This window comes from Methylothermaceae bacteria B42, assembly GCA_001566965.1.
GTDB lineage: Bacteria > Pseudomonadota > Gammaproteobacteria > Methylococcales > Methylothermaceae > Methylohalobius.
Window position 1 is genome coordinate 1 of record LSNW01000004.1, and the last position, 57,671, is coordinate 57,671.

At 49.3% G+C, this 57,671-nt stretch carries 53 protein-coding genes, 1 tRNA gene and 2 pseudogenes (1 of these 56 running past the window's edge); 27 read left to right on the forward strand and 29 right to left on the reverse strand.

Going from position 1 to position 57,671, the window contains the following annotated elements:
• Positions 1-181: pseudogene (locus AXA67_02795) on the reverse strand (methane monooxygenase/ammonia monooxygenase subunit C).
• A gap of 436 nt (positions 182-617) precedes the next feature.
• On the opposite strand from AXA67_02795, the gene AXA67_02800 reads away from it, so the two are divergent.
• Together AXA67_02800 and AXA67_02805 are read left to right on the forward strand one after the other, a co-directional pair.
• Positions 618-2,003 carry an LOG family protein gene (locus AXA67_02800; GenBank protein ID KXJ41918.1) on the forward strand — a complete coding sequence of 462 codons (1,386 nt, stop codon included), beginning with the start codon at positions 618-620 and terminating at the stop codon, positions 2,001-2,003.
• Positions 2,004-2,299: 296 nt separating this feature from the next.
• The gene (locus AXA67_02805) at positions 2,300-3,112 is read left to right on the forward strand and encodes a hypothetical protein (GenBank protein KXJ41993.1); all 813 of its coding nucleotides are present in this window, start codon (positions 2,300-2,302) and stop codon (positions 3,110-3,112) included.
• 90 nt (positions 3,113-3,202) lie between these two features.
• Here the strand turns inward: AXA67_02805 and AXA67_02810 are convergent.
• The 10 genes from AXA67_02810 to AXA67_02855 all read right to left on the reverse strand — a co-directional run bounded on the left by AXA67_02810 (position 3,203) and on the right by AXA67_02855 (position 11,825).
• Positions 3,203-3,293, reverse strand: a tRNA-Ser gene (locus AXA67_02810).
• A 23-nt stretch (positions 3,294-3,316) separates the two neighbouring features.
• On the reverse strand, positions 3,317-3,562 hold the full coding sequence (locus tag AXA67_02815) for a carbon storage regulator (GenBank protein ID KXJ41919.1): 246 nt from the start codon (positions 3,560-3,562) through the stop codon (positions 3,317-3,319).
• Positions 3,563-3,713: 151 nt separating this feature from the next.
• Positions 3,714-4,940 carry an aspartate kinase gene (locus tag AXA67_02820; GenBank protein KXJ41920.1) on the reverse strand — a complete coding sequence of 409 codons (1,227 nt, stop codon included), beginning with the start codon at positions 4,938-4,940 and terminating at the stop codon, positions 3,714-3,716.
• 36 nt (positions 4,941-4,976) lie between these two features.
• A complete protein-coding gene (locus AXA67_02825; GenBank protein ID KXJ41921.1) occupies positions 4,977-7,580 on the reverse strand; it encodes an alanine--tRNA ligase in 2,604 nt (867 codons plus the stop codon).
• Entirely contained in the window at positions 7,580-7,906 is a 327-nt protein-coding gene (locus tag AXA67_02830; protein KXJ41922.1) for a hypothetical protein, read from the reverse strand. Before AXA67_02830 ends, AXA67_02825 begins: the two co-directional genes overlap by 1 nt.
• Before the next feature lie 119 nt (positions 7,907-8,025).
• Entirely contained in the window at positions 8,026-9,075 is a 1,050-nt protein-coding gene (locus AXA67_02835) for a DNA recombination/repair protein RecA (protein ID KXJ41923.1), read from the reverse strand.
• A 115-nt stretch (positions 9,076-9,190) separates the two neighbouring features.
• The gene (locus AXA67_02840) at positions 9,191-9,736 is read right to left on the reverse strand and encodes a hypothetical protein (GenBank protein KXJ41924.1); all 546 of its coding nucleotides are present in this window, start codon (positions 9,734-9,736) and stop codon (positions 9,191-9,193) included.
• On the reverse strand, positions 9,717-10,220 hold the full coding sequence (locus AXA67_02845) for a damage-inducible protein CinA (GenBank protein ID KXJ41925.1): 504 nt from the start codon (positions 10,218-10,220) through the stop codon (positions 9,717-9,719). The genes AXA67_02840 and AXA67_02845 overlap by 20 nt, the downstream gene beginning before the upstream one ends.
• 2 nt (positions 10,221-10,222) lie before the next feature.
• Entirely contained in the window at positions 10,223-11,065 is an 843-nt protein-coding gene (locus AXA67_02850; protein KXJ41994.1) for a hypothetical protein, read from the reverse strand.
• Between the two features lie 22 nt (positions 11,066-11,087).
• Complete coding sequence (locus tag AXA67_02855; protein KXJ41926.1) at positions 11,088-11,825, reverse strand: rhomboid family intramembrane serine protease; 738 nt, start codon at positions 11,823-11,825, stop codon at positions 11,088-11,090.
• Positions 11,826-11,968: 143 nt separating this feature from the next.
• Between AXA67_02855 and AXA67_02860 the strand changes: the two genes are divergently transcribed.
• From AXA67_02860 to AXA67_02870, 3 genes are read left to right on the forward strand one after another with little or no spacing between them, the layout of a single operon-like run.
• Positions 11,969-13,318, forward strand: a complete 1,350-nt coding sequence (locus AXA67_02860; GenBank protein KXJ41927.1) for a peptide transporter — start codon at positions 11,969-11,971, stop codon at positions 13,316-13,318.
• 1 nt (position 13,319) lies between these two features.
• Positions 13,320-14,228 (forward strand): hypothetical protein, encoded by a 909-nt coding sequence (locus AXA67_02865; protein ID KXJ41928.1) that lies wholly within the window; start codon positions 13,320-13,322, stop codon positions 14,226-14,228.
• Between the two features lie 11 nt (positions 14,229-14,239).
• On the forward strand, positions 14,240-14,716 hold the full coding sequence (locus AXA67_02870) for a hypothetical protein (protein KXJ41929.1): 477 nt from the start codon (positions 14,240-14,242) through the stop codon (positions 14,714-14,716).
• A gap of 89 nt (positions 14,717-14,805) precedes the next feature.
• On the opposite strand, the gene AXA67_02875 is transcribed toward AXA67_02870, so the two are convergent.
• Entirely contained in the window at positions 14,806-15,330 is a 525-nt protein-coding gene (locus AXA67_02875; GenBank protein ID KXJ41930.1) for a hypothetical protein, read from the reverse strand.
• Between the two features lie 217 nt (positions 15,331-15,547).
• Here AXA67_02875 and AXA67_02880 point away from each other — a divergent pair, with 217 nt between their 5' ends.
• From AXA67_02880 to AXA67_02890, 3 genes are read left to right on the forward strand one after another with little or no spacing between them, the layout of a single operon-like run.
• On the forward strand, positions 15,548-16,129 hold the full coding sequence (locus AXA67_02880) for a hypothetical protein (GenBank protein KXJ41931.1): 582 nt from the start codon (positions 15,548-15,550) through the stop codon (positions 16,127-16,129).
• A gap of 13 nt (positions 16,130-16,142) precedes the next feature.
• Positions 16,143-16,835, forward strand: coding sequence for a hypothetical protein (locus tag AXA67_02885; GenBank protein ID KXJ41932.1), 693 nt, complete (start codon positions 16,143-16,145; stop codon positions 16,833-16,835).
• Between the two features lie 43 nt (positions 16,836-16,878).
• Entirely contained in the window at positions 16,879-17,799 is a 921-nt protein-coding gene (locus AXA67_02890; protein KXJ41933.1) for a hypothetical protein, read from the forward strand.
• 121 nt (positions 17,800-17,920) lie between these two features.
• Here AXA67_02890 and AXA67_02895 read toward each other — a convergent pair whose 3' ends face one another.
• Both AXA67_02895 and AXA67_02900 read right to left on the reverse strand, forming a co-directional pair.
• A complete protein-coding gene (locus AXA67_02895; GenBank protein ID KXJ41934.1) occupies positions 17,921-19,291 on the reverse strand; it encodes a UDP-N-acetylmuramate:L-alanyl-gamma-D-glutamyl-meso-diaminopimelate ligase in 1,371 nt (456 codons plus the stop codon).
• Between the two features lie 210 nt (positions 19,292-19,501).
• A pseudogene (locus AXA67_02900) lies at positions 19,502-19,945 on the reverse strand (hypothetical protein).
• A 527-nt stretch (positions 19,946-20,472) separates the two neighbouring features.
• Between AXA67_02900 and AXA67_02905 the strand changes: the two are divergent.
• Positions 20,473-21,291 (forward strand): diadenosine tetraphosphatase, encoded by an 819-nt coding sequence (locus AXA67_02905; protein ID KXJ41935.1) that lies wholly within the window; start codon positions 20,473-20,475, stop codon positions 21,289-21,291.
• Positions 21,292-21,335: 44 nt separating this feature from the next.
• Here the strand turns inward: AXA67_02905 and AXA67_02910 are convergent, their stop codons facing one another.
• From AXA67_02910 to AXA67_02940, 7 genes are all read right to left on the reverse strand, one after another.
• Positions 21,336-21,821, reverse strand: a complete 486-nt coding sequence (locus AXA67_02910) for a hypothetical protein (protein ID KXJ41936.1) — start codon at positions 21,819-21,821, stop codon at positions 21,336-21,338.
• Positions 21,821-22,615: a thymidylate synthase gene (locus tag AXA67_02915; protein KXJ41937.1), complete on the reverse strand. Its 795-nt coding sequence runs from the start codon at positions 22,613-22,615 to the stop codon at positions 21,821-21,823. The genes AXA67_02910 and AXA67_02915 overlap by 1 nt, the downstream gene beginning before the upstream one ends.
• 2 nt (positions 22,616-22,617) lie before the next feature.
• Positions 22,618-23,415 carry a prolipoprotein diacylglyceryl transferase gene (locus AXA67_02920; protein KXJ41938.1) on the reverse strand — a complete coding sequence of 266 codons (798 nt, stop codon included), beginning with the start codon at positions 23,413-23,415 and terminating at the stop codon, positions 22,618-22,620.
• Positions 23,416-23,420: 5 nt separating this feature from the next.
• The gene (gene gyrB, locus AXA67_02925) at positions 23,421-25,847 is read right to left on the reverse strand and encodes a DNA gyrase subunit B (GenBank protein KXJ41939.1); all 2,427 of its coding nucleotides are present in this window, start codon (positions 25,845-25,847) and stop codon (positions 23,421-23,423) included.
• 26 nt (positions 25,848-25,873) lie between these two features.
• A complete protein-coding gene (locus tag AXA67_02930; GenBank protein ID KXJ41940.1) occupies positions 25,874-26,932 on the reverse strand; it encodes a hypothetical protein in 1,059 nt (352 codons plus the stop codon).
• 101 nt (positions 26,933-27,033) lie between these two features.
• The gene (locus tag AXA67_02935; GenBank protein KXJ41941.1) at positions 27,034-28,485 is read right to left on the reverse strand and encodes a hypothetical protein; all 1,452 of its coding nucleotides are present in this window, start codon (positions 28,483-28,485) and stop codon (positions 27,034-27,036) included.
• 341 nt (positions 28,486-28,826) lie between these two features.
• Complete coding sequence (locus AXA67_02940) at positions 28,827-29,807, reverse strand: hypothetical protein (protein KXJ41942.1); 981 nt, start codon at positions 29,805-29,807, stop codon at positions 28,827-28,829.
• 307 nt (positions 29,808-30,114) lie between these two features.
• Here AXA67_02940 and AXA67_02945 point away from each other — a divergent pair, with 307 nt between their 5' ends.
• Positions 30,115-30,801, forward strand: a complete 687-nt coding sequence (locus tag AXA67_02945; GenBank protein KXJ41943.1) for a hypothetical protein — start codon at positions 30,115-30,117, stop codon at positions 30,799-30,801.
• Between the two features lie 365 nt (positions 30,802-31,166).
• Entirely contained in the window at positions 31,167-31,910 is a 744-nt protein-coding gene (locus AXA67_02950) for a hypothetical protein (GenBank protein ID KXJ41944.1), read from the forward strand.
• A gap of 5 nt (positions 31,911-31,915) precedes the next feature.
• On the opposite strand, the gene AXA67_02955 is transcribed toward AXA67_02950, so the two are convergent.
• The 5 genes from AXA67_02955 to AXA67_02975 form a co-directional block, all read right to left on the reverse strand.
• A complete protein-coding gene (locus tag AXA67_02955) occupies positions 31,916-33,190 on the reverse strand; it encodes a tRNA (N(6)-L-threonylcarbamoyladenosine(37)-C(2))-methylthiotransferase MtaB (protein KXJ41995.1) in 1,275 nt (424 codons plus the stop codon).
• 157 nt (positions 33,191-33,347) lie between these two features.
• The gene (locus AXA67_02960; protein KXJ41945.1) at positions 33,348-34,577 is read right to left on the reverse strand and encodes a hypothetical protein; all 1,230 of its coding nucleotides are present in this window, start codon (positions 34,575-34,577) and stop codon (positions 33,348-33,350) included.
• 182 nt (positions 34,578-34,759) lie between these two features.
• Positions 34,760-36,121 carry an adenylosuccinate lyase gene (locus AXA67_02965; GenBank protein KXJ41946.1) on the reverse strand — a complete coding sequence of 454 codons (1,362 nt, stop codon included), beginning with the start codon at positions 36,119-36,121 and terminating at the stop codon, positions 34,760-34,762.
• A gap of 48 nt (positions 36,122-36,169) precedes the next feature.
• Positions 36,170-37,285: a tRNA 2-thiouridine(34) synthase MnmA gene (gene mnmA / locus AXA67_02970; protein KXJ41947.1), complete on the reverse strand. Its 1,116-nt coding sequence runs from the start codon at positions 37,283-37,285 to the stop codon at positions 36,170-36,172.
• A complete protein-coding gene (locus AXA67_02975) occupies positions 37,282-37,734 on the reverse strand; it encodes an NUDIX hydrolase (GenBank protein ID KXJ41948.1) in 453 nt (150 codons plus the stop codon). Before AXA67_02975 ends, mnmA begins: the two co-directional genes overlap by 4 nt.
• Before the next feature lie 77 nt (positions 37,735-37,811).
• Here AXA67_02975 and AXA67_02980 point away from each other — a divergent pair, with 77 nt between their 5' ends.
• The 4 genes from AXA67_02980 (at position 37,812) to clpA (ending at position 41,487) form a co-directional block, all read left to right on the forward strand.
• Positions 37,812-37,991, forward strand: coding sequence for a hypothetical protein (locus tag AXA67_02980; protein ID KXJ41949.1), 180 nt, complete (start codon positions 37,812-37,814; stop codon positions 37,989-37,991).
• A 22-nt stretch (positions 37,992-38,013) separates the two neighbouring features.
• The gene (locus tag AXA67_02985) at positions 38,014-38,784 is read left to right on the forward strand and encodes an elongation factor-1 alpha (GenBank protein KXJ41950.1); all 771 of its coding nucleotides are present in this window, start codon (positions 38,014-38,016) and stop codon (positions 38,782-38,784) included.
• Between the two features lie 90 nt (positions 38,785-38,874).
• Positions 38,875-39,198, forward strand: coding sequence for an ATP-dependent Clp protease adaptor ClpS (gene clpS / locus AXA67_02990; protein KXJ41996.1), 324 nt, complete (start codon positions 38,875-38,877; stop codon positions 39,196-39,198).
• A gap of 12 nt (positions 39,199-39,210) precedes the next feature.
• The gene (clpA, locus tag AXA67_02995; protein ID KXJ41951.1) at positions 39,211-41,487 is read left to right on the forward strand and encodes an ATP-dependent Clp protease ATP-binding subunit ClpA; all 2,277 of its coding nucleotides are present in this window, start codon (positions 39,211-39,213) and stop codon (positions 41,485-41,487) included.
• A 15-nt stretch (positions 41,488-41,502) separates the two neighbouring features.
• Here the strand turns inward: clpA and AXA67_03000 are convergent, their stop codons facing one another.
• A complete protein-coding gene (locus AXA67_03000) occupies positions 41,503-41,721 on the reverse strand; it encodes a translation initiation factor IF-1 (protein ID KXJ41997.1) in 219 nt (72 codons plus the stop codon).
• A gap of 485 nt (positions 41,722-42,206) precedes the next feature.
• Between AXA67_03000 and AXA67_03005 the strand changes: the two genes are divergently transcribed.
• The 9 genes from AXA67_03005 (at position 42,207) to AXA67_03045 (ending at position 51,559) form a co-directional block, all read left to right on the forward strand.
• A complete protein-coding gene (locus tag AXA67_03005; protein ID KXJ41952.1) occupies positions 42,207-43,319 on the forward strand; it encodes a hypothetical protein in 1,113 nt (370 codons plus the stop codon).
• A gap of 95 nt (positions 43,320-43,414) precedes the next feature.
• Entirely contained in the window at positions 43,415-45,142 is a 1,728-nt protein-coding gene (locus AXA67_03010) for an acetolactate synthase 3 catalytic subunit (protein KXJ41953.1), read from the forward strand.
• Positions 45,142-45,633, forward strand: a complete 492-nt coding sequence (locus AXA67_03015; protein ID KXJ41954.1) for an acetolactate synthase small subunit — start codon at positions 45,142-45,144, stop codon at positions 45,631-45,633. The genes AXA67_03010 and AXA67_03015 overlap by 1 nt, the downstream gene beginning before the upstream one ends.
• Before the next feature lie 232 nt (positions 45,634-45,865).
• Positions 45,866-46,882 carry a ketol-acid reductoisomerase gene (locus AXA67_03020; protein KXJ41955.1) on the forward strand — a complete coding sequence of 339 codons (1,017 nt, stop codon included), beginning with the start codon at positions 45,866-45,868 and terminating at the stop codon, positions 46,880-46,882.
• Positions 46,883-47,099: 217 nt separating this feature from the next.
• A complete protein-coding gene (locus AXA67_03025; GenBank protein KXJ41956.1) occupies positions 47,100-47,852 on the forward strand; it encodes a CDP-diacylglycerol--serine O-phosphatidyltransferase in 753 nt (250 codons plus the stop codon).
• 232 nt (positions 47,853-48,084) lie between these two features.
• A complete protein-coding gene (locus AXA67_03030; GenBank protein KXJ41957.1) occupies positions 48,085-49,629 on the forward strand; it encodes a 2-isopropylmalate synthase in 1,545 nt (514 codons plus the stop codon).
• Positions 49,626-50,297: a DNA polymerase gene (locus AXA67_03035; GenBank protein ID KXJ41958.1), complete on the forward strand. Its 672-nt coding sequence runs from the start codon at positions 49,626-49,628 to the stop codon at positions 50,295-50,297. Before AXA67_03030 ends, AXA67_03035 begins: the two co-directional genes overlap by 4 nt.
• Complete coding sequence (locus tag AXA67_03040) at positions 50,290-51,207, forward strand: LysR family transcriptional regulator (protein ID KXJ41959.1); 918 nt, start codon at positions 50,290-50,292, stop codon at positions 51,205-51,207. The genes AXA67_03035 and AXA67_03040 overlap by 8 nt, the downstream gene beginning before the upstream one ends.
• A gap of 1 nt (position 51,208) precedes the next feature.
• Positions 51,209-51,559 carry a hypothetical protein gene (locus AXA67_03045; protein ID KXJ41960.1) on the forward strand — a complete coding sequence of 117 codons (351 nt, stop codon included), beginning with the start codon at positions 51,209-51,211 and terminating at the stop codon, positions 51,557-51,559.
• Positions 51,560-51,598: 39 nt separating this feature from the next.
• On the opposite strand, the gene glnD is transcribed toward AXA67_03045, so the two are convergent.
• Complete coding sequence (gene glnD / locus AXA67_03050; GenBank protein ID KXJ41961.1) at positions 51,599-54,181, reverse strand: [protein-PII] uridylyltransferase; 2,583 nt, start codon at positions 54,179-54,181, stop codon at positions 51,599-51,601.
• On the reverse strand, positions 54,181-54,999 hold the full coding sequence (locus AXA67_03055; GenBank protein KXJ41998.1) for a methionine aminopeptidase: 819 nt from the start codon (positions 54,997-54,999) through the stop codon (positions 54,181-54,183). The genes glnD and AXA67_03055 overlap by 1 nt, the downstream gene beginning before the upstream one ends.
• Before the next feature lie 294 nt (positions 55,000-55,293).
• Between AXA67_03055 and AXA67_03060 the strand changes: the two genes are divergently transcribed.
• The 3 genes in view from AXA67_03060 to AXA67_03070 are tightly spaced (at most 50 nt apart) and all read left to right on the forward strand, a layout consistent with a single transcriptional unit that may run on beyond the window.
• Positions 55,294-56,109, forward strand: a complete 816-nt coding sequence (locus AXA67_03060) for a 30S ribosomal protein S2 (protein KXJ41962.1) — start codon at positions 55,294-55,296, stop codon at positions 56,107-56,109.
• 50 nt (positions 56,110-56,159) lie between these two features.
• Positions 56,160-57,047, forward strand: coding sequence for an elongation factor Ts (locus tag AXA67_03065; GenBank protein KXJ41963.1), 888 nt, complete (start codon positions 56,160-56,162; stop codon positions 57,045-57,047).
• Positions 57,048-57,050: 3 nt separating this feature from the next.
• Positions 57,051-57,671, forward strand: the 5' portion of a protein-coding gene (locus tag AXA67_03070; GenBank protein KXJ41964.1) for a UMP kinase. Its footprint extends 108 nt past the window's final position; the window shows 621 of its 729 coding nt (coding positions 1-621); it begins with the start codon at positions 57,051-57,053; its stop codon lies beyond the right edge, outside the window.

Consider the following 57,671-nt stretch of genomic DNA (forward strand, 5'->3'; position numbering starts at 1 on the left):
AGTAAGTTTCAAATTCCGGCGCAAAGGAATCCAGGCCGGCACTCCAGCCATAAACCCCTTCATACCACCGGACCCACATATAAAATACCGTGTACAGCAGAATCGCAAATGTTAACCACTTTTTGTCCAAAAGCGGCGCATCTTGCTCTGCCGCACCTACAGCTTGACTCGTTGCAGCCATTGAGTTACCTCCTTAACTTAGTTAACTCATTTGTTATCACTATCAGTAAAAGCGAAGATTCCTTCCTTCTCTTCGACACCTGCACAAAGCGCAGGCGACCTCCTTCCTTCGGTACCCGCCAGTCTAGCACCACGCGTCGGGTTGTCAAGAGTTCAGTATTGGGAAGTCTTGTTCAGCTAGGTAATTCATAAAAGCAGCAGAGAATGTGATTGCTTTGGTGGCTTTGCCTTCAAAACGATAGGAAGTTGGAGTTTGTGGTGATTCACAAAATCATCCCTGAATGCTGAGCCAATGACGATGCAATTTTTTTAAAGGGTTTCATTTATGCATCGCAGATACTTTATCTTTTCAATTTTCCGCTAGAGTAGAGAGTATTATTCAGGTTTTTTCGTGCCAACGAAGCGTTGGCTTCCATTAATCAACCTATATCTTATTTATGAAGAATAATCGTTCTGATGTCATAACCAAGCCGGTCCAAGTCACCCCAGAGGGGGCATTGGAGATTCTTTCCAAGAAAGAAGTCAGTCATCTTTTAGATAGCACGCATACTCAGCTATATGAAACCTTCCGAAAATGTGCGCTGGCAGTTCTCAATTGTGGTAGTTCTCTTGATAACTCCAAGGCTGTGTTTGAGCAGTTTAGAGACTTTGCTTTATCCATTCGGCAGCAGGAACGCGGTATCAAATTGGAACTTATCAATGCACCGGCCAGCGCCTTTGTTGATGGGCATATGATCAAGGGGATACGGGAACATTTATTCTCTGTGCTCAGGGATATTGTCTATACCCATCAACAAATTCTTGAGAGCGGCACCTTTGATCTCAGCCTGTCCAATGATATTACCGATGCTGTATTTCATATTTTGCGCAATGCAGCAGTACTCATTCCTCAACGCCCACCGGATCTGGTTGTTTGCTGGGGTGGTCATGCCATTAATCATCATGAATATGAATACACTAAGGAAGTAGGATATGAGCTTGGTTTGCGCGGCATGCATATTTGCACTGGTTGCGGGCCTGGTGCCATGAAAGGCCCTATGAAAGGCGCCACCATCGGTCATGCCAAGCAAAGGCTGTATGCCGGCAGATACCTGGGAATATCCGAGCCGGGCATCATTGCCGCAGAACCGCCAAACCCCATAGTCAATAGTTTGGTTATCATGCCTGATATTGAAAAAAGACTGGAAGCTTTTGTGAGGGTTGGCCATGGTATCGTTGTATTTCCTGGTGGTGTTGGAACCTTTGAGGAAATTTTATACATTCTCGGCATATTATTGCATCCAGCCAACAGTGACCTTCCCTTCCCGCTGGTTTTAACCGGCCCAAAGCAAAGCATGGGGTACTTTCACCAAATTGACGAGTTTCTCAAGGTTACGTTGGGCGCTGAAGTAACTCATCGATACAAAGTGGTGATAGGGGATGCCTATGAAACCGCATTAATAATGAAGCAAGGCATGGAGCAAGTACGCCAGCACCGTCAACGTACCCATGATGCATATTATTTCAACTGGCGTTTAGTTATTGACCCTGATTTTCAGCAGCCCTTCATCCCCACTCATGAGAATATGGCACAACTGAATTTAACCCCGGACCTTCCGCCTCACCAGTTGGCTGCCCAGCTCAGGCGGGCTTTTTCCGGTATTGTCGCTGCCAATGTCAAAGAGATGGGAATTAAAGAAGTAGAAAAATATGGTCCTTTTGAAATTCAGGGCGATGCCAAAATACTCCAACCGCTGCAAACGTTATTGAATGCTTTGGTACAACAAAAGCGAATGAAACTAGCTAATCATTACGAACCAACATATCGCTTGATTCCGACTTAAATTTTGTAATTGATTTGAGCACTGAGAGTTAATCAAGACTGCGAACAAGGCGGAAAAGCGATTTTTGGCGCATCTATAGCGGCGCGAAGGTGAATATGGGTGCTGCTAATGTAGCACAATGGCTTGATTTGTCCGCCAAATCTCTTGCAAAATTCAGCTCCGAGCTGAAACTTGACGTAATCTTTCGTTACACGCTGTCAAAGCTATATCTTGAATATAGTGATAAGGTTCATTGAATGAATCAGTTGATCCCCCTTTCCGAGAGTGCTCAGAATTTACAATGGCAGCGCGGGCCCCTGCCAGCTTCAGATTATCAGGCGTTGATTGAAGCGGTTCATTATCTGGAAAACCCTGGCTTGGCCGCGAGATTGTCTCACTACATAGGCATGCCTGTTGAAAAAGCGCTTGCCTCCCTTCCCGATAACTTAGTCAAACCGGTCACACAGATTACTCAAGACGCCCTAAATAAAGCCTTAAATGCTGCGTTGCTTACCTTACCCAAAGAAAGAAACCGTAAATCAACGCCTCGACTGATTCATAACCTTTTGGCGGGTACTAGCGGAGCGCTGGGGGGGAGCTTTGGAATTGCAAGTCTTGCCGTTGAGTTGCCGGTTTCTGCAACCCTCATGTTACGTGCTATTGCTGCTACTGCACATGAGCAGGGTGAGAATATTAACGAGCCTGATTCCAAGCTGGCTTGTTTGGAAGTTTTTGCTTTTGGCGGACCTGCTGACAAAGATGACAACAGCGAGATTGGTTATTATGCCGTGAGAGCATTTTTAGCTAAAACCATGGAGGAATCGGCGAAGCATCTCATGAAAAAAGGGTTGGCCAAAGAAGGAGCGCCCGCGTTAGTCCGCTTTATCAACGCAGTTTCTCAGCGTTTCAGTGTACAAGTATCGCAGAAATTCGCCCTACAAGCGCTCCCAGCAGTTGGCGCTTTCAGTGGCGCGACAGTCAATATTCTTTTCATGTCCCACTTTCAGGATATGGCTTACGCCCATTTTACCATCCGGCGGCTAGAGCGTGCTTATGGTAAAGAGCGGGTGCGAAGTTTGTATGAAGGGGTAACTGCACGTCAAGAAGAACTTTCTAACGGCAAAGCGTGATCGTCTAATAGATTTGGTCGAAACGAAAGGGTGATTTTGGCCAATAAATAAAAGACACTAGGAAATTCCACCGGTGCCTTTTTGTTTATATGGCGGAGAGGGAGGGATTCGAACCCTCGATGGGCTTTTAACCCATACTCCCTTAGCAGGGGAGCGCCTTCAGCCACTCGGCCACCTCTCCTTAAATTTAAAGTGTTACAATTTTTATTCCGATTGAGAATCTTCCTGGTCTTCCGATAAGTTAGATTCAGAAGGCGTTTCTGTTCCAGCTTGAGATTCGGCTTCTTTCTCGCGCTTAATACGCTCGTAGATCTCTTCGCGATGAACAGATACTTCTTTTGGCGCGTTCACGCCGATCCGAACTTGATTACCTTTGACACCTAATACGGTAACAGTGACATTGTCACCAATTACCAAAGTTTCCCCTACTCTCCGAGTTAATATAAGCATAAGATCATCCTGTCTGTTGCTACTGTGAAGGCCAGCATTCATGCCTTTGCGGTCTAGTTTGGCCTAACAGTTTGAAGTGCCGACCGATTATAGCACCTCAATTTTATTGAGCAAAGTACCTACTGTGCTTGAGAGCATACTTAACTACAAATTAAGTAGATAATGCATGATCCAGTTCAAAAGCTTCGTGCAAGGTTCTGACTGCCAATTCCAGGTATTTTTCATCCAATACCACGGAAATCTTGATTTCCGATGTTGAGATCATGCGGATATTGATGCCTTCATCAGCCAGGGCGCGGAACATTTTGCTGGCAATGCCGGCATGAGATCTCATCCCCACGCCGACAAGGGAGACTTTGACTATTTTGTCGTCACCCGTGACTTTCCGCGCGCTCAGGTCAGACTTCACTTGATTCAGAACTTCCATCGCTTTTGGATAATCATTGCGATGCACGGTAAAAGTAAAGTCGGTGGTGGCATCTTCGGCCACGTTTTGGACAATCATATCCACTTCAATATTGGCATCGGCAATCGGCCCCAGAATTTTGGCGGCGATGCCAGGGCGGTCGGGCACGCCTTCCACCGTTAACTTAGCTTCATCCCGGTTAAAAGCAATTCCCGAAATTAATGCTTGTTCCATAGCTTCATCCTCATAAGTAATTAGGGTGCCTTCGCCGTCATCAAAGGTTGAAAGCACCCGCAGCGGAACATTATATTTGCCGGCGAATTCCACCGCCCTGATTTGGAGCACCTTGGATCCCAGGCTGGCCATTTCCAACATTTCTTCGAAGGTGATCCGGTCTAGGCGCCGGGCCCGTGGTTCGACCCTGGGGTCTGTGGTATAGACGCCATCCACATCGGTATAAATCTGGCATTCATCGGCTTTTAACGCCGCTGCCAATGCAACCGCGGTCGTATCCGAGCCACCCCTGCCCAAGGTGGTGATATCCCCTTCTTCATTGACGCCCTGAAAGCCGGCAACGACAACGACTTTGCCTTGATCCAGGTCCTTGCGGATGCGGGTGGTATCAATATCCACAATCCTTGCCTTGGTATGAGCGGCATCCGTCAAAATGCGGGCTTGGGCGCCGGTGTAGGAACTGGCAGGACAGCCCTTTTCTTCCAGCGCCATGCAAAGGAGGGCAATAGTAACCTGTTCGCCGGTGGAAAGCAGGACATCCAATTCACGAGGATTTGGGTGGTCCTGGACTTGCCGCGCCAAACCGAGCAAGCGATCCGTTTCCCCACTCATGGCGGAAACGACAACGACAATATCTTCCCCCCTTTGTTTTGCCTGAAGGATTTTATCGGCGACGTATTGAATTCTATCGACGGTTCCTACCGAAGTACCGCCGTATTTTTGTACAAATAATGGCATTGATAGTTTAATTGATATTGTCCGCGGTTAATGTCTTCAAACTTTCTCTTTGACCCAACCGGATACCGATTCCAGCGCTTGCTTGAGATTTTCGGGCTGGGTGCCGCCTGCTTGGGCAAAATCCGGCCGCCCGCCGCCACGGCCACCGATTTGCTGAGCGACGAAATTGACCAGTTCGCCAGCTTTGAAACGATCCGTCAAATTCTGGGTGACGCCAGCAACCAGCGTGACTTTTCCATTATTGACCGTGGCCAATACGATTACCGCTTTACCCATCTTGTTTTTTAGTTGGTCCAAGGTGGTTCGCAAAACTTTGGGATCACCATCCTCGAGCTTGGTTGCCAAAACTTTGATGCCATCGATTTCCACCGCCTGGGAGGTAAGATCGCCGCCTGCCTGGGAAGCGAGTTTGGATTTTAGTCGCTGTAGTTCTTTATCCAGTTGACGGTTCTGTTCCAGGAGCCTGACAGCTTTATCTTCCAGATTTTCCGGTTTGCATTTGAATATTTCCGCCAAAGCGGTAACCTGCCGGTCTGCAGTCTGCGCCCAGCGAACAGCCTGCTCGCCGGTAACGGCCTCAATTCTTCGGACCCCTGCGGCAATCCCCGTTTCTCCGGTTATTTTGAAAAAGCCGATATCCCCGGTACGTTGAACGTGAGTGCCCCCGCAAAGTTCTACGGAAAAATCCCCCATCGCCAGTACCCTTACCCGGTCGCCATACTTCTCCCCAAAGAGGGCCACGGCACCGGCGGCTAATGCTTCATCTCTCGCCATTTCCTGGGCAGAGACTTCCAGGTTACGGCGGATTTGCGCGTTGACCAGCCGTTCTATTTCCTCGATCTGATCCCGGGTGAGAGGCTCGAAGTGGGAGAAGTCAAAACGCAGGCGCTGCCAATCCACCAGCGAACCTTTCTGTTGGACATGGTCGCCGAGTAATTTGCGCAGCGCCGCATGCAGCAAGTGGGTGGCAGAGTGATTAAGGGCGGTGGCATTGCGTAGTTCTTCATCCACCTCGGCGGTGCATTCATCGCCGCGCTGCAATGTACCCTGCACGACTTTGCCCATGTGCAAAATAGCGTCGCCTTGTTTTTGGGTATCCTCAACCCGCATCAACCCAGATGTTGTTCGAATAACGCCCCGGTCACCCACTTGGCCACCGCTTTCGGCGTAAAATGGGGTTTTATCTAAAATGATGACCCCAGACTCTCCTGCTTCCAGCGCATTTACTTCTTCCCCTTCCTTGAACAAGGTGAGTATTTTTGCTTTTGTCTGTAGCTGGTCATAGCCAACAAACTGGGTTTTGGCGTGAATGGGGACAACTTTGTGGTAATCGGAACTGAATCCACTGGCGGCCCGGGCCCGCTCTCTTTGCCGGGCCATCGCCTGTTCGAATCCTTCCAAATCAAGTTCCAGACCATGTTCCAGGGCAAAATCCCGGGTCAGATCCACGGGAAAGCCATAAGTATCATAAAGCTGGAAAATCAGCTCCCCCGGGATTCGCTTGCCTTGAAGGAGTTTTAGGCTCTCTTCCAGCAGCGCCAGCCCTTGCTCCAGCGTTTCAGCAAAACGCTGCTCTTCCTTGATCAGAATCTGCTCGATTCTTGATTGGCTGTCAATAAGTTCGGGATAGGCGTCCCCCATCACTTCGCAAAGAGGCGCCACCAATTTGTGAAAGAAGCTATCGCGGATACCCAATTGATAGCCATGGCGAATGGCGCGGCGGATAATTCTTCTCAGCACATAACCCCGACCTTCGTTGGAAGGCAGCACGCCATCGGCAATCAAAAAAGCGGCGGCGCGAATATGGTCGGAAATCACCCGGAGTGAGTTATTGTCGAGATCTTCTATTTGAGCCAGTTTGGCCGCAGCCCGGATAAGGTGCTGAAAAACATCAATCTCGTAATTGCTGTGGACGCCTTGCATGACGGCGGCAATCCGCTCCAGACCCATCCCGGTATCTACCGAGGGCTTTGGCAGGGGTGACAATGTTCCATCTGGCGCCCGGTCGTATTGCATGAAGACCAAGTTCCAGATTTCCACATAACGGTCCCCATCCGCTTCAGGTGTTCCCGGCGGCCCACCTGGAATTCCGGGACCGTGATCGTAAAATATTTCGGTGCATGGCCCACAGGGGCCGGTGTCGCCCATGGACCAAAAGTTGTCTTTGGCGCCGATGCGGGCAAAGCGCTCAGGGGAGACTTTTATTTCCTTCAGCCAAATGTCTTCGGCTTCTTGATCCTCTTCGAAAACCGTTACCCACAATTTCTCTTGGGGGATAGCGAGATTTTCCGTCAAAAACTCCCAGGCGTAATGGATGGCCTCGCGCTTAAAGTAATCGCCGAAGCTGAAATTCCCCAGCATCTCAAAGAAGGTATGATGGCGGGCCGTATAGCCCACGTTTTCAAGGTCATTATGCTTGCCGCCGGCGCGCAGGCATTTCTGGGCCGAGGCAGCGCGGGTATAGGGGCGGGTTTCGCGCCCCAAAAACACATCCTTGAAGGGCACCATGCCCGCATTGGTGAACAGCAGAGTGGGGTCATTGGCTGGAACGAGCGAACTGGAAGGCACTACGGTATGACCGTGTTGGCGAAAGTAATCCAGGAATAAAGTGCGGATTTCCGCAGTGCTTAGTTTTTTCATCAATCATCCAATAGGCGATGAATTTGTTCGTATGCAAAGCCACGTTGTTGTAAAAACCGCCACCGCTTTGCCCGCTCCGTGGGATTGGTTATGGGCTTATTAGCATATTTTTGGCGGTAAATTCGTTCCAATGCTTGCTCCCAATCAATGCCGCTACGGCTCAAGGTAGCGTCAATCAACTCGGGCGCCAGCCCTTTTTGCTGTAATTCATATCGAATTCGTACCGGTCCATGACCCCGCTGCCAGCGGGCTCGGACATAATTTTCCGCAAAACGTTGATCACTTTGCCAGCCTTGCTTTTGCAATTCGGCAATGACTTCAGCCACTGAAGTCTGCGGGAATCCCTTAGAAGTCAGTTTCCATGCCAATTCCTCGGCACCGTGCTCGCGCCGGGCCAGGAGCTTAAGGCAAATCTGTTTTATTTTAGCGTGTTCATCCTGTCCGGTCAGTCTTTCTTCTCCGCAGTGACGGCTACTTCATCCTCTCCAGGCTCGGGTTGCTTTGTACCAAAAGCTTTGGCCCGGATCTGTTCCTCCAGCTTTTCCGCCAGTTCCGGGTGTTCTTTCAAGTATTGCCGGGCATTATCCTTGCCTTGGCCGATGCGCTCCTTGCCAATACTGTACCAAGCCCCGGCTTTTTGCACGAAACCATAGTCAACGCCAAGGTCAATCAGCTCTCCGAGCTTGGAGATTCCCTCGCCGTAAAGGATTTCGAAATTGGCGGTTTTAAACGGGGGGGCGACTTTGTTCTTGACCACTTTCACTTTGGTTTCGTTGCCGAGCACTTCTTCGCCCTTTTTAATGGCACCGGTACGGCGGATATCCAGACGCACGGAAGCGTAAAATTTGAGCGCGTTACCGCCGGTGGTGGTTTCCGGGTTGCCAAACATGACGCCAATTTTCATGCGGATCTGATTGATAAAGATCACCAGAGCATTGGAGCGCTTGATGTTGGCGGTCAGTTTACGCAGCGCCTGGGACATGAGCCGGGCTTGGAGGCCAACGTGGGCATCGCCCATTTCCCCTTCGATCTCAGCTTTTGGCGTCAAAGCCGCTACGGAGTCCACCACGATAATATCAACGGCGCCAGAACGTACCAGCATATCGACAATTTCAAGTGCCTGTTCACCGGTGTCTGGCTGGGAGACCAGCAGGTCGTCGAGATTGACCCCAAGTTTTTGCGCATATACCGGGTCGAGCGCGTGCTCGGCATCGACGAATGCAGCGACGCCACCTTTTTTTTGTCCCTGCGCAATAGCGGACAGGGCCAGCGTGGTTTTGCCGGATGATTCCGGACCATAGATTTCCACCACGCGTCCCTTGGGCAGTCCGCCGATACCCAGGGCAATATCCAAGGCCAAAGAGCCGGTGGAAACCGCTTCGATATCACGCACAGGGCCTGTGTCTCCCATGCGCATTACCGCGCCTTTACCGTATTGTTTCTCGATCTGTAGAAGCGCCGCGCCAAGCGCTTTGCGTTTGTTTTCGTCTAGCATGATTCCTGCCTGATTCAAAATTTCTATATTATCTCATACCGCCAACATGGCCGGTAGCGTTGCGATTACTGTCTTAACATATTAAATTGGAAATGGGCGGGATATGGGATTTGCTTTACTGTGCGGTTTCGGGCCAACGCCCCAAAATCCGATAGCGGGATCCTTCCCGGTTCAGTTCCGAAGCCACTAACACAAAATCATGAATGGGCCAGTGAATGGGTTCAACGGGCCGCCCAACGACTCTTTTTCTAACTTTTCTGGCCAGGGTTAAATGGGGACGGAAGGGCCGTTTTTCGGTTTTGATACCCATCTTCCGCAACTCTCTTTTCATTGCTTCCACCAGGTTGTCCAGCGCCGGTGGCGTTTGGGTGGCCACGAGACATAAGACGGCGGGGCGTACCCAATGTTCCATCTGATCCAAAACCAATTCGCAAGGTTCGAAAGGGGCTTTTTCCGCCAGAGACTTGAGGGCGGGAATTTGATCTTCGGGAATCTCGCCTAAAAACAGTAAAGTAACGTGATACTTTTCTGGGTTGACGGGCTTACCCTCATTCACTCCCAGGGTTTTCCGGGTATGATTCAGCGCCTTTAAAACTTCTGGATCCGGCCAAAGGGCGAAAAACAGGCGGGATTTTTTCGGCTCAGTTTTTTCTGCCGCCATCCAGAACGCCTTGTAACGCACATTCTACCGCTTGCCTGCGGATGCATTCCCGGTCCCCTTGAAAATGCGCCAAATAGGTTCGAGCTTTTTTTCCTCGTTGCTGCCACGAAAACCATACCGTACCTACGGGTTTATCAGCTGAACCGCCGGTAGGACCTGCGATCCCGCTGACCGCCAGAGCCCAATGGGCATGGCTATGAGAAAGTGCGCCTGTGGTCATTTCGGCTACGGTTTGCTGGCTGACGGCGCCGTGTTGATCCAATGTTTCGCGGCACACGCCCAGCATCTCCATTTTGGCGATATTACTGTAGGTGACAAATCCACGCTCAAACCATTCCGAGCTTCCTGGGACATCGGTTAAGCATTTCGCTACCCAACCTCCAGTGCAAGATTCGGCGGTCACTAATATCCATCCCTTGGATTTCAGTAATGAGCCTACTTTACAAGCTAGGTCATAAAGTCTTGGGTCCATAGGGAGTTGCATTTTTACATCTTGGTGGCGGTGGGTGCTTTGGGTTCCTGAGTGCGGCGGTCAGGCAAATATTCCACTGTCGGCATCCGGCGCACCGGTTGGGGATAGAGGGCCATCAGTTGCAGGAAGGCTTCTGGCATATCGGTATTTACCGGCAGCCCCAATCGTTTTGCTTCGTCGGAGGTAATGGGGTAGTCGTGGGTCCAGGTGCCGGTGGACAAGAGATCCGCCAACTCCCGGGCCTTTTCCTCGCTGTAACGGGGCTTTAGAAATTCAAAAACCGCTTCACGAACCTGGCGAATGGCCTTCTCTGCTTGGTCTGCCAGAATGAGGGTTTGATCATCTATATCATTGGGGTCTTTTTGTTCTACCGCTTTTAGGACAGAAGCGGCAGCGTATTGTCCTAGTTGAGGGTCCACTGGCCCCAGTACCGCATGTTCACACATGATAATTTCATCCGCGGCCAAGGCGATTAGCGTGCCTCCGGACATGGCGTAATGGGGGACAATTACCCTGACTTGGCCTTTATGACGGGAGATGGCGCGGGCAATCTGCAGCGCCGCCAGCACCAATCCACCGGGGGTGTGAAGTACCAGATCGATGGGGATTTCAGGGTCAGTCAAATGAATGGCGCGGATGACTTCTTCCGAATCGTTGATATCAATATATTTCACTACGGGAAAGCCGAGGAAATTCATGGATTCTTGCCTGTGCACCATGAGGATTACCCGGCTGCCGCGCTTGCTTTCGATGCGGGAAATCAATCTGGCCCGGCTCGCATCCAGCATACGCTGATGAATCACGGGTTGTATCGCCGAAAGTAAAAAAAACAACCAAAATAATGATGTAAAGTCCACGTTGCCTCCTGAATCCATATGCTTATACCTTGATGTCCCAAGCGTTGTCGTAATCGACTTCATCTTTGTAGGCCACATGCTTGCGGTCCGGGTGGATAAACAATTTGCAAAGCGCTACTCCGGCAATAAATCCGCCAATATGTGCCCACCAGGCGACCCCACCTACTTGCCCCGGTCCCAATAAAGCCGCGGTTCCGGAAAACAATTGGCTGAAAAACCAGATTAAAGCAAAGGTGGCGGCTGGAAGCGCGATAAATAGCGGATAAAAGAAAATAGGGATCAAAGTGATAATATGCGCCCGGGGGAAAAGCAAGAAATAAGCGCCAAGCACACCAGAGATGGCGCCCGAAGCCCCAACCGTGGGAATGGTGGAATGGAGATTGGTAAACCAGTGCACCACGCCGGCAATAATGCCACAGAGCAGATAAAAGAGTAGAAAACGTAGCGGCCCCATACGGTCTTCAACGTTATCTCCAAAGATCCACAACGTCCACATATTTCCAATGAAGTGCATCCAGCCACTGTGCAGAAACATACTGGTCAGAAATGGCCAGTAGTTATCCACGGGGAACCCCAGGAGCATGGCCCATTCTGGATGAGAGTAACGGGCCGGAACGAGTCCGAACCAGTAAAACACCGCTTCCAATTGTTGCGGGCCCAGGGTGAGTTCAAATATAAAAACGGCAGTATTGGCGCCAATAATCGCCCAGGTCATCAAAGGCGGGGAGTGGCTGATAATTGTGTCACGAACAGGAAACATTCATACGACTCCGTACTGTTATTGTTAGGGAGTGAATAGAGTCTGATCTATCATACTGGATCATGAATTTAGAGACGATGCTTTTTTGCCGGACGGGTATCTGACAAAATTCAGCTTAATCCAATAACGAACAATAGGATTTTATGGCCCGATATCGCACTGCTCCTTTAGCCATCCGGACCATGCCGCCTGGTATACCTTTTATTGTGGCAAACGAGGCTGCTGAGCGTTTTAGTTATTACGGGATGCGTGCCATTTTGGTGGTGTACATGACGCAATATTTGCTTGATTCCTCGGGAAGACCTGATCCGATGTCCCCCGAGGAAGCCAAGGGATGGTTCCATTTATTTGTGTCAGCGGTCTATATCACCCCTATGCTGGGTGCCCTGTTAGCGGATGGGTTGTGGGGCAAATACAAAACCATTATCACCCTATCATTGGTGTATTGCCTGGGACATTTTGTCTTGGCACTGGATGATACACGCACCGGGTTGTTGATAGGCCAGTCTTTGATCGCCCTTGGCGCGGGCGGCATTAAGCCCTGCGTTTCGGCGCATTTGGGTGACCAGTTTGGCGCCAGCAACCAGCCATTGATGAGCCGGGCGTTTGGCTGGTTTTATATTGCCATCAATCTTGGCGCCTTCGCTGCAATGCTGATTACGCCTTATTTGCTGCGGCACCATGGATCTTCAGTCGCTTTTGCCGTGCCCGGAGTGCTGATGGCGCTGGCGACTTTGATCTTTTGGGCGGGACGGTACCGTTTTGCCCATATCCCCCCTGGAGGGAAACAGTTTATTCGTTCTGTATTCAGCGCCTCAGGATTGCAAGTTTTGCTTAAGCTAAGCATTGTGTATTTGTTTGTCGCCATGTTTTGGGCTCTTTTTGATCAGACCGGCTCTTCATGGGTGCTGCAGGCTGAACAAATGGACCGCATGTTACTGGGTTACGAGATTCTGCCTTCCCAACTACAGGCCGCCAATCCTTTATTGATCATTCTATTGGTTCCGCTATTTACCCACGGCCTTTATCCCAGGGTGGAGCGTTACGTGACCCTTACCCCGATGCGGAAAATGGCGGTTGGGATGTTCGTCACCGTGCTTGCCTTTGCCTTGGCGGCTTGGTTGCAAATGCGCATCGATGCTGGTAACACGCCCCACATCGCCTGGCAGCTTTTGGCCTATCTGATTTTGACTTCGGCTGAAATCCTGGTGTCCATTACTTGTCTGGAATTCTCCTATACGCAGGCGCCCAATGCCATGAAGTCTTTTGTCATGGCGTTTTTTATGGCCTCGGTGGCATTGGGCAACCTGTTCACCAGCGCAGTCAATTTCTTTATCCAAAATCCGGATGGCACAACCAAATTGGTTGGCGCTGATTATTTCTGGTTTTTTACGCTTGCCATGGGCATCACATCGGTACTTTTTTTGGTTGTGGTAAAGTTCTACAGGGAAACGACACATATTCAACAGGAATTGCCCTTGGAGAGGTTGTGACATGCATTTAACACCACAAGCCATTATTCACCCCGAAGATTGGGCAGCTTTGCAAAAATTGGAAACGGTGCCTTTGTTTTCTGCTGCAGTGAGGAGTTTTCTCAAAGTCTTTGATGAGCATTTCCTGGCTCAGATTACCAGTAAACACCATATTCAGCTGGGTTCTCGTCAATTGCCGAAAATCCATGGCTTTTTGGAGGAAATTTGCCAACTGCTTGAAATACAAAAGCCGGAGCTTTACCTGGAAATTCATCACGACCCATTTTCCTATACCCTTGGGGAACACAGAAAATTCATTATCATCAGTACCGCGATGCTCGACTGTTTGGATGATGACGGGGTGCGCATCATCCTTGCCCACGAGTGTGGCCATATTTTTTTCAATCATGTTTTATATCGTTCCATGACCAAAATGCTGCTTCAATATGGAGACAGCTTGCCGAAGCCTTTAAGCGCTATTTCCGCGCCCTTGCGTATTGCCTTGTTGTACTGGTATTTCAAGAGTGAGCAATCGGCTGACCGGATTGCTGCCTTGTTTGGCCAAAATGTTGAACAGGTTTTAGGCTCCATGCTGCGTGCTGCCGAGGCGCCGGCCTTGCTCGTAGAACAAATCAATTGGGAAGAAGTGAGTGCGCAGGTAAATAGCGACGAAACAGAAGGTGAAAGTACTATTCAGAAGCTTATGGAAACCATTATCATCGGGGATACCGAACACCCATTTACCGCGAGGCGGGTAAAGGAATTACTAGCATGGGGGCAATCCAGTGATTTCAAGCAGTGGCGATCTCTTTTGCAATCGCCGCCAGCGCCGGCCGTTTGTAGTCAGTGTCATCAACCTTTGAATAACAACCAAACTAAATGCCCTGCTTGCGGACAGGTAAACCCTAATGCAATAGCAATTCATTATTAAATGGGTCAATAATGGGCTGGTCCGAACCTTCACTTGACAACCATTTTTTAAGCCACCACATTGATATAGTGCGCACCAGCTACAACCATTGGATGGACAGGGATTTGGCGCCTTCCAATGTATCCGGTTCAGATATCGCCCGATGGTTCTATCATGCCCCTTTCGTATTGCTCTCCCATGACACGCATCCTGATCCACTCTTCAACTACGCCAATCTATCCGCGCAAAACCTTTTTGAAATGGATTGGGCAACCTTTGTAACTACCCCTTCGCGGCTATCGGCGGAACCTGCGGTTTTGGATGACCGCCAAAAATTATTAGAAGAAGTGGCTGCAAACGGATTTATAAAAAATTATCGGGGTATCAGAATGACCGCCAGTGGCAAGCGGTTTTGGATAGAAGAAGCTGTCGTCTGGAATCTTTTTGACCGGGACGGGCAATATTATGGCCAAGCGGCGTTATTTGAACGGTGGCGTTGGGTTGACTGATCTCCTTCAAGAGGAAAGGCACCTTTAAGGAAACGCTGATTTATTCAGCGTTTCCTGGATTTTTGTCAGGCGCCCTTCATTTCTATGGCTTATTCATCAGGCATCTCCGGCAAGGCCGGTGGAATATATTCGACTTCTTTAATGTCAGCTTCTGGATGATGTTTCCGAATCAGATCGGTAATTTCTTCAGTGCGGGATTTGGGAATATCTACCAGCATTAGCAATTCCCCCCGTTCGATAGCTTCCTCGTACTTTTGCACTTCCTCGCTAGGGACAGATACGCCCACCAGGCTAGCCGCCCATGCGCCGATGGCCGCGCCCGCCAAGGTGGCTGCAAGAATCACCGCGCCACCCGCGGCAATCAGCCCTGTAGGCAAAATCACTGCCACCAATCCTGCCAGTAACCCCGTTGCAGAGCCTGCCGCCAGGCCGCGCTTGAGGGCTGGAATCAAGTCGGTTTTTTCCTTTAATCCGGCCTCAGGCAGATCATCCAGGGCCACGCCTTCCTTAGCGATGATATGAATATCCTCTTCTTTCACTCTTGCTAATAAGAGATCGTCCACAATTTTGCGGGCGGTTTCTACGTTTGGCACTAATAATATTAATCTTTGCATATGCCCTCCTGGGTTTATTAACAATCTAAGAGCCCTTTCACTTCGACATTTTTACTGAGTGCTCAATCCCAGTTTGCAACCATCATTTTACGATTGCAAGAGTGATCGAGGTTTAAAAATGCGAATTTTTCTTCTGCATTGTTGAATTCAATTATTGCACCCCCATATAAACCCTGTACCAATAACCAACGAATAATATCGGAAATGGAGATTACAAATGAATACAACAGCAGATACTTTAAACAACCTTCCCCAATCTTGGAAAACCATGCTGCTATTGGGTATCCTGATGGTAGTGCTCGGTGGCATAGGCGTCGGCCTGAGCTTTGCTTTAACGATTACTAGTGTGGTTTTTTTTGGCGCTTTCATGCTTGTCGGTGGCTGCATTCAACTTGCCCATGCCCTGTTTGGCAAAGAAATTGAAGACTGGCGGGGCAAGGCACTTTATACGGTAACCGCCATACTCTACATCGTTGGTGGGTTGTTGACCGTGTTTAATCCTATTGCCGCTTCGTTTGCCCTGACTGCAATGTTGGCAGGCGTATTTCTCGGCATCGGGGTTTACCGAATTATTGTCAGCCTTGAATACAAAAAAACGAATGATGAGCGCTGGTATGTCCCTGCCATCATCGGGATTATCGATATCCTAGTTGCGGCCGCCATTATGATGGGCATGCCTTGGACAGCGCTTTGGGTCATAGGTCTTTTTATTGCTCTGGAACTGATTATGAATGGAGCGATTTTGATTGGTGTGGCGCTAGCCAAGCGCAAGCAAGAACAACAGCTGCAAAGCGTGTGAAGGAGAAACTAGCGTGAATCCTTCTGAACTGCGCACATTGATTGCGCTGAATACCCTGGTTTTTGAAACCTTAGGCCAACCGGAAAAAGAAAGGGAATTTAATTTCAAATCTTTAAAGCGCTGGGGTTTGGATCTGATTGTCGGCAAGCGCAATGGCCATGATGCTGTGTTTGTCGGTGAATTTGGCAAGCACAAACCCAGCGAGTCATTTGAAGAGGCTGGCGAGCACTTTGAAGTAATCGAGATTTTGTCTGAATTGCCCAAAGGTTCAAAGCTTTTTGCCCGTATTCAGATGAATGAAGGGACGGCTTTTTTAATAGGCGAGTTGAGAGATGGCGCGCAAAACAGGGAGGTTTTGCGTCTGCCCGCGCCAGCGCTATTGATGGCGTTTGCCCGCAAACATTCTCTTCCCCATGTGGCGGAAGCCATCAGAAGCGTTGGAACCGCCACTGAACTTGTTCGACAAAGAGGCCAGGAAGGCAAGCCAGTGCCATTCAATCAATTATCTAATGTGCCTCGACGGTTTCTTCGAGAAGCGAAAAAGATAGAGAAATCCATGGGATTTGGCCGGGTCTCGTTAGCCTATTTCGGAGAAAACAAAGACAAGGATGAGCGGTTTCGTTTGTCCTGGCTAGTCCCCACAGTTGCTTTATTGGATATCGATTGTGCCGAAAAGATCGACAAGTTACTGTCGGCATTCAAATAACTTTGTACTGATTAATTATTAATGAATCATAAGGAGATCTAATATGAAAAAAACCAATCTTTTAAAGCCCATTGCTTTGTCTGTAATGCTCGCTTTCTCTGCAAATGAAGGGGTTTTGGCGGCCAAAAACGACCATAAGGCTACCCAAGAGGCTGTGCAGCAACAAGTGCAATCTGCCGGTGATAAAGCCATAGCTCGTAAGGAAGCAGAAGCAATCAAAGAGGCGCTGGATGCGGTATTGGCAACGAGGGCGGCATTGGATGCACTAGATCAGGGAAAAACCAAAGAGGCACTCGCTCACCTTGAGATAGTTAATGGTAAGTTATCTTTGCTGCTTGCCCGTTATCCCGAGCTAGGCCTTATCCCAGTTAGCAGTGAAGCGGTCATCATTGATTATGAAGGTGACCTTAAGAGTATCAAACAGGCGATCAAAAAGGTTGAAGATTTATTAGATGATAACGAAGTACAGAAAGCACGGGAGCTTTTGGGTACTTTAGCCAGTGAGATTCGAATTACCACCACGAACTTGCCGCTCGCTTTATATCCTGATGCCATGAAGGATATCGCGCCCTTAATTGATCAAGGGAAAATTAAAGAGGCAAAAGAAGCATTAATGGCGGCATTGAATACGCTGGTCATCACTGAATCAGTCATTCCATTACCCGTGCTTCGCGCGGAAGCTATGGTTAGAAAAGTTTATGAGGAAGCACATAGCAAAGACCCGAATCCCGATGAAATGCTGGGTTATCTCAAAAGCGCGAAGTATCAGCTAGAAATAGCGCAGACACTAGGTTATGGAGATATTGATAAAGACTACAAGCCTTTATATAAGGCCATTGACAAGCTGGAAGATCAGGCAAAGAGCAAGAAATGGGGAGAAACGTTTGATGAAGCAATTAATAAACTGAAAAAAGCCCTGGAGGGATTTAAAGCAGATATAGCTGAACCTAAGAAAACAAAATAATTTATTTGTTTTCTTATACAACCCAGGGGAGCCAAGCGCTCCCTTAGGTTTTTTTATGTATGTTCCACGTGGAACCAAAATTAATTGTCAATATAAAAATGTTTCACGTGAAACATTAAATTCAAATAGCGTCAAATCTGGATTGGATGGCAGAAATAACAAGTTTGTGAATCCCGCCGAAGCCGCCATTGCTCATAAAGATCAAATGATCGCCTGGTTGTACCAGATGCGTTAGCTCATCTGCCAAGGTATTTAAAGATTGAAATATTTTGAAATTAGCACCTCTCTGGGAAATTAGGCTTGGAGTCCAACGGATATCGGAGGGTGCAAAAATGATAGAAATATCAGCTGCAGCAAGGGATTGTGGGATCTGCTCTGCGTGCATACCCATGCGCATGGTATTAGAACGGGGTTCCAGCACGGCAATTATTCTCTGTTCGCCCACTTGAGCACGCAAACCTTCCAAAGTGGTTTCAATAGCAGTTGGGTGATGGGCGAAATCGTCATAAACAGAAATTCCGTTGATAACAGCTAATAGCTCCATGCGCCGCTTGACATTTTGAAATTGACATAAAGCATCAACTATGAGAGCTGGAGGAATTTCGGTGTGAGCAGCCGCAGCGATAGCAGATAAAGCATTGGAGACGTTATGACGGCCAGTTAGCGTCCATTGAATTTCGCCAAATAGATCCTCATGATGAAAGACTTCGAAATGAGATCCATCTGGTTCTAGAAGCTTTGCATGCCACTGACAAGAAGGATCAGAAATGGCCGTGTATTCAGTCGGTGTCCAGCATCCCATGGCGAATACTTCTTCGAGATTATGGTTGTCCTTGGGGGCGACTATCAAGCCATTGCCCGGGATAGTTCGGATCAGATGATGGAATTGCGTTTGAATTGCCTTTAGGTCAGGGAAGATATCCGCATGGTCGAATTCCAAGTTGTTTAATACCACCGTGCGGGGTCGGTAGTGAACAAATTTTGAGCGTTTATCAAAAAATGCGGTGTCATATTCGTCCGCCTCAATGACAAAAAAAGGTGATTGGCCAAGCCGGGCTGAGCAACCAAAATTCAATGGAACTCCACCAATAAGAAAGCCCGGGGATTTGCCTGCTACCTCCAATATCCATGCTAGCATGCTGCTAGTGGTGGTCTTGCCATGGGTGCCTGTCACCGCAAGCACCCATCTGGGCTGCAGGGCCGTCTCTGCAAGCCATTGAGGACCTGAAGTGTAAGGGATATTTTGGTTTAAGACTGCTTCAACTTCAGGATTGCCTCGGGACAGAGCATTGCCAATAATCACCAAATCAGGACGGGGTATGAGGTTTTCAGAGGAGTATTCCGACAGTTGTATCCCTGCGTACTCTAGCTGAGTGCTCATGGGAGGGTAGACATTTTTATCAGAGCCAGTGACGTGGTGTCCCAGTTCTCTCGCCAATAGCGCAAGGCCGCCCATGAAAGTGCCGCAGATACCTAAAATGTGAATATGCATGGAATGATAAGGTTCCGGAATGTATCAAAAGAGTTGATGGTTAGGGAAAAATTATCCCAATAAGATAACAAATACTATTGCAACGAATAGCGTGGGGCGTGTCAATTAGGATTTGGCAGGTTTCGAAGAGGGGTTATTCTCTTCGGCATTTTCTGATGCGGTTTTGGATTCGGTATCCTTTGTATCTTCGGGTGGGGTTGTATGATTGTTTTGTTCTTGTTTAGCGTCTTTAGCGCCCGCGCTTTCGAGCAATTGAATGATATTGCTGTAGCCGCGCTGTTTTGCTTTGGCCAGGACAGACTGGCCAGTTTTGTCCGCGGCATTGATGTCCGCTCCAGAAGCGATGAGAATTTGCGTAACTTTTTCCCACCCTCCGGTAACAGCATCCATGAGTGGGGTAATCCCGCGATTATCTGCCGCATTCACATCAGCGCCAAAGCCCAGCAATAATCGAGTGACCTTGGTATTACCAAAAAAGGCGGCGCCCATTAAAGCCGTGCGTCCCGCTTTTGTCTTTCCATTAACATCAACGCCTTCGAGTAACAGTGCTTCAGTTTTTGACAGTCGGCCTAAACAAGCAGCGGTAAACAGCTCATGTATAGCTTCTGAAGCCTGGGCGATCCGGCAAAAACACAGCAAGAAAAAGAAGATAATGGAGAGCTTGCTTGCAGAGATCATGCTTAAAAGTATTGATGCATATTCTTATGTGAGCTGCCGAAATAACTATTAAGAAGGATGTAGGCGAAAACCTAAAGGCGCAGGAAGATGTATCAAATGCTTCCTGCGCCAAAAATGGAAATATCCGGGCTAGCTATGGGTTATCCTCTCGTGTGTAGTTATGACATGGATAAACTCTTCCAATAAATAGCCTATGCCGGCAATTGCCATAAACCCCGCAGTGTATGCTAAAGTAGCTACCCCAATAATTTTAAGCTTCAAATGTTCTGTCATTGTCGAGACCTCTCATGTTGTTGGCATTTCATCGTCGTCATAACAACTATAGCTTTTTGATCTAACAAAAAACTTGACTGAGTTCTCGAAAATCGCAATGCATTTACTTCATTCCGAATATTTGCATTACATTGAGTCTTAAGTTAAAAAATTTCTTATTTATTACCCTTACTCGAAGGAATAATTAAAAGCCCTAATTGCTAACTTTGGCGGTTAGGTGGGAGCAAACCATGGCGTATTATGCAATTGGAGATATCCAAGGTTGTTTTTTTGAACTGCAAAAGCTGCTGGATAAGATTAATTTTGACCCTAGCCAGGATTCGTTATGGTTTACAGGTGACCTAGTCAATCGCGGGCCTCATTCCTTGGAAACACTACGTTTTGTAAAGGCGCTGGGGGAAAGGGCCGTGACGGTGCTCGGAAATCATGATTTGCATTTATTAGCGGTTGCCTATGGGCAGCCCTATAAAAACCAAGAAGAACTTGCTGACATTTTGGAAGCCCCAGACCGCCAAGAACTCATCGACTGGCTTAAGAAACGGCCATTATTGCACTGCGATGGCCGTTACTGCATGATTCACGCTGGCCTTCCTCCTCAGTGGGACATGAAGGAAGCGTCTCAGCGTGCCCAAGAAGTGGAAGCGGTGTTGCGTGGAGAGGAAATGCCTGACTTTATCCGTCATATGTATGGGGACACCCCCACACGCTGGTGCGACGATCTATCCGGTTGGGATCGGCTACGCTTCATCGTCAATTGCTTTACGCGCCTGCGCTATTGTGACCGGGACGGTAATTTAGCCCTCAACTATACAGGACCCCCGGGTTCGCAGCCCGAGCATTTAATACCTTGGTTTAGAGTTCCAGGTCGGAAGAGCGAAGGCCAGGAAATTATCTTTGGCCATTGGTCCACCTTGGGGTTTGTGGCAGAAAATGGTTGTTATGGCATCGATACTGGATGTCTATGGGGAGGGCAGTTGACGGCACTGCGTCTGGATGGGGAGATGTACCGGGTGAGCATTGATTGCCCTTGCTATAAGCAGCCGGGGTAACCCGAATATTGCGCCAGCATTCCGGAAGATGGCGTAATTTCGGGTTAAACTCTCTCGAGTTGGATAAAGCTATAAGGATGCGGGAAGCCTTCTTGATCCGGTGGGTGGTCTTCCCGGGAAATTTCTTGCCACTGGACTGGTTCCCAAAGGGGGAAAAAAGTATCCCCTGGAAATTCCGCATGAATTAAAGTCAGGTACAGCGTTTCGGCATCCGGTAACAAGGCTTCGTATAATTCGGCACCGCCAATCACCATAACCTCGTCTCCCTCCGCTAGTGATATCCCTATTTCAATGGAACTTGCAACGGTGCAATTTGGTGCCTGAAACTGGCGATTGCGGGTGACAATGATATTTTGCCTGCCTGGCAGTGGGCGACCAATGGCTTCAAAGGTTTTCCGCCCCATCAAAATGGGTTTGCCCCAGGTAATTTGACGAAAACGCTTCAGGTCTGCTGATAAGTGCCAAGGCATTTCCCCTTGGTGCCCAATCACCCGGTTCCTCGCCATGGCGGCAATCATTGATATTTTCATTACACCGCCACTGGGGCTTTAATGTGAGGATGGGCATTATAGTTATGGAGCTTAAAGTCTTCAAAGCGGTATTCAAACAGGGAAGACGGGGTTCTTGCAATTTCCAATTGCGGCGGTTCATGGGGTTTACGCTGTAACTGAAGGCGGGCTTGGCTTAGGTGATTAGAGTAAAGATGCACATCCCCACCATTCCAGATCACTTCCCCCGGCGCCAGGTGACACTGCTGCGCGACCATGTGCGTCAGCAAAGCATAACTGGCGATATTGAAAGGCAGTCCCAGGAAAACATCAACCGAGCGCATATTAAATAGACAAGATAGCTTGCCGCCTGCCACATAAAATTGATAGGCGTAGTGACATGGCGGCAGAGCCATATCCTCCAACTCACCCACATTCCAGGCATTCACCAATAAACGGCGGGAATCAGGCGTGCGCTTGATGGCTTCAATGACCTGAGATAATTGATCGATCGTTTCCCCCCGGCGGTTTTTCCAAGCTCGCCATTGGCGGCCATACACCGGGCCCAGTTCTCCATTTTTATCGGCCCACTCGTCCCAAATGGTTACGCCGTGCTCCCGAAGGTAACCGACATTGGTGCTGCCCGAGAGAAACCATAGTAATTCGTGAACAATGGAAGGCCAGTGCAGCTTTTTGGTCGTTAGGAGCGGGAATCCTTTGCTTAAATCAAAACGCAGCTGGCGGCCGAAAACACTTAGTGTTCCCGTGCCGGTCCGGTCATCCTTAGGGGTACCGTTTTCAAGAATGTCATTCAGTAACTCAAGATAGACTTGCATTATCAGCTTTGAGAATGGAGAGGGGCAAGGCGCCGATAGGCGAGCAGCATCAAAGCCAGTCCAGCCAGGATCATGGGAAAGGATAACAATTGCCCCATGGTCAACCAGCCGAATGCCAAATAGCCGATATGGGCATCTGGTTCCCGTACGAATTCGATAGCAAAGCGGAATACGCCGTATAGCAATAAAAATAATCCAGAAACCGCCTTTTCCGGACGCGGCTTGCTGGAGTAGATCCAAAGCACGGTAAATAACACCAAACCTTCCAGCAACGCCTCATAGAGTTGGGAAGGGTGGCGAGGAAAAGGACCGCCTCCGGGGAAAACCATGGCCCAGGGAACTTCACTCACCTTCCCCCACAACTCACCGTTAATGAAGTTTCCGAGCCGGCCGGTGAATAATCCAATGGGGACAAAAGGCGCGATAAAATCGGTGACCTCAAAAAACCGTTTTTGATGTTTGCGTCCAAACAGCCACATCGCTGTTAATACGCCAATTAACCCGCCGTGAAAGGACATGCCCCCTTCCCATACTTTAAAAAAACTGACGGGATCCGATACCAGCGTTGGCAGGTTGTAAAAAAGCATGTAACCGATTCTGCCCCCCAGAATCACTCCCAGAGCACCGTAGAAAATCAGATCATCGACCTGCTCCGAAGTCCATCCCATGAGCCGTTTTATGCGCCAGCGCGCCAGTACCCAGGCCCCAAGGAAACCAATCACGTACATCAATCCGTACCAATGGACTTTCAGCGGGCCAAGCTGGACGGCTACTGGATCGATGTTTGGATAGGTAATCATGAGGGTTAAACGTCCAGATTTTCCACTGCCAGGGCATTATCTTCGATGAAGCGCCGCCGTGGCTCTACTTGATCTCCCATGAGGGTGGAAAATATCTCGTCGGCGGCGATGGCGTCTTCGATATTCACCTGAAGCATGCGCCGGGTATTGGCATCCATCGTGGTTTCCCAGAGTTGATCGGGATTCATTTCTCCCAAACCTTTATAGCGTTGGATTTGCTGCCCCTTGCGGGCTTCTTCCATAAGTCCCTCGAACACCTGCTTAAAGTCACTAGCTTTGCGCTGCTTTTCACCGGTCTGCAGAACGGTCTCTTCAGAAAACAAACCATTGGTTTCTTCGCCAAACCGGGCGAGTTTGAGGTAATCAGTCGATTGGAAGAAAGAAGGTTTTACCTCAAAACTTTTGCTGACACCGTACAGCCGTTTAGTGACTACTGCTTTAAAGACAATGCCGTTATCATCAAAAAACTCAAGATCAATGGTAAAGCGAGTCGGTTTGGTGGGATTTTTGTTTAAATGATTTTGCAGCAAATCAAACCAGGTCTGGCACGCTGATTTGTCGGTCAACTGTTCATCTCCGAATATAGGCTGTGATATCAGCGCCTCCAGAAAGGATTCATCGTAATGAATACTGTGTCGGCGGATGATATCCTGCACTTCCAGATAGGCCCGTACCAACTTTTCCAGACCCGCTCCCTTGATGGGTGGCGTCTTTTCATCTGGCAACAAAGCCGCCTTGTCGAGCGCCAGTTGCAATAAATATTCGTGAAGCTCGTTATCGTCCTTGACGTAATGTTCCTGCTTGCCTTTTTTGACCTTATACAACGGCGGCTGGGCAATATAAATATGTCCTCTTTCGATCAATTCCGGCATTTGCCGGTAAAAAAAGGTGAGCAGCAAGGTGCGAATGTGGGAGCCGTCCACATCCGCGTCGGTCATGATGATAATGCGATGATAACGAAGCTTATCGGGATCATATTCTTCCTTGCCGATGCTGCAACCCAGGGCGGTGATCAGCGTCGCGATTTCATCGGAGGACAACATTTTGTCAAAACGCGCCCGTTCCACGTTGAGGATTTTTCCCTTGAGGGGAAGAATGGCCTGGGTGCGCCGGTCCCGCCCTTGTTTGGCGGAGCCGCCGGCGGAATCCCCCTCGACAATGAACAGTTCAGAGTGGGCGGGGTCTTTTTCCTGACAATCGGCTAACTTGCCCGGCAGGCCACCCATATCGAGGGCGGTTTTGCGCCGGGTCATTTCCCTGGCGCGCCGGGCAGCTTCCCGGGCTCTGGCGGCTTCTACCACTTTATTGGCAATAGCTTTGGCGGCCTGGGGATTCTCCAATAGAAATTCCTGGAATTTCTCCCCGATCACCCCTTCAACCACCGGCTTGACTTCCGATGACACCAACTTTTCCTTGGTTTGGGAGGAAAATTTCGGGTCCGGCACTTTCACCGATAACACGGCGGTCAGACCTTCCCGGATATCATCCCCGGTGGGGTGAATCTTGAATTTTTTTATCAGTCCTTGAGACTCGAGATATTGATTCAGGGTCCGGGTCAAGGCCGCGCGAAAGCCGGCCAAATGGGTACCACCATCTTTTTGCGGGATATTGTTGGTGTAACAAAAGACGTTTTCCTGGTAGGAATCGGTCCAGACCATGGCCGCTTCCACGGTGACCCCCTCTTTTTCTCCCTGGCAGTAAAATACCTTGGCAAACAGCGGGGTCTTGTTGCGGGCGAGGTGTTCTACAAAAGCCTGGATGCCGCCTTCAAATTGAAAAATATCTTCCCGGTCATTGCGTTCATCATGGAGTTCAATACGAACGCCTGAATTGAGAAATGATAATTCCCGCAAGCGCTTGGCCAAAATGTCGTAATGGAACTCTGTGTCACCAAAGACTTCAGGGCTGGGTTTGAAACGTACTTTGGTGCCCGTGGTTTTGGCGGTTCCGACTTCTTCTAGCGGCGTTGCAGGTTCCCCCATGTGATATACTTGGCGGTAGAATTTGCCATCGCGCTTGATTTCCAAAGTCAATTCTTCCGATAGGGCATTGACCACGGATACGCCAACGCCGTGCAGACCTCCAGAGACTTTGTAGGCATTATCGTCAAATTTTCCGCCGGCGTGGAGAACAGTCATGATGACTTCCGCCGCCGAGCGTCCTTCTTCTTCCAGAATATCCACCGGGATGCCCCGGCCATCGTCTTCCACGGAAACAGAGCCATCAGCGTGAATGGTTACAATGATGTTGCTGCAGTAACCGGCCAGCGCCTCATCGATGGCATTGTCCACTACCTCAAAGACCATGTGATGCAAACCGGTTCCGTCATCGGTGTCGCCGATATACATACCCGGTCGTTTACGGACTGCCTCCAACCCTTTGAGGACTTGAATGTTAGAGCTATCGTAGGTTTGAGCGGCTGTTGACTTCATAAAGTGTTTCCAAAAATGCTGATTTGTCAGGCGCCTTGAATGGTGCCTTCGCTAATGTGAAATACCTGTCCCGCATGCTTGGCAATACTGTCCAGGGCGGTTAAATGGGTGGCGGTGATAAAAATCTGTTCTTTTAAATTGACGAGCAAATTTGCCAAAAGTGCCTGATTTTCTTGATCTAATTCGGAAGTAAAATCATCTATCAAGAGACAGCATGGGATTGGAATCAAGCTGGCTTGTACAATTGCCAAAGTGCTGACGATTAGTTTCATTTGCCCCCGAGAAAAGAAATTTTTAACCGGTTGTCCCTGCCAGGTAATGGTGAAATCATCCCGATGCGGCCCACTATGGGTAAACCCGTACTTTTGATCCCGCTGCAGATCATCTTCCAATGCGCTTTCCAGGTCTTTCCCCTGCGGCCAACCCTGCAGGTATTTAAGTTCAAAGCCCCCTTCAAAACCCAGTTGCCGGGCCATCATGGTAAGGGGCTCTTGCAATACAGTCAGATAATCAAACCGATGTTGACTGAGTATTTTACCGTATTTCGCCAACTCTTGAGTCCAAAATGGCAGTGTGGAACGGTTGCCGCTCTTCAATAAAGCATTCCGCTGCCCCAATGCCCTTTGGTAACTCCGCCACAGGGATAAGTATTCTGGCTGAGCATAAAATACGCCCCAGTCGAGAAATTGTCTTCGCGCTTTGGGGCCGCCTTCCAGCAGGTCATATAGATCGGGCTGAAGCAGTTGTAGCGGAAAGATCTGGAGCAGTTCTGCGCGGGATTGGAGGGTACGCCCCGCCAGGCGGATTTGTTTTTGACCTTGATGAAAGCCCATGCCTACCGGAATAGTCCTACCATTCAGGCTAATGTGCCCGCTAACAATCATGTCCTTGGCATCCTTGTTAACCACTTCCGCCAGGCGTGAGCTTCGAAAAGATTGGCCGCGGCCAAGGATGAAAATTGCCTCTAGTAACGAAGTTTTGCCGCTTGCATTGGGACCTAGAATTAAATTAATGCCAGGGTCGGTTGTAAGCGTTGCCAAGCGAATATTGCGAAATGAATGGATATCCAGTCGAACCAGGGGCATGCCAGTATGATACCCCAACTGGAGTTTTGTTCAGGGGCGTTAGAATGCAGATAGGCTTGTGTCCAAATTTTTAAGGAAAGACTGAATAATTCAGTGTTTCCTCAATGGGTCAATTGGTAGGCACAAAAATCCGTGCCCCATTCCAATAATCTGGTTACCGTATAGGTGGTTTGCCCCACTTCTATTGTCGTGGCATGTTTGATTTTTACCGGAGGCAACAACAACTCCTTGCGCTCTTTTATCAATATTCCCGGAATATCCAACCATTGCTTGGGGAGTTGTACCAGCATTTTTTCCATCTTCCCGGAAAAGCATTCCAGGCCATATAAGGTCCGGTTCATTCGAATGCCGGGTTGAATCCAGCGAACGGCGGCGATGATAAAACTTTCATCCAGCATTTTTAAAACCACCAGATCCCCTCGCTCCAATAGCTTGTCATCGGCATCTAGCAAGGCAAAGTCATTCTCCTTGTTGGAAAGCAAAGAATATTCCACCCAGCGTTTCACCAACGTTCTGCGCTTTTTTTCACCAGCGTTAAGGGGGGATGGGAAATCCTCCGAATGCGGGATTTCACTTCCATCAGGAGCTAATTCAAAGTCCGGCACCTGGAGCCAGTGACTTTCGTTTTCACGAGAGCCATGGTATCGATCTAGCTCCTTTTCAATGGTGTGCCAACCAATCCACACCTCCCTCACCTGGCGTTTCATCGGGTAGTTTTGGATTGAAGCACGAGCACCCGCATAACGGGTAAGTTGTTCAGTCATAGCTTGTGGCAGGAGCAGGGTTTCAGGAGGGTGAAAGGAGAATCTCAGCTGTGCCGGGTCTTCAGGTTGGCCAGAGGTATTTGGGGTTGGTCCCTCGTTTTGTGCCGGCTCTATTGTCCAAACATTTTGCTTGTCTTTGGGATTGGTATCGATCAAATGGTTATTTTGGAGCACAAAATCGAATAGTCGGCGGGCGGAAAAGGGATCAAAACGGGTGGGTAACAGCGCCATAAAAGCGGCGTTACATTTAAATTGATCAAAAGGGCTTAGTATGGCTTGCTTTCCTAGCACGGGATCGTGAACATTTTGCCTCAGCCAATCTTGTTGCCTCCCCAGCAGAAAAACAGCATTATGACGGCGCCACAGGCTAGAAGATACGGCTTCACCCATTTGCACCATATGCAGTAGCACACGCCCCAGGGAAAGCAGTGCTTTTTGCGCAAAAGAAGCCTGGAAAGATAAATCTTGATTTTCTGAATGGGTTAGCAAAGATTCATAGCCTTGTGCCAGTTCGTAGTGTAAAAAAACACACAATTTGGCCATCTTCCTGAAATTGGGAGGCAAAGGGTAAGTTGCCAGGGTGAATGCTTTTTCCAGAGAGTTGGTGCACTGAAAAAGCGGTTCCCGGAGCAGCTCCAAAATCTCGTTAGTAGTCTGAAAAGCGTGGTCTTCGGCATTGAGTTGTTGCAAGATTGCATAGAGATTTTTTCCGAAATTATGCGTACGTCCTTTGCTGAGCGTTGTCAGTTGTTGTTGGACTTCTTGTGGGTTTAATGGGGATTGAGACATGGGCGAGCAGCTCTGGCCGAAAGAATTTTGAAATTATTAAAACCTAAATTCTGAAAGTGTTTCGGCATTCGGCTGCCAAATCAAGCCTTTATGCTGCGTTGGCTGCACCAATTTTATGCTCGAAGTAGCGCTGCCACGCCTGCGCGAAAATTGGCTTGCTGCCTTGCCTGACACCCTCGGTGCTCGAATCACTTGCACAATTTAGGTAAAAAGTGACTTTCAGTCTTTAAATATAGCTTTCCGTGGCAAAAATAGCCAACAAAGCACCGTTTTTGAATATGCCCAACATGCTTGTATAGGCTTGGCTGTTTAAAAATGATAGATAAGATGCCCAATTTAAGTCAGGGAAGTAGCAGGATTTTCCCTATATGTTCACTTGATTCCATCATTCGATGGGCATCAGCCGCTTTTTCCAGGGGAAATGTAGCATGGATGATGGGCTTGACTTCCGCCTTTTCTAACAACGGCCACACCTGTTCGCGTAGCGATGTTGCAATAGTCGCTTTTTCAGAGACACTGCGGGGCCTCAAGGTGGAGCCTGTTATAGTCAGATGTTTGACCAGGATAGGCAATAGATTGATTTCGCTTTTTGTACCTCCTTGTAGCCCGATAATCACTAAGCGCCCATGCTTGGCCAAAATTTTAAAATGGGATTGTAAGTATGGACCACCAATAATATCCAATATCACATCAACCCCATCGCCTTGGGTTAATTCATCAATCCGTTGGGCAAAATCCGCACAGCGGTAATTGATCGCTTCAAATACCCCTAATTGTTCGCAAAACTGACATTTTTTGTCACTGCCGCAAGTAGAAAAAATTTGGGCTTTTCGAAGCGCCTTGGCTAATTGAATCGCCATAGTGCCAATTCCGCTAGTGCCCCCGTGAATTAGCAGGCGCTCCCCCAAGCCGAGCTTTCCCAGCTCAAACAAATTGGCCCAAACGGTAAAGCACGCCTCGGGTAGCGCTGCCGCCTGGATCAAATCCAGCGAATGCGGGATCGGCAAACACAAAGGTGCGGCAGCGACGCAGTATTCAGCATAACCACCCCCTGTCACCAGTGCGCAAACCTTATCCCCGGCTTGCCAGGTATGGACGCCACTACCAACAGCCATGATCTCGCCTGCTATTTCCAGCCCTGGAATTTCAGAAGCGCCCGGGGGCGGGGGGTATCGCCCCATCCGTTGCAATATATCCGGCCGATTAACCCCGGCCGCGGCAACCTTGATCAAAACCTCATCGTGCTTGGGTTTAGGGGGTGGCCGCTGGGCCAGCTGTAAAACATCAGGGCCGCCTGGTTGCGTGATCTCTATGACTCTCATGTTGGGGTTGTCGCTACTTCATTGAGAATTATGAATATAAATAATATCTTACGGGCGCGTCAGTTTCCTGACATAATTGGAAATTCTACTTTGTTGACTGTCGTTTTTTGGCGACGCTAAATTACCTTAAAAATCAATCGTTTATATTTTTTACGTTGGTACGCGTCACCTTTTGGCGTCAAGATTACCAAAAAATTATCTGTTATGGGCTGTAATCCCTAGCTATAGCTGGCGCCAAAATATTGGCATGCAAACTGCATTGGTTCATGCAATGTTAAGCAAAAAGGTTATTAAGGGAGGCTCGACGATGTTTGATTCACGTTATCAAGCAGTGATAGCCGATACTGAAGAAAGCAAATCTATTCATTATCATTTACGTTATCAAGTATATTGTCTGGAAAAAAAGTTTGAACCCGCAGAGATTTTTGACGACCAGCAGGAAATAGACGAATACGACAATCAATCCGTTCATTTCATCATCCAAGACAAACAATCTGGAGAGTGGGTAGCCGCGGCTCGCTTGGTTATAGATAAGCCCGAAGATTTGCCTATCTCGAAATTGACAGAATATTCCCTGGATGGGTGGAGTAAAGAGGGCATGGTTTTTGCCGAATTATCCCGTTTGTCGATTTTGAAATCGTTTCGCCGCGGCACAAGCCAGGCTCAAGAAAAAATCAGTGAGCCAGAAGTGCTGTTGGGTCTTATACGCGCGGTTAAGGAATATAGCGAGCAAAATGGCATAGATTATTGGTTGTTTTTGTGCCGCCGTTCGATTATGCGTGTTGTCGGCAACATGGGCATGCATATGGATATCATCGGTGATCCCTGCGAGCATCGCGGCATTCGTTATCCATATCTGGCTACTTTGGCAACTGCTTTTAAAGGTATCGCGCAGCGTTCTCCCAAGGTCCATCAAATGTTTTCCAGAAAAAATACATTGGTGACCTACTCAAAATTGATGGAAAGCTCCACCTGGCAAAGCAAGGCTGCTTGAAATTCACTTGCAAATGACAAGCTAAACAGTCAGGGTTCTGTCATCTATTCAAGAAGGGGCAGGTGGCTTGCTTCAAAAACGCCGAGAATGTTTTCGTGCTGCGTAATCCTGCGGTGCGAGAAAATCCCGCCTTAACATCCCTGTTCGGACGCTTGTCCGACCGCGAAAGTCCATTGGACCTTCGGTCCTACTTGCCCCTGTAGGCTCCACGCTGACTTCCCTGCCGGGGAAGCTATCGAATCAAACCCTCCTCCCATTCAATCTATCCTTTGTTTATGACGTAATCCCGGCTAAACAGTCTTTTACTGGTGCCAGACAAGATAGAGCCATTACAATAGTTATTTTGTCTAGGGAACTTTGCGTTTATGTCGAATAGTGAAAGTTACGATTTCAAGAAGCTGAATAGCCTAGTTTATGCTTTCCGGTGTTTGGCTCAAGGAATCGGGTGGTTGCGCCATCCTCAATTGCGAAAGTATATTCTTATTCCTCTGTTAATCAATTTTCTGCTCTTTGCAGGTGCTTTTTCCCTGGCGGCCTATTTTTTTGCCGACTTTCTGGGCTGGCTGATTCCAGCGTGGTTGGAATGGCTACAATGGTTATTGTGGCCTTTGTTTGGCGCCATTTTCATCTTGATTACCTTTTTCAGTTTCACGCTGGTGGCCAATTTACTTGCCTCCCCCTTTTACGACAAATTGGCTTGGCAAACAGAGGTATTAATCACTGGAACAGTTCCGCGTCCGCCAGAAGCAAGTTTTTTCAAATCCATCATCAGGGAAATGAGCGCGGAATTGAGGCGTTTGGGCTATTTTGTTATCCGTTTGATTCCGCTCGGATTGCTTTCCATCATTCCCGGAGTGAATTTAATCGCCCCATTTTTATGGTTATTATTCAATGCTTGGTTCCTTGCCTTAGAATACACGACTTATCCTCTGGCAAACCATGGTTTGCTGTTTCCCGAGCAACGTAAAATTCTTACCCAGGCCAAGTTGGGAACATTGAGTTTGGGAGGAACGATTATGTTGGGCATTGGTATTCCGTTACTCAACATATTGGTTCCGCCCGCCGCTGTCATCGGCGCAACCATTTATTTTACAGGCGCTCGCCGTTAGTCCTGTTAGACTGGCTCGCTTAATAAGCAGGAACCGCTGGGATCGACACCAACAAAACGAACTTCGGCGATTATATTGGTTAAATCTTGGTTATCAGATACGGCTATTCGGGCTTTATGATAATGCGGCGAGTAGCCGTAAAAATGAAGCCCCCCTTCTTTTTTGACTTGTTCCCATAAAACCGTGGCTGTTTTTCCGATTTGTTGTGTAAGCGCTGAGTGTCGCATCTTGGCTACAAGTTGATGCAATTCTTGACTGCGGATTTTTTTGATTTCAGCGGGAACCTGGTTGGGAAAGGTTGCAGCGGGCGTACCATGGCGGGGCGAATAGCTGAATATGTGAACATGGGAAAAACCAATCTCCTGGACCATGGTTTTGGTCAGGTAAAAGTCTTCTTCGCTTTCACCGGGAAAGCCCACAATAATGTCAGTGGTTAGATTGATGTCAGGCACAAAACGATGCGCCGTTTCAACCAGCTTAAAAAAATCTTCGCGCCGGCAACGACGCCCCATGCGTTTTAGAATGGCGTCTGAGCCGCTTTGCAATGGAAGGTGCAGGTGGGGCATTAGTCTGGGGTTTTGAAAAAGCTCGAAAAAACCTTCAGAAAGCTCCCACGGTTCTAAAGAGCCCAGACGGATTCTGGGAATATCCGTTCTTTCCAGGAGCGCATGGAGCAGGTCTCCAAGAGAGCATCTAAGATCACTGCCGTAGCCTCCCAAATGCACCCCGGTAATCACAATTTCATGAAAGCCTTGGGCATGCAGAGCACAGACTTCATCAACAATAGCCTCGATCGGGCGGCTGCGTTCCTCTCCGCGGGCAATGGTGACAATGCAAAAGGTGCAGCGGTGCCGGCAGCCATCCTGGACTTTGATAAAGGCTCTTTGCCGAGTGCGTATAAAGGGCGCTGGCATATCTGCTTGTGGCACTGCGACTTCGTTACTTTCAATAAGCGATTGGGCTAGCGTTACCAATTGTTCCTTATCCCGATTCAGCACCACCAAATCGACGCCCAGTTCCCGGGCTGCCTGATCAGGATGCAACGTTGCGTAACAGCCGCTGACCACCACTTTTGCCGCGGGGTTTTGCCGTTGCATACGGCGGATAAGCTGACGGGACTTTCGCACCGCCTCGCTGGTCACGGCGCAGGTATTGACAATCACCAGATCCGCTTGATTGGCGGGCACGATTTGGCTACCGGCGGACTGGAAGTGCCGGGCCCAGGCTTCTGATTCGGCTTCATTCAGGCGGCAGCCTAAGGTTTCAAAAGCGACCTGCATCATAATAATTATTGCCTATGAATTTTTCGCAACCATGGCGTTCCGGCATTCAGTCCGTGGGGGACCGTGAATCCAGCCGTGGAGCCTTGATGGCGGCTATTCCGACCAGTTCACCTCAGGATATCAAGCTGCCAACTCGTTATTGCCATGGAAAAATTTATCCAAAGAACCAATAGCCAATCAAAACGGCGGCCGTTAATCCTGCAACATCTGCCAACAAACTGCAAGCCAGCGCATGACGGACGTTTTTGATTCCCACCGCGCCGCAATAGACCGACAACACATAAAAAGTGGTTTCCGTACTGCCTTGCATGATAGAGGCAATGCGCCCCGGCAGGGAGTCGGGACCATGAGTTCGCATGGCGTCAATCATCATGGCCCGGGCACCACTGCCGCTAAAAGGTTTCATCAAGGCGGTGGGAAGCGTATCCACGAAGCGGGCATCCAGTGAATGGGAGAGCAACATATCACGCAATCCGTGGGTTACCAAGTCCATGGCGCCACTGGCTCGCAGCAGACCAATGGCGGCGAGCATGGCCACCAAATAGGGAATAATGGTCACGGCAGTCTGAAAACCTTCTTTAGCGCCTTCGATGAAAGCTTCATAAGCATTCACATTTTTCCATAGGGCGGCGATCAAAAAGAGCGCGATAATTCCCAAGAGCAAGCTGTGGCCAATCAAAGTGGATTGTTTTTGCATGGTGTCCTGATCGAGATGGGACAGCCATAACGCCATCCCCAGGATTATTCCGCTGAACCCAAGGAAATACGCCACAATTACCGGGTCCCACCAACGGATTTTTTGCGCCATCATGACTGCCAGCAAGCCTGCCAGTGTGGAGCAGTAGGTTGCCAGCAAAATGGGCAAAAACACGTCGGTGGGATTGGCGGCCCCCAATTGCGCGCGATAAGTGAAGACAGTCACTGGAATTAAGGTGACTGCCGAAGTGTTGATCACTAAAAACAATATTTGGGCGTTGCTCAAAGCTTGTGGATGAGGATTTAGGGATTGCAGTGAGCGCATGGCCTGAATGCCCAATGGCGTGGCGGCATTATCCAGGCCAAGAGCGTTGGCGGCCATGTTCATGGTAATGGCGCCCAGCGCCGGGTGATCGGAGGGCACATCGGGCAACAGGCGTTTGAACAAGGGCGTTAACCCGCGGGTCAGCAATGTCACCAACCCTGCTTGTTCGCCAATTCTGAGGATGCCAAGCCACAGCGCCAAAATACCGGTCAGTCCCAGGGAAATTTCAAAGGCGGTTTTGGCCATGCTAAATAAGGAGGCGATCATGCGGCTAAATACCTCGCCATCACCCAAGAAAAAAAACTGGATCAAGCCGGTGATGAATGCGGTCAGGAACAGGCCGGTCCAAACAAGATTCAACATAGGGCTCAATCCATAAAAAAACCCCGAGTCATGCCTTCCTGGCACGTCTCGGGGTTAGGTTGTTGCCGCCGATGGCGGGGAGGGAGGAGGGGGGTAGAGGGCAGAATCACCGCCACCTTCGCAACAACCACGGTCTAAAGTTTGGCACAACGACGGGATTTAACTGTGACTTTGTTCACAGATTAGATATCTTCCGCAAATTTTTTTGCATAACCCACGTAATTGCTGGGCGTGAGAGCCAGCAATCTTTTTTTTGCCGGTTCAGGAAGATCCAATTCGGCGATAAATTCCTGTATCGCCGCAGCGTCAATCCGGCGTCCCCGGGTAAGTTCTTTTAACTTTTCGTAAGGTTGCTCGATGCCATAACGGCGCATCACGGTTTGAATAGCTTCCCCCAAGACCTCCCAGTTGGCATCCAGGTCTTCGGCGAGCCTATTTCCATCGATTTCCAGCTTGGCCATGCCCTTGAGCGTGCTTTGCAGGGCGATTCGGGTATAACCTATAGCCACTCCCAGGTTGCGCAGGACCGTGGAGTCAGTCAAATCCCTTTGCCAACGGGAAATAGGCAACTTCTCCGCCAGATGACGGGCAACTGCATTGGCCAGTCCCAAGTTTCCCTCGGAATTTTCAAAATCAATGGGGTTGACTTTATGAGGCATGGTGGAAGAGCCCACTTCCCCCGCTACGGTTTTTTGGCGGAAATAACCTAAAGCAATGTAACCCCAAATATCACGATTGAAATCGATGAGAATGGTATTGAAACGACTCAGGCAATCGAAAAATTCCGCCAGATAATCGTGAGGTTCGATTTGCGTGGTATAAGGATTCCAGCTCAGCCCCAAGTCTTCAACAAATCGTTTTGAAAAAAGTGGCCAGTCAATATCGGGATAAGCGACGGCATGGGCATTGTAATTGCCCACCGCGCCGTTGATTTTGCCCAGGATTGCCACATCGGCCAATTGCTTGCGCTGGCGCTGCAAACGATAGATGACATTGGCTATTTCTTTCCCCAAGGTGGTTGGGCTAGCGGGTTGGCCGTGGGTGCGCGACAGCATGGGAATCGCAGCGGCGAGATGGGCCAATCGGCGCGTTTCCTCGATAAGCTCGTCAACCAAGGGCAGCAGGGTTTCTTCCCTTCCTGTTTTGAGCATCAGTCCATAGGCCAGGTTATTGATATCTTCAGAGGTACAGGCGAAATGAATAAATTCAGAAATTTTTGCCAGTTCCGGCTGCCGATTGACTTTTTCTTTAAGAAAATATTCAACTGCCTTGACGTCGTGATTGGTGGTCCGCTCTATTTGCTTGATTTGGGCAGCGTCTGCTTCAGAGAAATCCAGCAGTATTTCTTCGAGAAAGTGCTTGGCTTGCGGTGAAAGCGGCGGCACTTCAGCAATGGCTGGCTCATTTGCCAAAGCCTCCAGCCAGCGGACTTCCACAAGCACCCGATAGCGAATCAAGCCGTATTCGCTGAAAATTGGCCGTAGAACGTCATTTTTATCGGCATAACGGCCATCGAGAGGAGAAATTGCAGTCAGTGGTTTCATTGATTTCCTTTGAAATAAATTGCTCAGATTTTTTGGAGAAGAAAATGCCTAAGCTTCTAATGTCGAAAGCGCTTGCTTTTCTTTGCAAACAACCGATTCGATGACACCGCCGCCCAGACAGACTTCGCCATCATAAAAGACAATGGATTGTCCTGGCGTGATGGCGCGTTGGGGTTGGTCAAAAACTATCCGGCAACGATTGTCCTCATCATAAAGGACCTTACAGGGTTGATCCTTTTGCCGGTAACGGATTTTGGCCGTGCATGCCAAAGGCAGAGAAGGCTCCACGCCGCTTAACCATTCCAGTTGCCCGACCTCCAATTCGTTATGGAATAACATCGGGTGATCATGCCCTTGGCCGACAATCAATACATTGCGCTGCAAGTCCTTGCCAATGAGATACCAAGGTTCTTGGTTGGCCCCAGCCCGTCCACCAATGCCCAACCCTTGGCGTTGACCTAATGTGTAATACATCAGTCCTAAATGTTCGCCAATGACTTCGCCATCCGGGGTTTCAATGAGGCCAGGCCGAGCCGGAAGATAGCGCCGCAAAAAGTCCCGGAATTTGCGTTCGCCGATGAAGCAAATCCCGGTGCTGTCTTTCTTACTGTGGTTGGGGAATCCGCAGCGCTTGGCAATGGCGCGCACTTCTGCTTTTTCAAGATCCCCGAGGGGAAACAGGGTTCGCGATAAGGCTTCTTGACCGATGGCATAGAGAAAATAGCTCTGATCTTTATTGCCATCAACGCCTCTGAGAAGTTCAAACCGGCCGAAGCGGCGGCGAACCCGAGCGTAATGGCCAGTAGCGATATATTCAGCGCCTAGATCAAGCGCATAATCCAGGAAAGCTTTGAACTTGATATGTTTATTGCACAAGATGTCGGGGTTGGGCGTTCTCCCCGCGCGGTATTCGGCCAGGAAATGAGAAAAAACCTCGTCCCAGTATTCGGCGGCGAAGTTGACCGTCGCCAGTTCTATGCCGAGCCGGTCGCAGACTTGTTGGGCGTCTTCCAGATCCTGCAAGGCAGTGCAATATTTGGTGCCATCGTCCTCGTCCCAGTTCTTCATGAACAGTCCGCTGACTTTATGGCCTTGTTCCAGTAATTTCCAGGCAGTGACAGAAGAGTCAACACCTCCTGACATGCCGACAATTATTTTGCTCATTGGGGTAAAAAAGATTGCAATAACGTTAATGGGTATCGCTGGCCGCTTTCGTAACTAGCGATAGTTTCAAGTACCAAAGGGCTGCGCAAGGAGGATTGTCTTTCTTCCAACGCCTGGCGTGTCAGCCAATGCGTAGCGATGATTTCTTCATCCAAGGCGAGGTTTGTGTGTTTGTCGGATACTTTGCCAGTAAAAGTAAAACGCAGAAAAGTCTTTTCTTGGTAGCTGGCTTGCCACAGGGAAACAGCGATTAACCACCGGGGCTCAAAGTCGCGCCCGGTTTCTTCAAGCACTTCTCTGGTAATTGCCTGGATCAACGATTCACCAGGTTCCAAATGCCCTGCCGGCTGGTTAAAGACATGTTTGCCACCTATGACTTCTTCCACCATCAAATAACGACCTTCCCGTTCAATAACGGCAGCAACGGTAACATTAGGTTTCCAAATCATCGCAAACTAATGATGCTATTTTAAATGGCTATTTTACTTCATCGAAACGCTGAATAATTCATCCGTGAATTTTCAGCGTGCAAAAAAACGAAAAGATTGCTTTTCGTTTTTTGCACAAAATCAATTGCTTGATGCAATTGATTTTGGCGCCACATCCCTGTGCCGCAGGAATCTCTGAAAAAAATCAGAGATTCCTCAATCGCAAACCAACCTTGCCAAAATGCATGGTAAAGAAAATAATGGCTTTGCTTTGTTGAAGATCCACCTGCAGGAGCTGTAATGACCTATCAACTCAAAAACTTGCCGTTTTCGGTCAAAGTGTTGTTCTCATCCTATTTGATTATTATTTCCATTGGGTATTTTATTGCTTTACTGCAAATCTTATTTACTCATGGCCTTGCGGACAGCAAATTTGGGCTCTCAATCTCGGATATCGTATATAGTTATTATGGTAACCGCTCAGGATCTAAACTGGAGACCATGCTTAACGGCCCCATGAAACCCTACGCCCCGGCTGAGGAACGTTTTGCAATCATCCAATGGGTGCGTGAAGGCGCCAAGCCCAAAGTTTACCAAGAGAAAATCAAGCCAATCATCGAAAAGCGCTGCGTTGCCTGCCATCATGCCGGTGCACCCATACCTGATTTCACTAAATTTGACGAGTTGCGCAAACGCGCGGAAACTGATACGGGCATCACCTTGCAATCCCTCGTGCGAGTCAGCCATATCCATTTGTTTGGCATTGCTTTTATTTTCATGTTTGTGGGCATTATTTTTTGTTTTGCCGCAGGCGTGCCCGAACCGTTAAAGGCGATTGCCGTGGTCATGCCGTTTTTGTTTCAAATACTCGATATCGCCTCATGGTGGCTGACCAAGCTCAGCCCCCATTTTGCCTGGCTTGTCATTGCAGGCGGCGCCGGCATGGCGATGTCTTTCGTTTTTATGTGGATTATCTCCATGTATGAAATGTGGATTCTCCCCATCCACGACAGAATGAGAAATAAAATCAAAACAGAATCCTTGACGGCGTATATGCGCCGCAAAGACTGAACCTGGGATAAAATCGAGGGTCTTAACGGAAAGTTGTGACAAGTGGTGGATAAAAAGCATTTTCTGAAACAAGTCATAGCACATCGAGCCATGTCGCAATATAATGACGACAAGGCAAATGACGGCGGTACTGCGGTACAGGAAGCCAAGCCAAAACTCAAACAACCGCCGCTGTTTAGAGTAATCTTGTTAAATGACGACTTTACACCCATGGACTTTGTCGTCGAGGTGCTGATGCAGTTTTTCGCGATGAGTGAAGAGAAAGCGACACAGGTAATGTTGCACGTCCATACGCGCGGCGTAGGGGTATGCGGCGTGTTCTCCAAGGATGTGGCAGAAACCAAGGTTAACCAAGTTAATGAATATTCCAGGCGCCATCAGCATCCGCTGTTGTGCACAATGGAAGAGGTATAGGTAACAGGCGACATGCTAAGCAAAGAATTGGAGCAATCTTTAAATTCAGCGTTTAAACACGCACACGACAAACGTCACGAGTACATCACGGTCGAGCATCTGTTGCTGGCGATGTTGGACAATAGTTCCGCCGTTGAAGTGCTCAAGGCTTGTGGTGGCAATGTAGAACAACTGCGGCGCGAGCTTTATCAGTTCCTTGATGAAACCACCCCATTGATTCCGCCGGGGATCAATCGGGAAACACAGCCTACCTTGGGCTTTCAGCGTGTCTTGCAGCGGGCAGTGTTTCATGTGCAGTCGTCTGGTAAAAAAGAAGTTACCGGCGCCAATATTCTGGTGGCCATTTTTAGCGAACAAGACTCCCATGCCGTGTACTTACTGCATAAACAAGATATTACTCGCCTGGATGTAGTGAACTTCATCGCCCATGGCATTTCCAAAGTTAAGGACGAATCGGAAAATGATGCCCACACTCAGGATATGAGCGAAGCTGCAGAAGACAGCCCCAACAGTAATTCTTCCAGCAATCCGCTGGAAATGTATGCCACCAACTTGAATGAAGCTGCCCGGGAAGGGCGGATTGACCCCTTGATTGGTCGTGATTTGGAAATAGAGCGCACCATTCAGGTCTTATGCCGGCGGCGCAAAAACAATCCTTTGCTGGTAGGTGAGGCAGGCGTTGGTAAAACTGCCATTGCAGAAGGGTTGGCCAAAAAAATTGTCGAGGAAGAAGTCCCGGAAGTATTAACCAATGCTGTGATCTATGCTTTGGATCTTGGCGCATTGGTAGCGGGGACGAAATACCGAGGGGATTTCGAGAAACGTCTGAAGGCATTACTGGCGCAACTTAAAAAGCAACCTGAGGCCATTCTTTTTATTGATGAAATTCATACCATCATCGGCGCCGGTTCTGCGTCCGGCGGCGTGATGGATGCCTCCAACCTGATCAAGCCGGTGTTGGCTTCAGGAGAGCTACGCTGCATTGGTTCCACCACTTATCAGGAATACCGCGGTATTTTCGAAAAAGATCGCGCTTTGGCTCGCCGCTTTCAAAAAATTGATGTTCACGAGCCTAGTGTGGATGAAACCTTTGAAATCCTCAAAGGGCTCAAAACCCGGTTTGAAGAACATCACGCCGTCAAATATACCGAAGCGGCATTAAAAACAGCAGCCGAACTATCGGCTCGCTATATTACCGACCGCCATCTGCCAGACAAGGCCATCGATGTCATTGATGAAGCAGGTGCGCGTCAACGCTTGATGCAGGAACAAGAGCGCCGGGAAGTTATCGACATTGAAGAAATAGAGCACATTGTCGCAAAAATCGCGCGTATTCCGCCAAGAACGGTTTCTGCCAGCGACAAGGACAAGCTTAAAGATTTAGAGAAAAACCTCAAGATGCTGGTTTATGGGCAGGATCAAGCCATTGCCACCTTGTCTGCCGCGATCAAATTAGCCCGGGCCGGCTTGTCCACGGAACGTAAGCCCATCGGTGCATTTTTACTAGCAGGGCCAACAGGGGTTGGCAAAACCGAAGTCACTCGCCAGCTGGCCAAGTTATTAGGGGTGGAGCTGATTAGATTTGATATGTCCGAATATATGGAAAGACACACTGTCTCCCGCCTGATCGGCGCGCCTCCTGGCTATGTTGGTTATGATCAGGGCGGCTTATTAACGGAAGAAGTCAATAAACATCCCCACGCCGTTCTGCTGTTGGATGAAATTGAAAAAGCCCACCCCGATGTCTTCAATTTACTGCTGCAAGTGATGGATCACGGCACCCTTACCGATAACAATGGACGCAAGGCGGATTTCCGCAACATTATTTTGGTGATGACCACCAACGCCGGGGCCTCCGAATCGAGCCGCGCGTCCATTGGGTTTACCGCCCAGGATCACAGCACCGATAGCATGAAAGTGATCGAAAAAACCTTTACCCCCGAGTTCAGGAACCGGCTGGATGCCGTGGTTCAGTTCAATCCCCTGTCGCGGGATATTATCGGCCAGGTAGTGGACAAGTTTATATTCGAACTGGAATCCCAATTAGCTGATCGGGGAGTGACCTTGCAGCTAACGCCCCAAGCGCGGGAATGGTTGGCGGAAAAAGGCTACGACCCGCAAATGGGAGCGCGACCCATGGCCAGGGTAATTCAAGAATTTGTTAAAAAGCCCCTGGCGGAAGACTTGCTTTTCGGCCGGCTAACCGAAGGCGGGCATGTGAAGTTCTTTCTACAGGATGGCAGATTGCAGTTCTCGATTGACGATAAAAAGCCGGTGGCCCCTGCGTAAATGACGCAGGGGTAGTTATTTGAGGCGAAAGGTGATTCGACCCTTGCTTAAGTCGTAGGGGGTCATTTCTACCTTGACCCGGTCACCGGTGAGGATGCGAATATAATGTTTGCGCATCTTGCCGGAGATATGAGCGGTGATTACATGGCCGTTGTCAAGCTTGACCCGGAACATTGTATTGGGAAGCGTCTCTATGACGGTGCCTTCCATTTCGATGACGTCTTCTTTTGCCATAAATTCGGTTTCTTTGTAAAGATCCATTGAGAAAGTCGGAATCATACCATAAGCACTGATACCGAACTACCACCGAGTGCGTCTCCCTCAGAACCACGTCCTTGAATACATCAAGGATTGATTGAAGGGGCAGGTGGTCTGATTCGAAAGCCGCGCCGGCAGGGATGCCGGCGTGGAGCCTAGAGGGATGTATTTACGGCGTTTTTCGGAGCAGACCACCTGCCCCGCCTTGAATAGATAAGGGAACCCTGGTGCATCCTCAGGCGCCTATTGAATACCGGGGGGCTTAAAAATCGGGGTAGGGCATGTTTTTATCATATATGGCCTAACTGGTTATGAATTATCCGACACTCTCGCATTTTCTTTCTTTCGCCAGGCAAAGCGTTGATTTCTGGCATTATTTCTGGCGCCGTTTCAATGAAAGCCACTGCACCCATAGCGCTGCCGCGCTTTCTTACACTACGCTATTAGCGTTAGTGCCATTAATGGCGGTTTCACTTGCGGTTTTTGCTGCTTTCCCGGCTTATCAAGAAGTCAGCGCCAAATTGCAGGATTTTCTTTTTGAAAACCTGGTGCCCGCGGCCCGGGAAACCATTCAGGCCTATTTCTATACTTTTGCGGAAAAGGCAAAAAAGCTTACAGGTCCCGGGATTATCTCTTTGATTGCAACGGCTTTGTTGCTGATGGCGACCATTGAGAAGTCCCTGAATGTGATTTGGGGTGCGCAGCCCTACAAAGCTTTCCTCCGCCGGTTCTTGATGTATTGGTCGGTTTTAACATTGGGGCCATTACTCATTGGGGCGGGTATCGCCATTACTTCCCAATTCATCGCCATGCCTTGGTTTTCAGAGGCGGCAAAGCCCATTGTGGAAAGGTCTTTTTGGATTAAATTGTTGCCTTTTGTGCTGGAGGCATTTGCTTTCGCGCTGCTTTTTCAAATTGTCCCGAATGCCAAGGTTCGCGTAAGTTATGCTGCTATTGGCGGCATTGTCAGTGCAATTTTATTTGAACTTGCAAAAGCGGGATTCGCTTTTTATATTGCCCGCTTTCCAACCTATGAAGCTATCTATGGCGCACTGGCCGCGGTTCCAATTTTTTTGGTTTGGCTCTATGTATCGTGGGTTGTAACGCTCATGGGCGCGCAGTTTACCTATTGTTTGCACACCTTTCGCTATGCGGGGGGAGAGGAATCAGCAATGGATGCCAGCCATGATCTATTGCTTGCCTATCGGGTTTTGCGCGCCATCTGGTGTGGGCAATGTGAAAACCAACTTCTCACCGTGGAAGGTCTTGGCAAGTTGATGCCAAAAACGCCACAAAGCGCAATTGTCAAGGCGCTCTCTATTTTGAAACAGAACCATTGGATAACAGAGGATCAGAATGGGGGCTGGCTATTGTTGCGCGATCCTCATCTTGCCTCGTTGTGTGAACTTTATCTCAGTCATTCCTATATACTTCCCCGTGTTTCCAATGTTGATAGGGAATTAAGAAAACATTTGGAGCCTATCAATAAAAGCATTAACGAAAATTTTGATGTACCGTTGGCGACACTTTTTTCAGAAGCGCTTGACGCTAAACAGAATTCTACGATAACTTAACTGACTACTTTTCATTTGACGAACACGGGACGGGTTTGAGATTTCAATCGGATTTTCCCAATTCAATTATTAACGCGATGGTTTTGGTGATTTAAGTGGAGTTGAGTGGCGCGGAAATTGTAGTCCAATGCTTGAAAGACGAAGGGGTTGAATTCATCTTCGGATACCCTGGCGGGGCGGTATTACACATCTATGACGCCTTGTTTGGCCAGGAAGATGTCAAGCATGTTCTTGTCCGCCATGAGCAAGGGGCAACCCACATGGCTGATGGTTATGCGCGCGCCACGGGCAGGCCTGGCGTCGTTTTGGCAACTTCAGGACCCGGGGCCACCAACTTGGTCACGGGGATTGCGACAGCCTATATGGATTCGATTCCACTGGTGGTATTGACCGGCCAGGTGCCGAGCCCGGTAATTGGCAGCGACGCCTTTCAAGAGTGTGATACCGTCGGTATCACCCGGCCTTGCGTAAAGCATAATTTCTTGGTCAAGGACCGCCGCAAACTGGCCGAAACCATCAAAAAAGCTTTTTACATCGCCACCACCGGACGTCCTGGGCCGGTGCTCGTGGACATCCCCAAGGATATTACCGATCCGGCCATAAAAGTGCCTTACCACTATCCGGATAAGGTATCGCTGCGGTCTTACAAGCCGAAGATTGAGGGCAATCACCGCCAAATAAAAAAAGCAGCCGACCTTATTCTCGCAGCCAAAAGGCCGATGATTTATTCAGGGGGCGGCGTCGTACTCGGTGAAGCCGCGACGGAATTGACGGAATTGACCCGGTATCTCGGGTTTCCCATCACTAACACCCTGATGGGTTTGGGGGCTTATCCCGGCACCGATCGCCAATTTCTCGGTATGTTGGGGATGCATGGCACCTATGAGGCGAATATGGCGATGCACGAATGTGATGTGTTAATTGCCATCGGCGCCCGTTTTGACGATCGCGTCACGGGCAAGCTTAGCGAGTTTTGCCCTTACGCAAAAATTATCCATATTGATGTGGATCCTGCTTCCATCGCCAAAACCGTACCGGTGGATATTCCCATAGTCGGCCAGGTTAAACCGGTGTTGGCCGATTTAATTACCATTCTCAAGGCTTCCGGAAAGCAACCAGACCCAGACGCCTTGGCGAGTTGGTGGAAAAAAATCGAAGCATGGCGCTCCCTTGGCTGTCTGAAGTATCCTCAAGATAGCCCTTTGATCAAACCTCAATACGTCATTGAACAGTTGTGGCAGAGAGTGCCGGAGGCCTATGTCACTTCTGATGTAGGGCAACATCAGATGTGGGTGGCTCAGTATTTCAAGTTTGATCAACCCCGCCATTGGATTAATTCCGGGGGGCTTGGCACCATGGGGTTTGGGATGCCTGCGGCGATTGGCGTCAAGCTGGCTTTTCCGGATCAACCGGTGGTTTGCGTTACCGGTGAGGCAAGTATTCAAATGTGTATTCAGGAGCTGTCGACCGCCTTGCAATATAAAGCGCCGATCAAAATCGTTAACCTAAATAATCGCTATATGGGCATGGTGCGCCAATGGCAGGAATTTACCTATGAAAGCCGCTATTCCCATTCTTATATGGATACCCTGCCCGATTTCGTGAAATTGGCCGAGGCTTATGGTCATGTGGGCATGAGAATTGAAAAACCAGAAGATGTCGGTGCGGCTTTGGAAGAAGCCTTCAAGCTGAAGGAGCGGTTGGTCTTCATGGATTTCATCACCGACCGCACCGAGAATGTTTATCCCATGGTCGAAGCGGGCAAGGCTCAACACGAAATGCGCCTCCCTCCCTGGATTTACACCGACAGGGAGTTGGCGTGATGCGTCATATTATTTCGCTGCTGCTGGAAAATGAAGCCGGGGCACTGTCCCGCGTGGCCGGATTGTTTTCCGCCCGGGGTTACAACATTGAAGCTTTGACCGTTGCGCCCACCGAAGACCTTACTTTATCGCGCATGACGATTGTGACCCGTGGCGATGATCGCATTATTGAGCAAATTACCAAACAGCTCAATAAATTGATTGATGTCGTTAAATTGATTGATATTTCCGAGGCCAATCATATCGAGCGTGAATTAATGCTGATCAAAGTCCGCGCAAAGGGGGCGGCTAGAGAAGAAATCAAGCGTTTGGCAGAGATTTTCCGAGGCAGAATCCTGGATGTCACTTCTACGACTTATGTTATTGAAATCACGGGAAACAGCGCCAAGCTGGATGCTTTTATCGATAATTTGGATAATAGCTTGATTCTTGAATTGGCGCGTTCTGGGCCCACGGGCATGCTACGCGGTGAAAAAGCCTTACACCTATAACCTAAATTTTGCAAGTGTTTCGGTATTCGGCTGCCAAATCAAGCCTTTATACTGCGTTGGCTGCGCCAATTTTATGCTCGAAGTAGCGCTGCTACTCCTGCGCGAAAATTGGCTTGCCGCCTTGCCTAAAACCTTGCTTGACACCCTCGGTGCTCGAATCACTTGCAGAATTCAGGTATAAACCATTAGACGGATATTACGCCAACCAAAACCAACAGAAAAGAGGAAATCCATGCAGGTTTATTACGACAAAGACGCCGATCTTTCCATCATTCAAGCCAAAAAGGTAACCATTATCGGTTATGGCTCTCAAGGTCATGCCCACGCCAATAATTTGAAGGACTCAGGCGTTGACGTGACTGTCGGGCTGCGGCCCGGCTCCGGTTCCTGGGTCAAGGCGGAAAAAGCTGGATTGAAAGTGCTGCCGGTTGCTGACGCCGTCAATGGTGCTGATGTGGTCATGGTGCTAGCCCCCGATGAACACCAACCCAAGTTGTATCGGGAGGAAATTGAGCCGAATATCGAACAAGGCGCGGCTTTGGCTTTCGCGCACGGTTTTAATATCCATTTTCAGCAGATTGAGCCCCGCACCGACCTTGACGTTATCATGATTGCCCCCAAGGGGCCCGGGCATTTGGTGCGCTCCACTTATACTCAAGGGGGCGGCGTACCCACCTTGATTGCCATTTATCAAAACGCCTCGGGACAAGCCAAGGAAATCGCCCTTTCCTATGCCTCTGCCAATGGTGGTGGCCGGGCGGGGATTATCGAGACCAACTTCAGGGAAGAAACGGAGACCGATCTTTTTGGCGAGCAGGCGGTGCTTTGCGGTGGCGCTACCGCTTTGGTTCAGGCCGGCTTTGAAGTCTTGACCGAAGCAGGCTATGCCCCGGAAATGGCCTATTTTGAATGTCTGCATGAGCTTAAATTGATTGTCGACCTCATGTACGAAGGCGGTATCGCCAACATGCGCTACTCTATTTCCAATACTGCGGAATATGGCGACCTGACCCGCGGTCCCAGGGTTATCAATGAGGAAACCAAGGCGGAAATGCGCAGAATTTTGAAGGAAATTCAAAATGGCGAGTTTGCTCGGGAATTCATTCTCGAAAACCAGGCAGGTTCGCCCACATTAAAAGCAAAACGCCGTCTGGGCCGCGAACACCCCATTGAAAGCGTAGGGGCCAAATTGCGGGATATGATGCCCTGGATAAAGTCCAACAAACTGGTGGATACCGAAAAGAACTGATCCAGACATTTTCAGGTACCCAGGAAATATGACACTTTCTAGGACAATAATTTCTTGCGAAACTGCCCCTTTGGGAAGCTCTGAGAATTCATCCATGAATTCTCAGAGTATAAAAAATCAATAACTTGATGTGATTGATTTTGCTGGGACGTTCCTGTATCAAAGGAAAGGTGGCGGTTTCTGCTTTTCAGTAGGGGCTCAGAGCTAAAGGTAACTTGTGAATACCGAAGAAACCACCGCACGTAAAAAGCGCCGTGGCATCTATTTGCTTCCCAATCTTTTTACCACGGGCTGCTTGTTTTGCGGTTTTTACGCGATTACCGCGGCGATGAATGGGAAGTTTGATTACGCCGCGTTCTCAATCTATGCCGCGATGGTCATGGATGGTCTGGATGGCCGCGTCGCAAGGCTGACCCATACCGAAAGTGATTTTGGGGCGGAGTATGACAGCCTGTCCGATATGATTTCCTTTGGCATTTCACCCGCCTTGGTGATGTATTTGTGGTCGCTATCTTCCCTGGCAAAACTGGGTTGGTTTGCGGCCTTTGTTTATGCTGCCGCCACCGCGTTGCGGCTGGCGCGGTTTAATACGCAACTGGTCGCGCAAGACAAGCGCTATTTCCAAGGCTTGCCCAGTCCATCGGCAGCCGCAATTGTCGCCGGATTGATCTGGATAGGGGAAACCTATGGCTTAACCGGCGAAGCATTGCGCTATATTGCGGTGGCGGTCACTACTGCCGCTGCTTTATTGATGGTAAGTAATATCCGTTACTATAGTTTCAAGGAAATTGATATCCGCGGCCGCATTCCCTTCATGGTTGCCATTGCGCTTATGCTTGGGTTTGCCGTGGTCTTTACCAATCCCCCATTAATGTTGTTTTTGATTTTCGCTAGCTACGCGCTTTCAGGTCCACTCATGACCTTGCTGTTATTGCGAAAACGCCGGAGGGAAAAACGCCAGGGCCGATAGGCAACTTGGCAAATGGGTTAATAAAGAGTATATTTAGAAAAATCAAAGTATTACAGACTTAAGCGCATGAAAACTTTCCCGAACCCTAAATCATTGCTTTTTGCTGGAAAAGCTTGTTTCTGCGCTTTCTTTGCTTTGGTGATGCGTCTACTGCCCCGTCTGGGGCATTAATGATTGTTTCAAGTAATTTGACATTCCACTATCAAGACGCAATACCAAAGGAAATCCATCCATGAAAGACAAATTAATTATCTTTGACACCACCTTGCGCGATGGCGAGCAAAGCCCCGGCGCCTCCATGAACAAAGACGAGAAGGTCCGCATTGCCAAAGCACTGGAAAGGCTCAAGGTAGATGTCATCGAAGCAGGTTTCCCTGCCGCCAGTCCGGGAGATTTTGAAGCGGTGCATGCAGTAGCGCAAGCCGTCAAGGAAAGCACTGTCTGCGGGTTGGCCCGGGCATTAAAGAAAGACATTGAAAAAGCCGGCGAGGCATTGAAACCCGCGCAACGGGCCCGTATTCATACCTTTATTGCGACATCCCCTATCCACATGGAGCGTAAACTGCGCATGAGCCCGGATCAGGTGGTGGAACACGCGGTCGAAGCGGTAAAATTGGCGCGGCGTTTTACCGATGATGTGGAATTCTCGCCGGAAGACGCTGGCCGTTCCGAAGAGGACTTTCTGTGCCGGATTTTAGAAGCGGTCATTGCCGCTGGGGCCACGACTGTCAATATTCCTGATACTGTCGGATACAGTTTGCCCCATGAGTTTGGCGGCATGATTGCCCGCTTGCGATCCAGGATTCCCAATTCGGATCAGGCGATTTTCTCGGTTCATTGCCACAATGATTTGGGATTGGCAGTGGCTAATTCGCTGTCGGCTGTTCTCAATGGCGCCCGCCAGATTGAATGCACTATCAATGGATTGGGCGAGCGGGCCGGCAATGCCGCCCTTGAAGAGGTCGTCATGGCCATCAAGACCCGCCAGGATGCTTTTCCATGTGATACCTCCGTTGAAACCCAGGAAATTGTTCCCTGCTCCAAATTGGTGGCCAGTATTACAGGATTTCCGGTGCAGCCCAATAAGGCCATTGTAGGCGCCAATGCTTTTGCCCATGAATCCGGCATTCATCAGGATGGCGTCCTCAAAAGCCGGGAAACCTATGAAATCATGCGCGCCGAAGATGTGGGTTGGAGCGCTAACCGTATGGTGCTGGGAAAACATTCGGGACGCAATGCTTTTCGAACCCGAATGAAAGAATTGGGTATCGAATTTGATTCCGAAGAAGCGCTCAATGACGCCTTTTCCCGCTTCAAACAATTGGCGGATAAAAAGCACGAAATTTTTGACGAAGACTTGCAGGCGCTGATCAGCGAACAAATCTTCGAGGCGGAGTCCGAATGGGTGAAATTGATTTCCTTGCATGTGTGCGCGGATACTGGAGAGACTCCCAGATCGGAAGTTGTCCTCAAGATTGACGGCGAAGAAAAACGTGGTTATGCGGAAGGCAGCGGCGTGGTGGATGCCACCTTGAAGGCTATTGAATCCCTGGTGCAAACCGGCGCCAATTTGTTGCTCTATTCGGTCAACAATATCACCTCCGGCACCGATGCCCAGGGAGAGGTTACGGTACGGCTGGAGAAAGCCGGCCGCATCGTCCAGGGCCAAGGCGCGGATACGGATATCGTCATCGCTTCGGCTAAGGCTTATATCAATGCGGTCAATAAATTGCTGAGCCCTCAGCAGCGTCAACATCCCCAGGCGGGAGATGTATGAACCCAAGGCACGTTTCTTATTTGCAGGCCATGGGTATCCCGGTTTGGGTCCAGCGCCGCCTATCCTCGCCGGGAGTGGTAATGACTAGCGTGAGTCCCGAAGACGAATGGGGGCGGCTGGAACAGGAAGTCGCAAATTGCGCCAAATGTCCATTACACAAAACCCGTACCCAAACGGTTTTTGGTGTGGGCAACAAGAACGCCGACTGGATGTTGATCGGGGAAGCGCCGGGAGAACAAGAAGATCTGCAAGGAGAGCCCTTTGTGGGAAGGGCTGGGCAACTGTTGAATGAGATGTTGCGCGCGCTGCATCTCTCTCGTGAAGAAGTCTATATTGCCAATATTCTAAAATGCCGGCCGCCTGCAAATCGTGACCCAAAGCCTGAAGAGGTGGCTGCTTGCGAACCTTACCTGAAGCGCCAGATTGCCTTGGTGCAACCCAAAATCATTCTCGCCGTAGGAAGAATCGCCGCCCAGAACTTGCTCAAAACGACCCAGCCCCTTTCCCGTCTTAGAGGTAAGGTGCATTCCTATGACGATATCCCCGTTATTGTGGTGTATCATCCTGCGTATCTGCTGCGAAACCCTATCGCTAAACGCCAAGCGTGGGAGGATCTGAAATTAGCATTTAAGGTTTATTCTGACAGCATGAGTGTGGCCAATGGATAAATTGACGAGCATGAAAGTATTCGCCACGGTCGCCAAGTCCGGAAGTTTTGCCGCTGCCGCCAAGGATTTGGGGATCTCTCGGGCCATGGCCACCAAGCATGTGATGCATTTGGAAAATGCCTTGGGTGTCAGGCTGTTGAACCGTACTACCCGTCGCATCAGTCTGACAGAAGCCGGCGCGTCTTATCTGGAGCGTTGTCAGCAGATCCTTGAAGATATCGAAGAAACAGAACTGGCGGTCACTCAGCTCCATACCGAGCCACAGGGGCTGCTGCGAATATCAACTCCGCCTTTCTTTGGCACCTTTCATCTTGCCCCCACTATAGCCGCCTATTTGGAGCAATATCCCAAGGTTCGTGTGGATTTGATGGTTCGCGGCGGAACGGTGGACGTCGTTTCCGAGGGGTTGGATCTGGCCATCCGCCTGGGCGAACTGCCTGATTCCAGCCTGATAGCGAGGAAACTGGCAAGTTCCCCCCGGATTGTGTGTGGTGCCCCCGCCTATTTTGAGAAGCACGGAATACCCAAAACACCCCTGGATCTAAAACAGCACAATTGTTTGATCAACTGGGGATTTGAGCCCCATGATCAATGGAAATTCAATGGCCCTGATGGCGAGCCCATCGTGGTCAAAGTTTCTGGTACCATGCAAGCCAACACTGCCGATCCATTGCGAATGGCCTCCATCCATGGTTTGGGGATTGTGGTCTTGCCTACCTATATTGTCGGTCAAGACCTGCGCAAGGAACGTTTGCAAGCCGTGCTTGAAGACTACGCGTTACCCTCAATGGACATTTATGCGGTTTATCCTCACCGCCGTCATCTTTCGGCCAAAGTCAGGACGTTTCTTGATTTTCTGGCGGAGCGTTTACATCCTATTCCTTATTGGGAGGAGTGGAGGGCTGCTTAAGATGGAAAGAAGACGTTTTCCCCGGGTTGAGGTTGAGATTCCGGCAAAAGTTCATCTGGTGTCTGGCGATCAAGTGCCAGTTCAAATTCGGGATTTGTCATCCGCCGGGTTGCAAATTCAATGTGATTCGATCGACAGTGAAAGAATTGCGCCTGACGGAAATCATCTCCATCAAGGGCAACCTTTAGAGGTAACCGTTTCTTTTAATCTTGCCCAGGATCGTTTTTGTCTAGAGTGCCGGCTGGTGTTTGTTCGCCGCGCCTCCCAAGATCTCTATGTCATTGGACTGCGTCACACCGATCCTTTGCAGGATGACTTGATCCGCTTGATCCGTCTTTTGCCGGAATTGTAGGGAAAACGCTGAATAATTCAGCGTTTCCTAAGCAAGAGATTAAGGCTCAATCGCTTCCAGTAGCTTGTCTAGCAATGCTTTTTTGAGCGCTTCTGATTGCAGAGGAAGATGATCTTTGTCCAGATAAAATACATCTTCAGCCCGGCTTCCCAGGGTAGAAATCCTGGCTTCGTGGACTCGCAGCCCAAAATGATCGAAGACAGCGCCTATTTTTGAAAGTAGCCCTGGGCGGTCGGTGGTAATAAGCTCCAGGATCGTGTGAGCATTTTTGGGGTCGGGAAGAAATCGGATTTCAGTAGGGATGGAGAAGTGCCGTAGTTGCCGGGATGGCTTGCGTTCGATGCGGAAACACGGCTCTTGGGGTTCTTTTAGGCACCGCTTTAGGCGGTAACCAATTTGCTGCTCCCTGGTTAATTCCGAGATTGGTCTGCCATCGCTTTCCAATACTGAAAAACGATCAATCACATAGCCATTGGTAGTGGTTTCCAATTGCGCGGCAAGAATCGTCAACCCTAGTTGGTCCAAGAGCGCGACGGTTTGGGAAAAAATCAAAGGCCTGTCCTTCATGTAGATTAGAATTTCGGCACTTCCTCGCTGGGTTTGCGGCAGCGTAAGAATCAAAGGCAAATCTTCTTCCTTGGTTTTTGCAATTGCCAGGGTTTGCCATGCGCACTCTTCGGGAAGACAACGTAAAAAATAAGAATCACTGAAGTGTCGCCAAGTGCTATCGATCGTGGCGTCAGGCAAGCCCATGGTATGCAGTAGTGACCGGGCTTCTTGCTGAATTTGCCGGATTTCATCTTCTTTGCTGATGGGGGCCTCTTCTTCGAGCCTTAGAAGGCGCCGGGTGGCCATGTAAAGCTCGCGCAACAAAGAATCACGCCAAGAATTCCACAGGCTCGGGTTAGTGCCCCGGATATCGGCAACGGTCAGAAGATACAGATGATTGAGCCGGTTTTCATTACCCACAATCCGTGCAAATTCATGAATCACATCAGGATCGCTGATATCTTTCCGTTGCGCCGTCACGGACATCACTAAATGGTTTCTCACCAACCAGCACACCAGTTGAGTATCGTGTTCGGAGAGTCTGTGGCGCCTGCAAAACTGCCGCGCCAAACCTTCTCCCACTTCTGAGTGATCCCCTTCCCTGCCCTTGCCGATATCGTGATAAAGGCCGGCAATATAAAGTAGTTCCGGCTTGGGTATCAGAGGAAAAATATCGCTGCACAAAGGCAGTTCGTGGTGGAACTCGGGGATGGCCATACGGCGTAAATTTCGCACCACGAATAGGGTATGCTCATCGACGGTATAGGTGTGGAAAAGGTCGTATTGCATGCGTCCGACAATATGAGCAAACTCCGGTAGATAGGCGGCCAAGATGCCGTCGCGATTCATGCGCCGGAATTGATGGGTCACCCCTTCCGAGCGGCGAAGCATTTCCATAAATAAGTCGCATGCCTGAGGATCCTGCCGGAAACTATCGTCGATGAGATGTAGATGTTGACGGATGGCGCGGATAGTGTGGGCGCGGATGCCTTTCAGTTTGGGGTTTCTTTGCAAGTGCAAATAAATTTCCAGCAGCCCCAGAGGATAGGTCTGAAAAACGTTTTCATGCCTAATTTCTATATATTGATTGACGGCTTGAAAGTGTTTGTCCAAAGGCGCCGGCTGCTTATCGAAATCCGGTGATAAGGTTTCTCCCAATTGTTGCAGCAAGATTTCATTGAGCCTTTGGACGCTTAATGCAGTACGGTAGAAGGTTTGCATGAAGGCTTCGACAGGGGCGTTACCTTCTCCTTCAAAACCAAACCATTCCGCCAACGTTCTTTGGTAGTCAAATAAAAGCCGGTCCTCGCAGCGGCCAGCTGCCGTATGTAATGCAAACCGAATCCGCCATAAATAGTCTTGGCTTTGGCGGAATTCTCGGTATTCCGATGCCGTCAGATACCCTCGCCCGACCAGTTCCTGCAAAGTATCGGTATTGAAATGCCGCTTTGTCACCCAGGCAATGGTTTGGATGTCGCGCATTCCTCCCGGTCCTTCTTTGATATTAGGTTCTAGGTTATAGGCAGTATCGTGATATTTGGCATAACGGCTGGCCTGTTCTTTCATTTTGGCTTGGTAGAATACCAGGGAAGGCCAAATGTTCTCAGGCGCAATGCCTTGTTTCATCGAGGCAAATAAAGCCTCATTGCCACAGAGCAACCTGGTGTCCATCAAATTTGTGAGTATGGTCTGGTCTTTTCCCGCTTCTTCGATACAGCCTTTCACGCTGCGAACGCTGTGTCCCGGTTTTAAACCGATATCCCATAAATAAGTGAATAATGCACTCAATGCCTGCTCGAGCTGGGCGGAAACCGGCTCTTCAATGAGGATCAATAAATCAATATCGGAATGGGGATGTAATTCTTTCCGGCCATAACCGCCAACAGCGATGAGCGCGGAATGAGCATCAGCCTGGCCGAGGTAATGCTGCCAGCAGCCAATCAGGAGTTGGTCAATGAATTGGGAGCGTGCCTTGAGTAAATCTTCAACTGCTTCCCCTTCCAGAAACCTTCGCTCAAGCTCTTTGTGAAAGGTTTGTAGAAGCGCCCGGGTCCTCGGGATTTCGTGAATCATTAAGAGGCGCCTGAAATCCTGGGGAAATCTTCGTCTGAGCGGAGGGTCAGGACTTCATAGCCGTTTTCCGTAACGGCGATGGTATGTTCCCATTGGGCGGATAGACTGCGGTCCTTGGTCACCACGGTCCAGCCGTCGGCAAGCATTTTGATTTGGCGCTTGCCCGCGTTGATCATGGGTTCTATGGTGAATGTCATGCCGGGCTCAAGAATAACGCCGGTATCCGGTGTGCCATAGTGAAGAACTTGAGGCTCTTCATGAAAGTTCCGGCCAATACCGTGACCACAAAATTCACGAACCACGGAATAACCTTTGCCTTCGGCATATTTTTGGATGACATGGCCAATTAAACCGAGATCAATGCCTGGCCGGACTTCGCGAATGGCCAAATACATGGCTTCTTGCGCCACTTGGACCAGGCGTTTGGCCCGCAGTTGAGGATTGCCGACAAAAAACATTTGACTGGTATCGCCATGATAGCCATCTTTGATGACGGTGATGTCGATATTGACGATGTCCCCTTTTTTAAGCCGTTTGTTTCCAGGAATGCCGTGGCAGACTTGATGATTGACGGAAGTGCAAATGGATTTGGGAAAGCCTTTGTAGTTTAAGGGCGCTGGGATGGCCTTTTGTTCATTGACAATGTAATTGTGACAGATCTGATTGAGTTCTTCGGTGGTGACCCCGGGTTTTACATACGGCGCAATCATTTCAAGTACTTCTGCGGCCAGGCGGCCAGCAATGCGCATTTTCTCGAGTTCTTCTGGGCTTTTTAGGGAAATCCCCTGGCTGCTTACGCGCCTTTGTCCGTGTTTCATAAATTCGTTGCCTTCTTGATGCTCCAAAACGCAGGGCTCCGTCATCAATTCAAGTCGAAGCAGACCTCCTGCCCCTTCCATCAATCTTTTGCGTGTTTAAATGACGGTGGTCCTGCTCTTGCTCCAATACGGAGTTGCCATTGTAAATCAGTGAGTTTTTATGGTATAAAGAAATGCTATTTTAGCAATATTCCACACACCTATCGACACATTCGGCGGGGTGCTTGTTCCGTATAGGACAAGTCTCTGAATGGGATAGGTGGAGGCTTAACCCTATTTTTTCAAGGAGAAAACATGGCAGATGTCACCATGCGCCAACTGCTAGAAGCTGGCGTGCATTTCGGTCACCAAACCCGTTATTGGAATCCCAAAATGGCCCCTTATATTTTTGGGGTCCGTAGCGGTATTCATATTATCAATTTGGAAAAGACGCTTCCCTTGCTTCGCGAAGCGATGAAATTTTTGGAGGAAACGGCCGCCAACCGTGGCGTCGTTCTCTTTGTAGGCACCAAGAAAACCGCCCGCAAAGCCGTGCAAGAAGAAGCCACTCGCAGTGGCATGCCTTACGTCAATTATCGCTGGCTCGGTGGCACTTTGACCAATTTCAAAACCATTCGTCAGTCGGTCAGGCGCCTCAAGGAACTGGAAACTATGCGTGATGACGGAACCTTACAGCGGTTTAGCAAAAAAGAAGCCTTGCACATGATGCGGGAACTGGAAAAGTTGGAAAGAAGCCTGGGCGGTATCAAGGATATGGACGATATCCCAGATGTCTTGTTCGTTCTTGATGTGGGTCAGGAAAAAATTGCAGTCAACGAGGCCAAAAAATTGGGTATTCCCGTCGTTGGTGTTGTGGATACCAACAATGATCCGAGCGGTATTGATTACATTATCCCGGGAAATGACGACTCGATCCGAGCCATCCAGTTGTACTGCCAATTGGCGGCCACATCTATCCTGGAAGGAAAGGCCAGTCAGGCGGAATTAATGACCTCGGAAGACGAATTTGTGGAAATGGCGGACGCACCTGAAACAGCAGCGCAATCTGAAGCAAAGGAAACCGCCGCCGAGGCACCGGCTGATACAGCGCCTACGCAGCCCGCTGCATGAAATTTCCAAAGAACAACTGAATTAAGCAAGATTGTTGAGGTAACCAAACGATGACGAAAATAACCGCGGCAATGGTAAAAGAGCTGCGCGAAAGGACCGGCTCCGGCATGATGGAATGCAAAAAAGCATTGACGGAAGCCGGCGGTGATATTGAAGCTGCCATCGAGCAGATGCGTAAATCCGGGCTGGCCAAAGCCGATAAAAAAGCTGGCCGTACGGCAGCCGAAGGAAAAATTGCTATCAAGGTCAGCGATGACGGCAAAAGAGCCGTGATCGTTGAAGTCAATAGTGAAACGGATTTCGTGGCAAAAAACGAAGACTTTCTCGCCTTTGTCGATAAAGTAGCCCAACGGGCGCTGGAGACTGGTGCGGCAACCGTGGATGAACTGTTGGCTACACCTATTGAAGAGGGCGGTCCTACCATTGAAGAAGCCCGGCGGGAATTAGTGGCAAAATTAGGCGAAAATATCAATATCCGCCGCTTGATGCAATTTGCTACTGATACCGGCAAGCTTGCATGTTACCTGCATGGCGCGCGTATCGGCGTGGTGGTGGAATACGAAAATGGCAGCGAACAGGTAGGCAAGGATATTGCCATGCATATTGCCGCCAGCAAGCCAGTCTGTGTTGCAGAACAAGATGTTCCGGCGGAGACCCTGGAAAAAGAAAAAGAAATCTTTATGGCGCAAGCGCAGTCCAGCGGCAAGCCTGCTGAAATCATCGAAAAAATGGTGGAAGGACGCCTACGCAAATTTTTAAAGGAAATTACGCTTTTGGGTCAGCCGTTTGTCAAGGATCCCGATCTCAGTGTGGCGCAACTGCTCAAAAACGAAGGAGCGACGGTGGTGCGTTTTGTTCGTTTTGAGGTAGGTGAAGGGATTGAGAAGGAAGAAGCGGATTTTGCCGAAGAAGTGATGGCGCAAGTACGCGGCCAATAAGCCATGAGCACACCGGCTTACCGTAGAATTCTACTCAAGCTCAGCGGTGAGGCGCTGATGGGCGAGCGAGAAGCAGGTCTGGATGCCCGCCCAGTCAAGCGCCTCGCCTCGGAAATCGTAGAATTACGCCAATGCGGCGTGGAAGTCGGTTTGGTGCTGGGCGGCGGCAATATTGTCCGCGGAGCGGAAAAAGCCGCCGAAGGATTGGACCGGGTCACCGGCGATCATATGGGCATGCTGGCGACCGTGATTAATGCACTGGCCATGCAGGATGCCATTGAGCACCTGGGCCAACCCGTTCGGGTAATGTCAGCATTGAAAATCAACCAAGTGTGCGAGGATTACATCCGCCGCCGGGCGATACGCCATCTTGAAAAAGGCCGGGTGGTCATTTTCGCCGCGGGTTTGGGGAACCCTTTTTTCACCACGGATTCAGCCGCTAGCCTGCGGGCTATTGAAATCAATGCGGATTTGCTTATCAAAGCCACCAAGGTGGATGGTGTTTACTCTGCTGACCCGTTTAAAGATCCTTCGGCGGAACGCATTCCCTATATGACCTACGATGAAGCCCTGAATCGACATATCAATGTGATGGATACCACGGCGCTGGTTTTATGTCGGGAC

What these genes read in the sequence shown, in the direction of transcription:
- AXA67_02930 (KXJ41940.1), bottom strand. Translation starts at nt 26,932, where the DNA reads ATGCCCCTGGTTCGACTGGATATCCATTCATTTCGCAATATTCGCTTG.
- AXA67_03060 (KXJ41962.1), top strand. Translation starts at nt 55,294, where the DNA reads ATGGCAGATGTCACCATGCGCCAACTGCTAGAAGCTGGCGTGCATTTC.
- AXA67_02975 (KXJ41948.1), bottom strand. Translation starts at nt 37,734, where the DNA reads ATGATTTGGAAACCTAATGTTACCGTTGCTGCCGTTATTGAACGGGAA.
- AXA67_02965 (KXJ41946.1), bottom strand. Translation starts at nt 36,121, where the DNA reads ATGAAACCACTGACTGCAATTTCTCCTCTCGATGGCCGTTATGCCGAT.
- AXA67_02945 (KXJ41943.1), top strand. Translation starts at nt 30,115, where the DNA reads ATGTTTGATTCACGTTATCAAGCAGTGATAGCCGATACTGAAGAAAGC.
- clpA (KXJ41951.1), top strand. Translation starts at nt 39,211, where the DNA reads ATGCTAAGCAAAGAATTGGAGCAATCTTTAAATTCAGCGTTTAAACAC.
- AXA67_02800 (KXJ41918.1), top strand. Translation starts at nt 618, where the DNA reads ATGAAGAATAATCGTTCTGATGTCATAACCAAGCCGGTCCAAGTCACC.
- AXA67_03035 (KXJ41958.1), top strand. Translation starts at nt 49,626, where the DNA reads ATGAACCCAAGGCACGTTTCTTATTTGCAGGCCATGGGTATCCCGGTT.
- AXA67_03055 (KXJ41998.1), bottom strand. Translation starts at nt 54,999, where the DNA reads ATGAAACACGGACAAAGGCGCGTAAGCAGCCAGGGGATTTCCCTAAAA.
- AXA67_02845 (KXJ41925.1), bottom strand. Translation starts at nt 10,220, where the DNA reads ATGCAACTCCCTATGGACCCAAGACTTTATGACCTAGCTTGTAAAGTA.
- AXA67_02875 (KXJ41930.1), bottom strand. Translation starts at nt 15,330, where the DNA reads ATGCAAAGATTAATATTATTAGTGCCAAACGTAGAAACCGCCCGCAAA.
- AXA67_02895 (KXJ41934.1), bottom strand. Translation starts at nt 19,291, where the DNA reads ATGCATATTCACATTTTAGGTATCTGCGGCACTTTCATGGGCGGCCTT.
- AXA67_02890 (KXJ41933.1), top strand. Translation starts at nt 16,879, where the DNA reads ATGAAAAAAACCAATCTTTTAAAGCCCATTGCTTTGTCTGTAATGCTC.
- AXA67_03000 (KXJ41997.1), bottom strand. Translation starts at nt 41,721, where the DNA reads ATGGCAAAAGAAGACGTCATCGAAATGGAAGGCACCGTCATAGAGACG.
- AXA67_02820 (KXJ41920.1), bottom strand. Translation starts at nt 4,940, where the DNA reads ATGCCATTATTTGTACAAAAATACGGCGGTACTTCGGTAGGAACCGTC.
- AXA67_03040 (KXJ41959.1), top strand. Translation starts at nt 50,290, where the DNA reads ATGGATAAATTGACGAGCATGAAAGTATTCGCCACGGTCGCCAAGTCC.
- AXA67_02955 (KXJ41995.1), bottom strand. Translation starts at nt 33,190, where the DNA reads ATGCAGGTCGCTTTTGAAACCTTAGGCTGCCGCCTGAATGAAGCCGAA.
- AXA67_02880 (KXJ41931.1), top strand. Translation starts at nt 15,548, where the DNA reads ATGAATACAACAGCAGATACTTTAAACAACCTTCCCCAATCTTGGAAA.
- AXA67_02985 (KXJ41950.1), top strand. Translation starts at nt 38,014, where the DNA reads ATGACCTATCAACTCAAAAACTTGCCGTTTTCGGTCAAAGTGTTGTTC.
- AXA67_02915 (KXJ41937.1), bottom strand. Translation starts at nt 22,615, where the DNA reads ATGCAAGTCTATCTTGAGTTACTGAATGACATTCTTGAAAACGGTACC.
- clpS (KXJ41996.1), top strand. Translation starts at nt 38,875, where the DNA reads ATGTCGCAATATAATGACGACAAGGCAAATGACGGCGGTACTGCGGTA.
- AXA67_02835 (KXJ41923.1), bottom strand. Translation starts at nt 9,075, where the DNA reads ATGCTAGACGAAAACAAACGCAAAGCGCTTGGCGCGGCGCTTCTACAG.
- AXA67_02855 (KXJ41926.1), bottom strand. Translation starts at nt 11,825, where the DNA reads ATGTTTCCTGTTCGTGACACAATTATCAGCCACTCCCCGCCTTTGATG.
- AXA67_02960 (KXJ41945.1), bottom strand. Translation starts at nt 34,577, where the DNA reads ATGTTGAATCTTGTTTGGACCGGCCTGTTCCTGACCGCATTCATCACC.
- AXA67_02865 (KXJ41928.1), top strand. Translation starts at nt 13,320, where the DNA reads ATGCATTTAACACCACAAGCCATTATTCACCCCGAAGATTGGGCAGCT.
- AXA67_03030 (KXJ41957.1), top strand. Translation starts at nt 48,085, where the DNA reads ATGAAAGACAAATTAATTATCTTTGACACCACCTTGCGCGATGGCGAG.
- AXA67_03045 (KXJ41960.1), top strand. Translation starts at nt 51,209, where the DNA reads ATGGAAAGAAGACGTTTTCCCCGGGTTGAGGTTGAGATTCCGGCAAAA.
- AXA67_02905 (KXJ41935.1), top strand. Translation starts at nt 20,473, where the DNA reads ATGGCGTATTATGCAATTGGAGATATCCAAGGTTGTTTTTTTGAACTG.
- AXA67_03015 (KXJ41954.1), top strand. Translation starts at nt 45,142, where the DNA reads ATGCGTCATATTATTTCGCTGCTGCTGGAAAATGAAGCCGGGGCACTG.
- AXA67_02940 (KXJ41942.1), bottom strand. Translation starts at nt 29,807, where the DNA reads ATGAGAGTCATAGAGATCACGCAACCAGGCGGCCCTGATGTTTTACAG.
- mnmA (KXJ41947.1), bottom strand. Translation starts at nt 37,285, where the DNA reads ATGAGCAAAATAATTGTCGGCATGTCAGGAGGTGTTGACTCTTCTGTC.
- AXA67_02870 (KXJ41929.1), top strand. Translation starts at nt 14,240, where the DNA reads ATGGGCTGGTCCGAACCTTCACTTGACAACCATTTTTTAAGCCACCAC.
- AXA67_03065 (KXJ41963.1), top strand. Translation starts at nt 56,160, where the DNA reads ATGACGAAAATAACCGCGGCAATGGTAAAAGAGCTGCGCGAAAGGACC.
- AXA67_02860 (KXJ41927.1), top strand. Translation starts at nt 11,969, where the DNA reads ATGGCCCGATATCGCACTGCTCCTTTAGCCATCCGGACCATGCCGCCT.
- AXA67_02910 (KXJ41936.1), bottom strand. Translation starts at nt 21,821, where the DNA reads ATGAAAATATCAATGATTGCCGCCATGGCGAGGAACCGGGTGATTGGG.
- AXA67_03005 (KXJ41952.1), top strand. Translation starts at nt 42,207, where the DNA reads ATGGCGGTTTCACTTGCGGTTTTTGCTGCTTTCCCGGCTTATCAAGAA.
- glnD (KXJ41961.1), bottom strand. Translation starts at nt 54,181, where the DNA reads ATGATTCACGAAATCCCGAGGACCCGGGCGCTTCTACAAACCTTTCAC.
- AXA67_03020 (KXJ41955.1), top strand. Translation starts at nt 45,866, where the DNA reads ATGCAGGTTTATTACGACAAAGACGCCGATCTTTCCATCATTCAAGCC.
- AXA67_02840 (KXJ41924.1), bottom strand. Translation starts at nt 9,736, where the DNA reads ATGGCGGCAGAAAAAACTGAGCCGAAAAAATCCCGCCTGTTTTTCGCC.
- AXA67_02950 (KXJ41944.1), top strand. Translation starts at nt 31,167, where the DNA reads ATGTCGAATAGTGAAAGTTACGATTTCAAGAAGCTGAATAGCCTAGTT.
- AXA67_02935 (KXJ41941.1), bottom strand. Translation starts at nt 28,485, where the DNA reads ATGTCTCAATCCCCATTAAACCCACAAGAAGTCCAACAACAACTGACA.
- AXA67_02920 (KXJ41938.1), bottom strand. Translation starts at nt 23,415, where the DNA reads ATGATTACCTATCCAAACATCGATCCAGTAGCCGTCCAGCTTGGCCCG.
- AXA67_02815 (KXJ41919.1), bottom strand. Translation starts at nt 3,562, where the DNA reads ATGCTTATATTAACTCGGAGAGTAGGGGAAACTTTGGTAATTGGTGAC.
- gyrB (KXJ41939.1), bottom strand. Translation starts at nt 25,847, where the DNA reads ATGAAGTCAACAGCCGCTCAAACCTACGATAGCTCTAACATTCAAGTC.
- AXA67_02825 (KXJ41921.1), bottom strand. Translation starts at nt 7,580, where the DNA reads ATGAAAAAACTAAGCACTGCGGAAATCCGCACTTTATTCCTGGATTAC.